The organism is Actinomycetospora sp. 2LY8.5, from assembly GCF_057180585.1.
Genome location: NZ_JBXUHE010000027.1, coordinates 1 through 56,900, shown reverse-complemented (window position 1 = coordinate 56,900; position 56,900 = coordinate 1). Strand labels below are relative to the sequence as shown.

Below are 56,900 nucleotides of genomic sequence, written 5' to 3'. Positions count from 1 at the left end.
CAGTGATCCAGAACTACGTCATCGACCAGGCCGCCACCTTCGAGTGGCTGATGTTCCTGTCGTCCGGGCCCAAGACGGCGTTCGGCGACAACTACCGGCAGGAGACGACCAAGGACGGGCTGCCCAAGTGGCAGCTCCAGTTCGCGGCGTGCTTCCGGCAGTTCGGGCGCCCGACCAACGAGATCGTGACCGTCGGCATCGCCGCCGAGCGGGACCCGGGCGAGGACCTCGCCCCGGCCACCCCGGTGCAGCTCGTGGGCTTCGAGATCGGCGTCATGGACAAGAAGAACCGCGAGGGCCAGGCCATCGGGGCGCAGGTCTGGTACCGCGCCCAGGAGGTCCGGCCGCTGTCCGCAACCGGGAGCGGCGCCCGCGGCACCAAGCAGGCGCCCCAGTCCGAGGCGGCGGCGTCATGACCTGGCAGACCGACGCGGCCTGCCGCGACACCGACCCCGACCTGTTCTTCCCACCCTCCGAGGACGACACCAGCACCATCGTCGCCCGCCACCGGATCGCCGTCGCCCCGATCTGCGGCGGCTGCCCGGTCGCCACCGAGTGCCTGCGCTGGGCCCTCGACACCGGCCAGGACTACGGCCTCTGGGCCGCCACCACACCCACCGACCGTCGCGCCATCCGCCGCGCCCGCCTGGCCGGCGTCCCCGATCCGGTCGCCGACGCCGAGCCCATGTGCTCCGGCTGCGCGCTGCTGTTCCCCATGCCCGCCGTGGACGGCCAGCTCTGCTCAGGCTGCACCGAGAGGACCCTCCGATGACCGCCCTCGAGCACACCCGCCGCCTCGAGCACCGCTCCGGGCGCACCCGCGGGCCCGGCGCCCACCGCCCCGGGCTCTTCGCCCGGCTCCGCGCCGAGCGCGCCCGCCGCGACTACGAAGCCTCCGTGCTGGCGTTCGCCGCCTCCCTCAAGGCGGCGTTCCGCGAGGCCTGCACCGGCATCGCGCTGTGCCAGTACGTCCACGTCGCCGCCGGCGTCACCATCCGCACCCCGCGCGTCGGGGAGGTCCGCCTCGGCCCACCGACCTCCTTCACCGTCGAACTCATGGCCGGCCAGGAACCGGCCGACTTCACCAAGGGCGAGAACGGCGCCCGCCTCGCGCACACCCTCGGCGCCCACGCCCTGCGGGTCGAACCGATCGCGGGGCGCTGGGTGCGGCTGCACCTGCTCGACGCCGACCCGCTCCGCGACGGCTTCGGCCTCCCACCCGTGACCGTGGCCTCGGGCGCCGAGTCGGTGATCCTCGGACGCACCGAGGACGCCACGACCCTCGGCCACGCGATCACCGACCCGGCGCACCTCGCGGTGCAGGGCATGAACGGGTCCGGGAAGTCGGTGTTCACCTACGGGCTGCTCGTCCAGCTCGCCGCGGCCTCCGACGTCCTCGTGACGGGCTCGGACATCACCGGCCTGCTGCTCGGTAAGGCGTGGGACGACACCGCCCACCGGCCCCACCAGGTCACCGGCACCGGCGACATCGCCGCCCACGCCGTCCTCCTGGAGGACCTCGTGGCCGAGATGGACCGCCGGCTGGAGACGATCCCGCCGCGCCGGGACAAGATCGAGCCGTCGCCGGAGTGCCCGACGGTCCTGGTGGTACTTGAGGAGTTCCCCGGCCTGCTGCGCGCCGCCGACGGGCCCAAGCCCAAGCGCGGCGAGGGTGTCCCGGTCGGCGAGCGCATCCGCACTGCCGTGCTGCGGCTGCTCTCCGAGGGCCGCAAGGCCGCGTTCCGGGTCCTGATGCTGGCCCAGCGGTTCGAGGCCACCGCCGTGGGCGGCGGCTACGCCCGCGACCAGTTCGCCCTCCGGCTGTCCTTCCGGGTGCCGGCGGACTCACTGGAGATGCTCCACGGCACCGACGCCCGCCCGCTCGGACAGGAGCACGCCAACGCCGACCCCGGCGTCGCCTACCTCTCCGGGCTCGGGCGCGATTGCCAGCGCATCCGTGTGCCCTACCTCGGCGACTACGGCGAGTACTGCGACCGCATCGCCGCGCACGGACGGCGGGCCCACCGATGAACCTCATCGCGATCGTCATCATTGCCGGCCTCGTCACCGCCCTGCTCATCAAGAGCCACAAGGCCGCCCCCGCGCTCGTCTCCGGCGTCGTGACCCTCGTCCTGCTCTTCGCCGCCTTCCCCACCCTCGGCCCGGCGGTATCGAGCAGCGCCGGCGAGTTCGCCCACCAGCTCGGCGCCGCCACCGACCGCGCCGCCGACGTCGCACCCGAGGAGGTCCAGCGATGACCAACCTCGTCGCCCGCGACATCGAGCGTGCCGCCGAGGCCGTCCGCAGCGCCAACCACGCCACCATGCGCGGCGCCCTCGACGGGCCCCAGGCGGCCGTCGTCGTCGGCAACCTCGTCGAGCTGGCCCAGCGCCTCCCCCAGGTCCTCGACTTCCTGTCGCGCTCGCTGCGCCGCGCCGACCCCGCCGAGCACGACGACGACCGCGGCGCCGACGTCGCCTGGCTGCTCCAGCTCGCCGGAGCCGAGGTCGACGACGCCCGCACCGCGCTCGGCGACGCCGCCGGCCACCTCACCCACGCCCACAACCACCTCGGCCACCTCGGCCGCCGGCTCTCGGAGGACTGACATGGACGCGCTGCTCTACACGGCCGAGGAAGCCGCCGAGCTGCTCAAGATCAGCCGGTGCAAGGTCTACGACCTGCTCCGCAATCACGACCTCCGCTCGGTCAAGATCGGCGGGTCCCGGCGCATCCCGCGCGGCGCGCTGGAGGAGTACGTCGCCCGCCTGCTCGACATGGAGCCCGCCTGATGGCCGGCGAGAAGCGGCCCCGGCGCGCCAACGGGGAGGGGTCGATCTACCAGCGCTCCAGCGACGGCAAGTGGGTCGGGAGCGCCTACGTCTACACCTCGTCTGGGCAGATCAAGCGCCGGCCCGTCTACGGCTCCAGCTTCGACGAGGTCCGGGCTAAGCTCGACGAGCGCAAGGTCAACTCGGCCCACGGCATCCCGGTCCCGGACCGCTCGTTCAGCGTCGCGCAGTGGTTCGAGCGCTGGCTGGTCACCGTCCGCGAGGAGCGCCGGCCCACGACATACGTCGGCTACGAGAACGCCGTCCGGCTCTACATCGTCCCGGGGCTGGGTCGGAAGGCGCTCCCCCGGCTGACGGCGGCCCACGTCCGCGCGTTCATGGCCGGTGTCCGCGAGCGGTGTCTCTGCTGCATGCACGGCCTCGACGTCCGGCGGCCCGAGGAGGACCGCTGCTGCTCGGTCGGACGCTGCTGCGGGCGTCGGCCGTCCCAGCGCCAGGTCCAGTACGTCCACGCCGTGCTCCGCAACGGCCTCGCGGCCGCCGAGCGCGAGGAGCTGGTGACGCGCAACGTCGCCAAGCTCGTCCGGGTCTCGGTCCCGCGCTACAAGGTCGGGAAGGGCCTCACGGTCGCGCAGGCGCACAAGCTCCTGCAGGCGGCCAAGGGCCGGCGCCACTACGCGCTCTACGTCGTCGCCGCGACCCTCGGGCTGCGGCACGGCGAGCTGCTCGGACTCCGCTGGCAGGACCTCGACTTCGACCGCGCGACGGTCACGATCGCCCAGACCGTCCAGCGCGCGGCCGGCCGGCTCTACGTCGCCGAGGCCAAGACCGAGGCTTCCGAGGCGACCATCCCGCTCCCGAAGGTCACCCGCCGGGTCCTGGAAGAGCACCGCACCCGGCAGGAGGAGGAGCGGATCACGGCCGGCGACGCCTGGCAGGACCGCGGCCTCGTGTTCGCCTCGACCGTCGGCACGCCCACCGAGCCCCGCAACCTCGGCCGCGACTTCGAGCGCGTCCGCGAGCTGGCCGGCATGCCCGACGTCCGCCTCCACGACCTGCGGCACACCGTCGTCAGCCTGCTGCTCGACCTCGGCACGCCGCCGCACGTCGTCCAGGCCATCGCCCGCCACGCCCACATCGACGTGACCATGGCGATCTACGCCCACACCAACCTCGACGCCATGCGCCAGGCCCTCGACGCCATCGAGTGGAAGGAGCTGTGATGGCTGTTGCTACACGCGTTGCTACATCGCGATCATGGTCCGGGCAAGACACCCGGTCTGACCTGGAGCCGGCGCGGGGAATCGAACCCCGGACCTTTCGCTTACAAGGCGAGTGCTCTGCCGATTGAGCTACGCCGGCACGGAGGCCCATCCTACGAGGCTCCGATGTGCGAGGAGAGACCCCGCCCACAGGTGCAGGAAGTAGTCTCGGTCGGTCGGCACGGTGGTCGGGCGGGGGTCGCCAACGCCCCGTCGGGATGGGACGTGGCGCACGCTCCGGCCCGGCAACCCTGATCGAGTCCCGCACGTCTGGGCAGGTGGCCTTGATGAAGATTCCCGGGGTGCCCCGTCCGCGGTTCGAGCACTCCGACGAGCAGGGAGAGGAAGGTCCGCCCGTGGGGGTGGCCCAGCGAGCCCGCGGCTCGCTCCGTCGACAGTTCCCCGTAGACGACATCCGTCGCGCCGCCGTGGACGCACCGACCGTCCGCGACAACCTCCTCCCGGTGGTCACCGGGCCGGCGGTCGCCGACGACACGCTGGTGCTGCGCGTGCTCGACCTCGCGCTGCGCATCGGCGAGGTGCAGATCGCCTCCGGCGCCGGTGCGGCGGTCGCGCACGACACGATGCTCGCGATCGCCGGCGCGTACGGCCTGCCGGCCTGCGACGTCGACATCGCGTTCTCGACGATCACCATGTGCTGTCACCGCGGCAACGAGGCCGGTCCGGTGACGACGATGCGCAACGTCCGGTACCGGACCCAGGACTACACACGCCTCACCGAGGTCGACGAGATCATCTCCGCGATCGTCGACCGCGAGGAGCCGATGCGCGTCGAGGACGCGATCACGCGCCTCGGGCACGCCGTGCGCGCGCCGCACCCGTACCCGCGCTTCGTCGCCGCGATCGCCCGGTCGCTGTTCGCCGGGGCGGTCGCGTTCCTCCTCGGCGGTGGCCTGTTCGTCGCCCTGCTGGCCGCGGTGGCCACCGGCGTCGTCTGGGGCGTCGCCCGCTGGCTGGGACGCCGGCGGGTGCCGATGTTCTTCCAGCAGATGGTCGGCGCCGCCATCGTGACGCTGAGCGCGACGACGCTGGCCTGGACCGGGACGCTCGACGACTCGCCCGCGTTCGTCATCGCGGCCGGCATCGTCGTGCTGCTCTCCGGGTTGTCCCTGGTCGGCCTGGTGCAGGACGCGATCTCCGGCTTCCCGCTGACGGCGGCCGGACGCGCCGTCGAGGTCGTGCTCGCCTCGGCGGGTCTGTTGGTCGGCGTCGTCGTCAGCATCAAGCTCCTCGGCGCGGTCCTCGGCACGGACGCGGGCGCCTACGCGGCCGTCGTGCCTCCGGGGCCGGCCCCGTCGCTGCACCCGATCTCGCTGTTGGCGGCCGCGGCGGCCGGCATGCTGTTCGCCCTCTCGGCCTACGCCCCGTGGCGTTCGCTCCCCCTCGCGGCGCTCGCGGGCGCCGTGGCGTGGGGCGGATACGCGCTGCTCGGCATCCTGGGCGCCGGCGAGGTCGTGGCGGCGGCCCTCGCGGCGGCCGCACTCGGGCTCGTCGCGATGATCCTGCCCCGCATGCTGGGTACTCCCCCGTTGGTGCTGGTGATCGCCGGGATCACGCCGCTCCTGCCCGGTCTGACGATGTACCGCGGGTTCTCCCAGCTCGCGTACAACAGCGTCGCGGTGGGTGCGGTGACGATCCTACTGGCCCTGACCTTCGGACTCGCGCTCGCGGCCGGGGTCTCGGTCGGGGAGCAGATCGGCTGGCCCCTGCAGCGGCTGGTCCGCCGCCTGCGGCCCGGAGTCACCGCGGAGGACAGAGAACGTGACGCACGCCGAGGACGCCCCCGGGTCTTCTGACCTGCTGGTGGTGGCCAACCGGTTGCCCTTCGACCTCGACGCCGACGGCGCCTGGCAGCGCAGCCCCGGAGGGCTGGTCACCGCGCTGGAGCCGACCCTGCGCGCCCGCGGCGGCGCCTGGGTCGGCTGGCCGGGCCGGCCCGACGCCGAGCCCGAGCCGTTCGACGACGACGGGCTCGCGATCCGGCCGGTGCCGATCAGCGCCGACGAGGTCGCGGCCTACTACGAGGGCTTCGCCAACGCGACGCTCTGGCCGCTCTACCACGACGTCGTCGCGACGCCGCGGTTCGAACGGTCCTGGTGGGAGGCCTACCGGCGGGTGAACGAGCGCTTCGCCGACGCCGCGGCCCGGGCGGCCGCCGAGGGCGCCACGGTCTGGGTGCAGGACTACCAGCTCCAGCTGGTCCCGCAGATGCTCCGCGATCGCCGCCCGGACCTCCGGATCGGCTTCTTCCTCCACATCCCGTTCCCGCCCGCGGAGCTGTTCGCCCAGCTCCCGTGGCGGCGCCCGGTCGTGGAGGGCCTGCTCGGCGCGGACGTCGTCGGCTTCCAGACGACCGGGGGCGCCGAGAACTTCCGGAGCGTCGCCACCCGCCTCACCGCCGCGACGTCCGACGGCACCGGACTCTCCACCCCCGACCGGCGCACGGTCGCCGTCGAGGCCCACCCGATCTCGGTGGACGCCTCGCACCTCGACGGGATGGCCCGTGACCCGGACACGGCCAAGCGCGCCGAGGCCCTGCGCCACGAGCTCGGCGACCCGCGCACCGTGCTGCTCGGCGTCGACCGCCTCGACTACACCAAGGGCATCGACGTGCGCCTGCAGGCGTTCGCCGAGGTCCTGGAGAAGCGACACCTCGACCCGACCGGGACCGTGCTCATCCAGGTCGCGACGCCCAGCCGCGAGCGCGTCGAGCACTACGCCGAGATGCGCGACGACATCGAGCTCACCGTCGGGCGGATCAACGGCGAGTACGCCTCGGTCGGGCACCCGGTCGTGCACTACGTGCACCAGGCGACCCCCCGCGACGAGCTCGTCGCCTTCTACCGCGCGGCCGACGTCATGCTCGTGACGCCGTATCGCGACGGCATGAACCTCGTCGCCAAGGAGTACGTCGCCTCCCGCGCCGACGGCGACGGTGCGCTGGTGCTCTCGGAGTTCACGGGCGCCGCCGACGAGCTGGGCGACGGTGCGTTCCTCGTCAACCCGCACGACCTGGACGGCGTCGCCGACGCGATCGTCGCCGCGGCCTCGCAGGACGACGGCGAGGCGCGGCGGCGGATGGGCCGGCTGCGCGAGCAGGTGCTCGAGCACGACGTCGAACGCTGGGCGGCCGGGTTCCTCGAGGCCCTGGGCGTCGAGACCTGAGGGCTACTGGCTGGTATCGCTCTCCCTGCGAGCGACACCAGCCAGTAACCGCAGGATCCGGGGCCGCGAGCCGCCGCCGACACGGTCGCCATGTCGTATACAGTCGACTGACTACCTCGATCAGTGATGCACGCCATTCGTTGACACACGTCACAGTCCCGTGGCACGGTGCGAAAAGCCTTTCTGAAAGGCTTTACATGACCGTCCACCCGAGGGCGCCCGGAGGTCGCGGTGCAACCACAGAGCCACAAGGTCGTCGTCGACGACGTGTCGGTCACGCTCTCCGGGACGGAGATCCTGAGCCGGATCGCGCTCGACGTCGACGACCACGAGTTCGTCTGCATCATCGGCACCTCCGGCGGCGGCAAGACGACCCTGCTGCGCACGGTCGCCGGCCTCCTCGAGTGCGAGGGCGGCGTCTACCTCGACGGCCGCCGGGTCACCGGGCCGACGCCGGACATCGCCATGGTCTTCCAGCACTTCGGGCTCTTCCCGTGGAAGACGGTCCGGGCCAACGTCGAGTACGGCCTGCGGGTGCAGGGCCGCGAGGACGGCCAGGAGCGCGTCACCCGCCTGCTCGAGATCATGAACCTGGCCCACGTCGCGGACCGCTTCCCCCACCAGCTCTCCGGCGGCATGAAGCAGCGCGTCGGGATCGCGCGGGCGCTCGCCGTCGAGCCCGCCCTGCTGCTGCTCGACGAGCCGTTCAGCGCCGTCGACGCCATCACCCGCGAGCTCCTGCAGAACGAGGTGCTCGCGCTCTGGGAGCGCAGCGAGGCGATGACCGGCATCCTCATCACCCACGACATCGACGAGGCCATCCTCATGGCCGACCGCATCGTGGTGATCGCCGGCCCGCCCGGGCGCATCGACATCGAGGTCCCCGTCGACATCCCGCGACCGCGGTCTCCACGATCGGTGCGGTCCCACCCGAGCTACGCCGAGCTGCGCGACACGCTGTGGAACGCACTGCAGGGCCGTCACACGCGCGACCTGGAGTCGGCGTGACCGCCCTCGCGGGGTCGTCCACCCCCGCCACCGGCCGCGACTCGACGCGCACCCGGCGCCCCGCCCGCGCCGTCGCGGCGCCCCTGTCGCCCGGGCGCCGCTGGGCCCTGCGCCTGGGCTCGGTGCTCGTCATCCTCGTGGCCTGGGAGCTCTACGGCCGGGCGATCAATCCCGTGCTGCTGAGCTACCCGACCGCGATCGCCGGCGCCTTCGTCGACATGGTCGCCGACGGCACGCTCGCGGCGGCCCTCGGCGAGAGCCTGGTGGTCCTGGCCGTCGGCTCGCTCATCGGGATGTCGATCGGGCTGGCGGTCGGGCTCGTCGCGGGGCGCTACCGCTCCGTCGCCGCCGCGATCGAGTTCCCGCTCAACGCCCTCTACGCGACGCCCGCGGTCGCCCTCATCCCCGTCATCGTCGTGTGGTTCGGGTTCGGTCCGACGGCCAAGACGGTCGTCGTCACCTATTTCGTGCTCTTCCCGGTGCTGATCAACACGATGCGCGGGGTGCAGGAGGTCGACCGTGGCCTGGTGGAGGTCGCGCGCTCCTTCTGCTCGAGCGAGCGGCGGGTGTGGTTCGACCTGGTCCTGCCCTCCGCGTTGCCGTACGTCGTCACCGGCCTGCGTCTCGCCATCGGGCGTGCCCTGATCGGCGTCATCGTCGCGGAGTTCTTCACCGCGTTCGCCGGGCTCGGCAACCTCATCGTCAGCAACGCGAACAGCTTCCAGACCGACCGGACCTTCGTCCCGATCGTGGTCATCGCGTTGCTCGGCATCGTCCTCACCGCCGCGCTCGAGACGATCGAACGTCGCGTCGTCCGCTGGTCGGCCGACTCGTGAGCGCGACACGCCGCGAACGGCGCCCCCTGCTGCTCGTGCTGGTGACCGTGACGGCGCTGCTGCTGAGCGCCTGCGCGGCGTTCGGCGACCGGCCGAGCGGTCCGACGTCGGCTCCCGGCACCGTGCGCGTCGGCCTGCCCACCGGGGTCACGAGCTTCGCCAACGCCGACATCGCCGTCGCCGAGGCGCAGGGCTTCTTCGCCCGGGAGGGCCTGCGGGTCGAGGTGCAGAACCTGCGCTCGGGCGTCTCGGTGGTCCAGGGCGTCGTCGGGGGTGCCCTGGACATCGGGGCGGCGAGCATCGAACCGGTGGTCAACGCGGCCGCCGGCGGCGGCGACGTGGCCATCGTCGGCGCCTACACCGACCTGCTGACGGTGTCCGCGGTGACGCCGTCGAGCATCACCACGGCCGCGGACCTGCGCGGACAGCGGGTCGGGGTCCAGGAGGTCGGCGCCTTCCGGGAGATCATGAGCCGGCTGGTGCTGCAGAGCGGCGGGCTCACGCCCTCCGACGTCCAGTACGTCCCGGTCGACGCGCAGTCCTACTCGGCGGCGCTGCAGGACGGACGCATCCAGTCGGCGATCCTCCAGACCGAGCAGGCCGTCGACGCGACGCGCACCAACCCGGACCTGCGGGTCCTCGCGGACCTCAACCAGATCGTGCCGCAGTGGCACTACGGCACCTACTTCACCGCGCGCGGCTGGCTCGACGAGAACGACGACACCGCGACGCGCTTCCTCGCCGCGATCACCGAGGCGCACCGCTTCATGTACGCCAACCGCGCCGAGACGGTGCGGATCGTGGCCGCGGCCACCGAGTTCTCGCCCGAGGTCATCGACGCCGCCTACGAGACGCTGCTGGTCGCGCAGGCCGTGTTCCCGGTGAACACCGGGCTCGACCGCGGGCGCATCGCCGCCACGATCGCCGAGATGCAGCGGCTGGGTGCCCTCCAGAACGCCGCCCCCGAAGTCGACGAGCTGGTGGACGACGGCCCTGTCCGGGCCGCGGTCGACCGGCTCGGCGAGCGCACCGGCGACAGCCGGTGGCGCTGAGCAGACCCGCCGTCCCACCGACGACAAGGAGAGGCCGCCGCCATGCCTGAAAAGGATTACACGCACGCCGACGCCGACGCCGAGCGCAAGCACAACATCCTCGCGATGTCGTACGCCCAGGTGCAGGAGCGCCTGCAGGAGGGCAACCAGGACGTCGTCCTCGTTCCGATGGGCTCGACGGAGAAGCACGGCGCGCACATCCCGCTGGGCACCGACAGCTACGTCACCATGGAGGTCGTCGAGCGCACCGCGCGCGCGGCGGACGTCTGCTACTCGCCGCTCGTACCGTTCGGCTACTCCCCCCACCACATGGGCCGGCACCTCGAGGGCGCCGGGACGGTCACGCTGCGGGCCGAGACGTATCGCCGGGTGATGACCGACGTCGCCCGCAGCCTCATCTACCACGGCTTCCGCAAGATCCTGTTCGTCAGCCACCACGGCTCGAACACCAAGCCGATCGACGAGGTCATGCGCCAGCTGCGCTACGACACCGGCGCGTACATCTCGTACTACAAGACCCCCACCGAGCGGGACGCGTCGGTCGTCCTCGACCTGTTCGACAACCCCCCCGAGGAGACGCCCGGCTGGCACTCCAGCGAGCTGGAGACATCGGTGCTCATGGCCACCGCGGAGACCGCCGAGGGGCTGGTCGACATGTCGCGGGCGGTCCAGGACCGGGCGCACGCGCCCGCGTACATGACCGACGCCTTCTCCAAGACCGACGGCACCGCGACGGTGAAGTTCCAGGGCTCGGAGAACATCTGGGTGCCGATGGAGCACCACGAGTACAGCGACACGGCCACCATCGGCAACCCGTTCCGCGCCACCCGGGAGAAGGGCCTGGCGATGCTCGACCGCATGGCCGCCCACCTGACCGACTACGTCCACGAGGTGCGCGAGTTCAAGGTCGAGATCACCTCCAGCGACTACCCGGAGCGGGCGTGACGGCGGCCGGCGACGCCGATCCGGGCCTGCTGGCGGTCCTGCGCGAGGAGCTCGTGGCGGTGTCGCGGCGCGGGTGGGAGCGGGGCCTGGTGGCCGGGGTCAGCGGCAACAACAGCCTGCGCGTCCCCGGCACCGACCTCGTGCTCATCAAGGCCAGCGGCGGCTGCATGGGCGACATGGAGTCCGGTGACACCGTGCTCCTGCGCCTCGACGGCACGGTGCTGGACACCGGCCGTCGGCCGTCGAAGGAGTGGCGCTGGCACGTCGAGGTCTACCGCCGGCGTCCGGAGGTCGGCGGGATCGCCCACCTGCACCCGCCGCTGGCCGTCGCCTTCACCGTGGCCGACCGGCCGATGCCGCTGGTGACCTCGGCCGCCCGGGCGCACCTGCGGCGGGTGGCGACGGTGCCGCTGCTGCCCGCCGGCTCGGTGGAGCTCGCCGAGGCGATGGTCGAGCAGGTCGCCGACCCGGAGGTGCGCGCCGTCCTCATGGCCGAGCACGGGGCCGCGACGCTCGGGCCCGACCTGCGCACCGCGCATTACCGCACGGAGTACCTGGAGGACAACGCGCGCGTCGCCCTGAGCGCCATGACGCTGCTCGGCACGGGGGTCGACGCCCTCCCGCTCGCGGTCGACACCGCGCCCCTGGCGGAGGTCACCGGGTGACGGGCGCCGACGCCGGGTTCCTCGTGGTCCTCGCCACGGTGGACACCAAGGAGGAGGAGGCCCGCTACCTCGCGCGGCGTCTCGGCGCCGCCGACGCCGCGGTGCGGGTGGTCGACATCGGCCTGCACCCCGCACCGCGCGCGTGGGTCGACGTCGACGCCGAGACGGTCGCGGCCACCGCCGGGCGCACGACCACGGAGCTGCGGGAGCGGGTGCGCCGGGACCAGGCCATGGAGACGATGGCGCTCGGCGCGGCCACCGTCCTCGCCCGCTGGCACGCGAACGGCCGGCTGCGCGGCGTGATCGCCGTCGGCGGCAACCAGGGCACCTCGATCGCGGCGACCGCGATGCGCGGGCTGCCGTACGGGCTGCCGAAGATCCTGGTGTCGACGGTGGCCTCCGGGAACGTCCGCGGCTACGTGGGCGACGCCGACATCACGATGATGTTCTCGGTGGGCGACCTGCTCGGCGGCCCGAACATCGTCACCGAGCCGGTGCTGCGCGCGGCGGCCGGCGCGCTGGTCGGGATGGCCGCCGTGGCCACCGGCCCGCCACCGCACGGCGTCACCGCCGACACGGCGTCGCGCGCGGGGCGTCCCGTGGCCGTGACCGCGTTCGGCAACACGCACCAGGCGGTGACCACGGCGATCGCGTGCCTGGAGGCGCACGGCCGGGAGGCGGTGGTGTTCCACGCGTCGGGCGCCTGCGGGTCGGCGATGGAACGGCTGATCGACTCCGGCGAGTTCTCCGCGGTGCTCGACCTGACCACCCACGAGCTGCTGGGCGAGGTCTATCCCGAGGACGTCTACGCCCCGGTGCGCCCCGGGCGGCTCACCGCGGCGGGCCGCGCGGGCATCCCGCAGGTGATCGCCCCCGGCGGGCTGCACTACTTCTGCTTCGGCTCGCCGGCCACCATCCCGACGCGGATGCGCGGGCGGGCCGTCCACCACCACAACCCGCAGAACACCAACGTCCGCGTCGACGCCGCCGAGCTCGAGCAGGTCGCCGCGGTGATGGCCGAGCGGCTCGACGCGGCCGTCGGTCCCGCCGCGGTCCTCGTCCCCGCCCGGGGCTGGTCCCAGGTGGGCAGCCCCGGCGGCGTCCTGCACGACCCGGACGGCGACGCGCGGTTCGTCGAGGTCCTCCGGGCCCGCCTGTCCTCGACCGTCCCCGTCGAGGTGCTCGACACGACGATCAACGACCCGGTGTTCGCCCAGGCCGCCGTGGACCGACTCCTCGACCTGTGCAGCAGCCACCGACCCAGGGAAGGCGTGTGACCCGTGACCGACACCCAGATCCTCTCCCGGCCCGCGACCACGACGGTGCCCGACGAGATGCGCGCCGCCGTGCTGATGGGCCCGCAGGACCTTCGCGTGCTCGACGTGCCGGTACCCGTCCCCGGTCCCGGCCAGGTGCTGGTCCGCGTCGCGATGTGCGGGACGTGCGCGACCGACCTCAAGATCTACGACGGGAAGTTCCCCCAGACCCCACCGTTCGGGGAGTTCACGCCCGGCCATGAATGGACCGGCACGGTGGCCGCCCTCGGCGAGGGCGTGGACGAGTTCGTCGTCGGCGACCGCGTGTGCATCGAGGTGCACGCGGGCTGCGGCCGCTGCGACAACTGCGTGGTCGGGCTGTACACGGCCTGCCTGAACTACGCGCGGCCCGGCAAGGGCCAGCGCGCCAGCGGCATCACCGCCAACGGCGGGTTCGCCGAGTACGTGGTCCACGAGACGAAGGCCCTCTACCGGCTGCCCGACGCGGTCGGCTTCGAGGACTCGGTCATGGTCACCACGGCGGGCACGGGCCTGTACGGCATCGCCGTGGCGGGGGGCTACATGCTCGGACAGGACGTCGTGGTCTGGGGGCCGGGACCGGTCGGGCTGATGACCGTGGCGCTGTGCCGCCAGCTCGGGGCGCGCTCGGTGATCCTCGTGGGCACGCGGGAGTCACGCCTGGCGGTCGGGCGCGAGCTCGGGGCCGACCACGTCGTCGACGCCCGGAACCAGGACCCGGTGGAGCGAATCCTCGAGCTCACCGGGGGCGCCGGGGCCGACTGGGTGATCGAGTCCTCGGGCGGGGCGTCGGTGCCCGACCTGGCCCTGCGCGCCACGAAGCGCGGCGGCCGCATCGTGTTCGTGGCCTTCTACCCCGGCCCGGTCACCTTCGACCTGTCCGCGGCGGTGCGCAGCGACATCACGCTGTACACGTCGCGGGGCGAGGGGGGCAACAACGTCAAGCGTGCGGTCGAGCTCGCCGGACGGGGCCAGCTCAACGCCGGCCACCTGGTGACCCACCGGTTCGCGCTCGACGAGATCACGGAAGCGTTCCGTGTGGTGCGGGAGCGCGACGGCGACCCGATCAAGGTGGTCGTCGAGACCTGAGGGCCGATCGCGTCACCCCCTCGCGGGCCTGCGGCGGGAGCCGGTGCAATGCTTTACTCCCTGCATGCCGTGACCGAGGGGGTGACCGACGGTGTCCAGGACCAGGGCCGCGGTCAGCATCAAGGACGTGGCCGCGGCGGCAGGCGTCTCCACGGCCACGGTGTCGCGGGTGCTCAGCCCGGCCAGCCCGGACACGCCGATCCGCCCGTCCACCCGCGAGCGGGTGGAGCACGCCATCGAGGAGCTGGGCTACCGGCCCAACGACCTCGCCCGTGCGCTGCTCCAGCAGCGCAGCTCGGCGATCGGGCTGGTGCTGCCCGACATCGCCAATCCGTACTACCCGCCGCTCGTGCGCGCGGTCGAGGACGTGGCGTCGCGCCACGGGTACCGCGTCGTGCTCTGCAACACCGACCGGCAGCTGGAGAAGGCCGCCGCATACCTGGAGGTCCTGGTCAAGACCCGCGTCGACGGCATCGTCATCGCCGGCGGCGGGACCGCGCTGCCGCCGGAGAACCTCGCCCTGCGCACCTACCAGACCAAGATCGTGACGGTGGGCCGGCACGAGACCGACCATCCGTCGGTCCGCATCGACAACCGGGCGGCCCAGCGCTCGGCCACCGAGCACCTCACCGGGCTCGGACACCGCCGCATCGGCTACATCGGCGGGCCGACCGAGTCCCGCACCGCGCAGGACCGGCTCGACGGGCACGCCGACGCCCTGCGGGACGCGGGGCTCCCCGCCGTCGGCGCGCTGATCACGCACGGGGGCTTCGACGAGACGGGGGGCTACCAGGCCGCCCGGGGCCTGCTCCGCCTCGACGAGCGCCCCACCGGGCTGGTGTGCGCGAACGACCGAGCCGCCTTCGGCGCCTACGCGGCCCTGGTCGACGCGGGCCTGTCGGTGCCCCGGGACATGTCGGTGATCGGCTTCGACGACGTCCCCATGGCGACCTACGTCCGGCCCACGCTCACGACGGTCTCGGTGCCCACCTACGACCTCGGCGCGCAGGCCGCCGACATCCTGCTCGCCACCATCGACGGCCACGAACCCGCGGCCCCGGTGGTGCTGGGAACCACCCTGCGCATCCGGGCGAGTACGGCGGCCCCGGGCGGCTGACTCAGCGTTCGCGGGCCGGCCCCGACGTCGCGCGGGCGAGCAGGTCCGTGGGCAGCAGGAGCGTCCGCGAGCGCTGGCGGTCGCCCCGGTCGAGCAGCAGCTCGCCGGCCGCGCGCCCCTTGTCCAGGGTCGGCTGGCGGACCGTCGTGAGCTCCGCGCGCTCGGCGGCCGGGACGCCGTCGAACCCGGTGACCGAGAGCTCGTCGGGCACGACCCGACCGGCCTCGCGGGCGTGGCGCAGCGCGCCCAGCGCAAGGATGTCCGAGGTGCACACGATCGCGCTGACGTCGTGCTGCGCGAGCAGCTGCTCCGCGGCCGCGGCCCCCGCGGACTCGCTGTGGTCGTAGCGCTCGACCACCGGCACCGTCGACCAGTCGACCCCGGCCTCCGCGAACCCCTCGCGCAGCCCGGCGAGACGCCGGCGCTGGACCTCGTAGCGGGCGCGCTGCTGGCGTCCGACGGTCGCGAAGCCGTCGTTGCGCTCGGTCGACAGGCGCATGCAGAGCACGCCGACCTTGCGGTGGCCGAGGCCCACGAGGTGGCGGGCCATGTCGACCATCGCGGCATGGTCGTCGATGCCGACGCGGTCGACGTCGGGCACCGCGGTCGGCTGGTCGCAGACGACGACGGGGACGGGCCGCTCGAGCACCGCGTGGAAGTTGTCGTCGTCGTCGGGCATCGAGTAGACGACGAAGCCGTCGACGCCCGCCCGCGCGACGGCGCCGGGGTCGTCGGCCTCCGGGCTCACCGGGACGAGCAGCAGGCCCGAGCCGTTGTCCTCGCAGGCCAGCGCGAGCCCCTCGAGGAACTGCACCGCCACCGGGTCCCGGAACGCGTACGACAGGGCCTCGGTGAGCAGCAGGCCGACGGCTCCCGCCTTGCGGGTGCGCAGCGAGCGCGCGACCGGGTCCGGGCCGGGATAGCCGAGGCGCCGTGCGGTGTCCAGCACGCGGCGACGCAACGCCGGCGAGAGCTGGTCCGGGCGGTTGTAGGCGTTCGACACCGTGGTGCGCGACACGCCCAGCTCCGCCGCCAGCGAGGCCAGCGTGGCGGTACGCCGCGACCGGCGCCCCTCGAGTGCCTCACCCACTGCCCGAACGTATCGACTGTTTCGATCTAGGGCCACTCCGGGCGACCGATGGACGTCCCCGTGCGGTGGGTGTGACCTGGTCGGACGAACCGCGGCTCCCACACGCAATCGATAACCGTTATCGTTTGCACGCCGGACACGATCGTGTGCGGCTGGACCTCACCCGAGGAGGCGCTCCGTGCCCATCCGTTCCGCGCCACTGGTGGCCACTCTGCTCGGGGCGCTGCTGGTCCTGGTCGCCTGCGGCGGGTCCGGCGGCACACCGGCCCCGGCGCCTGCCCCGGCGCCGGCCCCGGCGCCCGCCCCGGAGTCGCCGGCGCCCGCGCCGGGGCGCACGCTGACGGTCGTGGCCACCACGAACGTCTGGGGATCGGTCGCGAGCGCCGTCGCCGGCCCCGGCGTCGAGGTCCGGTCGATCATCCAGGACCCCACCGCCGACCCGCATTCCTACGAGAGCACCCCGGCCGACGCCGCGGCGCTGACCAGCGCCGACCTCGTCGTGTTCAACGGCGGCCACTACGACGACTGGGTCGAGCAGGTCATCGACGGCGACCCGGCCGTGCGCGAGCGCTCGATCGAGGCCTTCGCCCTGCGCGGCGACCAGGCCCAGGAGAACGAGCACGTCTGGTTCGACCCGGCCGCGGTCGAGGGCGTCGTCGACCAGGTCGCCGAGCGTCTCGCCGCCGTCGAGCCCGCCCAGGCCGGGGCGCTGCGCGAGCGGGCCACCGCGTTCAACGCGCGCGTCGACGACCAGGCGGCCCGCCTCGCGCAGATCGGGCAGGCCCGCCCGGGCGCACGGGTCCTCGCGACCGAGCCGATCGCGCAGTACCTGCTGACCACCGCGGGCGTCGCCGACGCCACCCCTCCCGCGTTCAGCGAGGCGATCGAGAACGAGACCGACCCGGCCGCCGCCACCCTCGCCGAGGCGAACCAGCTGGTCGCGAGCCGCGGTGTCAACGCCCTGGTGTTCAACCCGCAGACCGAGACCCCGATCACCACTCAGCTGCGTGACGCCGCCACGGGGGCCGGCGTGCCGGTGGTGAACGTGACCGAGACACTGCCCGCCGGGCAGGACTACCTGACCTGGCTCGACGCGACCCGTGCCGAGCTCGCCCGTGCCCTGGGGGCCCCTGCGTGAGGTACCGATCGTGAGCAGTCCGTCCATCCGCCTGTCCGGAGCCGAGGTCCGCCGCGGCGGCCGCACGCTCTGGACGGGTCTCGACCTCGACGTCGCGCCCGGCGAGTTCGTCACCGTGCTCGGGCCCAACGGTTCGGGCAAGACGACGCTGCTCACGGTCCTGCTCGGGCTGCTCCCGCTGGCCGCGGGGATCTGCGAGGTCGCCGGGAGCCCGCCGCGGCGGGGCAGCGCCGACGTCGGGTACGTCCCGCAACACGGCAGCGTGGAGGAGCTGACGCCGCTGCGGGGCCGCGACCTCGTCGGACTGGGTCTCGACGGGCACCGCTTCGGCCTGCCGTTCGGCGGCCGCGCCGAGCGCACGCGCCGCGTCCACGAGGCGCTGCTGCAGGTCGACGCGCTGGAGCTCGCCGACGCCCCGGTCGGCGCGCTCTCCGGCGGCGAGCAGCAGCGCCTCCGGATCGCCCAGTCCCTCGTCGGCGACCCGTCCCTGCTGCTCGCCGACGAGCCGCTGCACTCGCTCGACCTCGCCCGCCAGCGCACCGTCGTCGAGCTCCTCGAGCGCCGGCGCCGCGACCACGGCACGGCGATCGTGTTCGTGACCCACGAGCTCAACCCGGTCCTGCCCTACACCGACCGGGTGCTCTACCTCGTCGACGGGCGGTTCCGGATCGGGACCCCGGACGAGGTGATGACCTCGGAGACGCTTTCGGAGCTCTACCGCACCGACGTCGACGTCGTCCGGGTCCGTGACCGGATCGTCGTCGTCGGCGCCGAGGACCGCCTCGTGCACACCGGGGGCGGGCCGCGGTGAGCACTCTCGACCTGCTCTCGCTCGACTTCGTCCGCAACGCCCTGATCGCGGGTGTCGTGCTGGCCGTGCTCGCGGGCCTGCTCGGCCCGATCGTGGTCGGGCGCGGGATGGCGTTCTCGGTGCACGGCACCGCCGAGCTCGCGTTCGCGGGCGGCGCCGGGGCGCTGCTGGTGTTCGGCACCGACGCCGTCGGTTGGGGCGCGCTCGTCGGCGCCGTGCTCGTCGCGCTGCTGTTCGGGGCGCTCGGGCGGGCCCAGCGCGAGCGCGATGCGGTGATCGGCGTGCTCCTCTCGTTCGGACTCGGTCTCGGGGTGCTGTTCCAGTCGCTCTACACTGGGCGCTCGGCCAACAAGTTCGGCCTGCTCGTGGGCCAGATCGTCGGCGTCGACGTCGGTGACGTGCTCACGCTGGCGGTCGTCGGCGTCGTCGTGCTGGTCGTGTTCGCGGTCGTGCGCCGGCCGCTGCTGTTCGCGAGCCTCGACCCCGACATGGCGGCCGCGCGGGGCGTGCCGGTGCGCGTGCTGTCGATCCTCTTCGCGGTGCTGCTCGGCGTCACCGTCGCTCTCGGCGTCCAGATCGTCGGCGCGCTGCTGGTGCTCTGTCTGCTCATCACGCCGGCCGCGGCCGCGGCGCAGGTGACGGCCTCGCCGACGCTCGCGTCGGTGCTCGCGGTGGCCTTCGCCGAGGTCGCGGTGATCGGCGGGATCGTGGCGTCGCTCGACGCCGGGCTGCCGATCAGCCCGTTCGTCGCGTCGATCGCGTTCGTGATCTACCTGGTCTGCCGGGGGCTCGGCTCGCTGCGGACCCGGCGGCGCGTCGCCCGGACCGCGGTCGCCGCCGCCCGCTGAGCTGCCGCCGGCGGGTCGGCGGGCGACGATACAGTTCGCCCCATGTCCGGAGCCCTTCGCGGCGCGGGCCCCGAGGACCACGGCCTCCGGCTGGTCACGCGGGTCGCGCTCGGCCTGGTCGTCGTCACCCCGAACGTCGTCGGGGCCGGCGTCGTGCTGGTCGTGGCCGCCTGGGTGCTGCCGCTCGGCGAGCTCGTCGCGTTCGACCCCGCCGCGCTGTGGCGCAACCTCGTCGCGTTCGGCGCCTACCTGGTCGCGGCGATCGTCGTCGGGGCGATCTGGGGCCACTTCCGCGTGCGGGTGCCGCCGGCGCCCGGGTCCGGTGCCGACGACGCCACCGTGCGCCGGCACCGCAAGCGCGTGCGGCGCGTGGTGCTGCGCGGGCCGCTGCGGCTGGCGACGGTGCAGGGCGTCCTCTGGGCCGCGGCGCTCGTCCTGTTCGTGCTGATCAACGTGTTCACCAGCCCGCGGCTGGGGCTCTCGGTCGGTGTGACGGTCGCGCTCGGCGGGGTCGCGACGGTCGCCGTGACCTATCGCCTCGTCGAGCGGGTCCTGCGCCGCGAGGTCGCGCGCGTGCTCGACGACCGCCCGCCGCAGGGCCGCCCGTTGCCCGGGGTGGTGCTGCGGTCGGTCGGCTCGTGGTGGCTGGGGACGGCGGTGCCGCTGGTCGGCGTCCTGCTCGCCGCGGCGTCGGCGCTGGCGTTCGGCGGCTACAGCACCGACCGGCTGGCGATCGTCGTGCTCGTGCTCGGCGGGGTCGCGCTGGTCGTGGGGTTCCTGGTCACGGTGCTGACGGCGATGTCCACGGCCGCGCCCGTGCTGGCCGTGCGTAAGGCGCAGCGCCGGGTCGAGGAGGGCGACTACGACGCCGAGGTGCCCGTCTTCGACACCACCGAGCTGGGTGTGCTGCAGGCCGGCTTCAACACGATGGTCGCGGGCCTGCGCGAGCGCGAGCGGGTCCGCGACCTGTTCGGCCGGCACGTGGGCGAGGACGTCGCCCGGACCGCGCTCGAGAACGACGTCGAGCTCGGCGGCGAGGTCCGCGAGGTCGCCGTGCTGTTCGTCGACCTCGTCGGCTCCACGCGGCTCGCGGCGACCCGCCCGCCGCACGAGGTCGTCGAGGCCCTCAACGCGTTCTTCGCCGTCGTGATCGACGTCGTCGAACAGAACGAGGGCTGGATCAACAAGTTCGAGGGTGACGCGGCGCTCGCGGTCTTCGGCGCGCCGATCGAGCGCGCGGACGCCGCCGCGTGCGCCCTGCGCGCCGGGCGCGAGCTGGCCCGGCGCATCGCGACCGAGCTCGACGGCATCTCGGCGGGCATCGGCGTCTCCGCGGGCGAGGCGGTCGCGGGCAACATCGGCGACACCCGCCGCTACGAGTACACGGTGATCGGCGACCCCGTGAACGAGGCTGCGCGGCTCACCGAGGCGGCCAAGGAGATCGACGGCTGCGTCGTCGCCTCCGGCGCGGCGCTGGAACGCGCGGGCAGCGAGGCCCAGCGCTGGGTCGTGATCGACTCGCGCGCGCTGCGGGGCCGGGACGCCGAGACCGAACTGGCCGTGCCGCGCGAACACGCGGGGGCGTGCGCGGACGAGGCGTCGGGGTCCACGGCCCCCGAGGAGCAGGAGCGAGCGGGGAGTTTGCGCGCATAGAAGCAGCGAACGCCACGTTCGCTGCTATCCCTCGGCGCGCCGGCGCCTCGCGACCTCGGCGAGCGCCACGCCCGCGGCGACCGAGGCGTTCAGCGACTCCACCTCGCCCGCCATCGGGATCGACACGACGCCCGTGCAGGTCTCGCGCACGAGGCGGGACAGGCCCTTGCCCTCGGAGCCCACGACGATCACCAGCGGTCCGCGCGCGGCGTCGGGACCGGCGACGTCGTCGAGGTGGTCGATGTCGGCGCTCGCGTCACCGTCCAGCCCGACGGCCACCAGGCCCTCGTCGAGCCAGGCCGACAGGGTGCGGTTGAGGTTGGTCGCGCGCCCGACCGGGATGCGCGCGGCGGCGCCCGCCGAGGTCCGCCACGCCACCGGCGTCACGCCGACCGAGCGCCGCGACGGCAGCAGCACCCCGTGCGCGCCGAACGCGGCGGCCGAGCGCAGCACCGCGCCGAGGTTGCGGGGGTCGGTGACGCCGTCGAGGGCGACGAGCAGCGGCTCGACCTTGTCGAGGTGGGCCCGCTGGCGGGCCTCCTCGAGCAGGTCGTCGGGGTGGCTGTACTCGAACGCCGGCACGGCGAGCGCGAGCCCCTGGTGCACGGCGCCGTCGGCCATCTTGTCGACGTCGCCGCGCGGCACCTCGAGCACCGAGACGCCCCGCTCGGACGCCATCTTGATCGCCTCGCGGACGCGGTCGTCGACCTCGATGTTCTGGGCGACGTACAGCGCGGTCGCAGGGCTGTGGGCCCGTAGGCTCTCGACGACCGGGTTGCGGCCGAGCACGGTCTGCGGGCCGTCGGGATCCTCGCGACGGCCCGGGGCGCGACGCGGCGAGCCCCGGTCCTCCGCGGCAGGCTTCCGCGGTGCCGAGGGCGACGCCCCGCCGGAGCGGTACGCCTTGTGGTTCGGGCGCTTCTCGGCGGGCGGGGTCGGCCCCTTGCCCTCGAGGCTCTTGCGCCCCTTGCCGCCCGAGCCCTTCGTGGGGCCCTTCTTGGAACCCGGGTTGCGGCGGGCTCCGGGGCGGCGGGAATTGCCGGCCATGAGGGCTACGCACCGTCCTTGAGCGTCCAGGTGGGACCGTCCGCGGTGTCCTCGACGACGACGCCGGCCGCGGTCAGCTCGTCGCGCAGCGCGTCGGCGCGGGCGAAGTCGCGATCGGCGCGGGCGCGCGTGCGCTGCTCGAGCAGCGAGTCGACCAGCGAGCCGAGGGCCTGCCGCGCGGCGTCGCCTGCTCCGCCGGCGCCCGAGGTCTCCGCCCAGACGACCGGGTCGAGGCCGAGCACGCCGGTCATCGCGCGCACCGCACCCGCGAGTGTGAGGGCCTCGTCGCGGTGACCCGCGTCGAGGGCGGCGTTACCGCGGCGCACCGTCTCGTGCACCTCGGCGAGCGCCGCGGGGGTCGCGACGTCGTCGTCCAGCGCGGCGGCGAAGGCGTCGCTGATCCGGCCGACCTCGACCGCCCCGACCCGGTCGTGCACGCGGTGCACGAACGTCTCGATCCGGTGGTACGCCGCCGCGCCCTCCGCGAGCGCCTCCTCCGAGTACTCCAGCGTCGAGCGGTAGTGCGGCGCGATGAGGTAGTAGCGCAGCTCGACCGGACGCACCCGCTCGAGCACCGCCGGGATCGTCAGCGTGTTGCCCAGCGACTTCGACATCTTCGCGCCCGACATCGTCACCCAGGCGTTGTGCAGCCAGTACTCGGCGAACCCGTCGCCCGCGGCCCGCGACTGGGCGAGCTCGTTCTCGTGGTGCGGGAAGACGAGGTCGAGCCCGCCGCCGTGGATGTCGAAGCGCGGCCCGAGGTAGCGGGTCGCCATCGCCGAGCACTCCAGATGCCAGCCCGGGCGCCCGCGGCCCCACGGGGTCGGCCAGTCCGGCTCGCCGGGCTTGGCCGCCTTCCACAGCGTGAAGTCGCGGGGGTCGCGCTTCCCGCGCGGGTCGCTGCCCTCGCCCTGCTCCATCTCGTCGGGGCGCTGCCCGGAGAGCTCGCCGTACGAGGGCCACGTGCCGACCGCGAAGTAGACGTCGCCGTCGGCCGCGTACGCGTGCCCGCGGTCGATCAGGCGCGCGATCAGGTCGACCATCTCGGTGACGTGGCCGGTCGCGCGCGGCTCCGCCGACGGGGGCAGGCAGCCGAGCGCGTCGTAGGCCGCGGAGAACGCCCGTTCGTGGGTGGCGGCCCACTCCCACCAGAGCCGGCCCGCGGCCTCGGCCTTGGTGAGGATCTTGTCGTCGATGTCGGTGACGTTGCGGACGAGCAGCACGTCGTAGCCGCTGTGCGCGAGCCAGCGGCGCAGCACGTCGAAGTCGAGACCCGACCGGACGTGGCCGACGTGGGGAACGCCCTGCACGGTGGCCCCACACACGTACATCGACGCCGTGCCGGCGTGCTGCGGGCGGAACTCCCGCAGTGCGCGTCGTGCGGTGTCGTACAGGTGCAGGCTCACCGTCCGGATCCTACGGAACGGCGGATCCGTCGCTGTCGGCCCATCAGCCTACGCGAGCAGCCCGACCGATCGATCGTTCGGTACGCCTCTTCCCAAGGTGTGATGGGAGACATAGAGTCGCCCTCGTCATTCGGCGGTTTCGCTACGCAAGGAGTGGTCAGCGTTGTCCATCACGTGCCGGACGTCTCTCGTCCGCCAGGCCCCGGGCAAGTACGAGACGGCGACGGTCGAGGTCGACGACCCGCGTCAGGACGAGATCCGGGTGAAGATGGTCGCCTCGGGCCTCTGCCACTCCGACGACCACATCGCCACCGGCGACATCCCCGTCGGCACCTACCCCTTCGCGGGCGGCCACGAGGGCGGCGGCATCGTCGAGTCGGTCGGCCCGAACACCACGGGCTTCGAGGTCGGCGACAAGGTCCTCTTCTCGTTCCTCCCCGCCTGCGGGCACTGCCGCTGGTGCGCCACCGGCCACTCGAACCTCTGCGACCTCGGCGCGGGCCTGCTCGCCGGCACCCGCTGGACCGAGGACTCCACCCGCCTGCACCTCTCCGACGGCACCAACGTCGGCCAGATGTGCGGCATCTCGACCTTCTCCGAGTACACGACCGTCGCGGTCGACTCGGCGATCAAGGTCGCGCAGGACACCAAGCTCGAGGTCGCCTGCCTGCTCGGCTGCTCGGTCGGCACCGGCTGGGGCACCGCCGTGAACACCGGCGAGGTCTCCCCCGGCGACACCGTGATCATCCAGGGCATCGGCGGCATCGGCGCCAACGCCGTCCAGGGTGCCGCGCACGCCGGCGCCGCCAACGTCATCGCCGTCGACCCGGTCGCGTTCAAGCGCGAGAAGGCCCTCGAGCTCGGCGCCACCGAGGCCGTCGAGTCGATCGAGGAGGCCACCGAGATCGCCAAGGGTTACACGAACGGCCAGGGCGCGGACGTCTCGATCGTCACGATCGGCATCACCAAGCCCGAGCACGTCGGCGACGCCTTCGCCTCGATCCGCAAGCAGGGCACCGTCGTCGTCACCGGCCTCGGCGACATCACCGAGGTCGGCGTGCCGATCCCGATCGGCGAGCTGACCCTGTTCGAGAAGAAGCTCAAGGGCTCGCTGTTCGGGTCGTCGAACCCGAAGGCCGACATCCCGAAGATGCTCGACCTCTACAACCACGGCAAGGTCAAGCTCGACGAGCTCGTCACCAAGCAGTACAAGATCGACGAGGTCGCCCAGGGCTACGAGGACATGCACGCGGGCAAGAACATCCGCGGCGTCCTGATCTTCGACTGAGGTAACCGACACCCGTGACCAACGGTTCCGCGGCCCCGGTATCCCCTGAGCCCGACGGCGCAGCTCCGCTGCGCTCCGTGCGGCAGGATGCCGGGGCCGCCCCCCGTCTGCCGTCCGCCGGGCCGCTCCCGGTCCGGTCCATGATCGACGCTTCCCACGCCCGGGTCGTCGGCCGCGTGCGCGAGTCCGAGGTCATCGCCGCGGCGCTCGCCGCCGGGCGCAGTGTCCTGCTCGAGGGCCCGCCCGGCACCGGCAAGACGACCCTGCTACGCGCGCTCGCCGACGGCGCCGGGGTCGGCCTCGAGCTCGTCGAGGGCAACGCCGAGTTGTCCCCGGCGCGCCTCGTCGGGCACCACGACCCCTCCCGCGTGCTCACCGAGGACTACCGGCCCGAGAACTTCGTGCCCGGCCCGCTGGTGCGCGCGCTGACCTCGGGTGCCCTGCTCTACGTCGAGGAGCTCAACCGCGTCCCCGAGGAGACGCTGAACGTGCTGCTCGGCGTGCTCTCCGAGCGCCGCCTGCACGTCCCGCGGCTCGGGATCGTCGACGCGGCGCCGAGCTTCCGGCTGGTCGCGGCGATGAACCCGTCCGACGCCGTCGGCACCGGGCGGATCACCCCGGCACTCTACGACCGCTCGTGCCGGGTCGGCTTCGCGCACCAGAGCGCCGACGAGGAGACCGCGATCGTGCGCCGCGACCACGAAGTCGCCGACACGGCGTTCGTCGAGCGGGCGGTGCGCGCCACCCGCTCCACCCGCGAGCACCCCGACCTGCGCCTCGGGTCCTCGGTGCGCGGGGCGCTCGACCTCGTCGCCGTCGCCGAGTCCCTCGCCGAGCTGCGGGCGGTGGCGCTCGCGGGCCGGCTCGCCCCGGCCGCGGAGTCCACCGGCACCGACGCCGCGCTGGCCGCGCTGTCCGGGCGCGTGCAGCTGCTCGAGGGCTCGACGCGCACGGTCGAGGAGGTCGTCGCCGAGCTGTGGGCGGCGAGCGCGCCGGTCGAGGAGTCCGACGGTGCCGAGGGCGGTGACCCGGGAAAAGCCTGAGCCCCGGTCAGTCGCCGCCGCAGGAGCCGGGGCGCTCGCCCGGGGCACCGCCGCGCGTGGTGTCCGACCCCAAGGAGGTCGAGCAGCTGCTGCGCGACCACGCCCGGCGCACCGAGACCCGCGCCGACCTGCAGCGCCGCCACGACGACCTCGAGCAGGTCAGCCCCACGGTCGGTGTGCTGGACGAGGCCGCCGTGGCGGGCGCGTACGACGAGGACCCGGACGGCACGGTCGACCTGCTCGCCGACCTCGCCCGCGCCACCGACCCGGCGCTGCGCGCGTCCGCTCGCCGCCTGGCCGTGCGGCTGCTCGTACCCCCGGCGCGGGCGGGCGAGACCGAGCGGCGGGGCTCGAGCCGGCTCACGACCGTCGCCGGCGAGGGCCTCGACCTGGACCTCGACGCGACGCTGGAACGCCGTCTCGACGGTCCAGCTCCTCCATCGGCGTGCTCGCCTGGATGCTCCGTGTCCGGGGCGCACCGTCACATCCGCGCGGAGGACCTGCGCTGGCGGGGCTGGCGCTCGCCGGCCAGGGCGCTGATCCTGCTCGTCGACGCGTCGGGGTCGGTGGCCGGCAAGCCGCTGACCACGGCGGTGACGACGGCGGGCGCCCTGGCGACGGGTCTGCGGGGTGACGACGAGCTCGCGGTCGTCGCGTTCTGGTCGCGCGCGGTGGTGCTGCGCCACCTGCATTCCCCGGCGCCGGCGTCCGCGGTGCTCGACTCCCTGCTCGACCTGCGCGGGGGCTCGACCACCGACCTGGGCCTGGGCCTGCGGGCGGCCCTGGCGCAGGCGACGGCGGCGCGCGTCCCCCACGCCGACGTGCTGGTCCTCACCGACGGGGCGTGGAACGAGGGCGAGGACCCGGCGCCGATCGCGGGCGGGTCGGGCACGGCGCGCGTGCACACGCTCGTGACCGTCGACGACGAGGACGCGCGCACCTCCTGCGCGCGCCTGGCGGCCGCGGGCGGCGGGCGCTCGGTGCCGCTGCACAAGCCGTCGGACGCGCCGGCCGCGGTGCGGGCGGTGCTGCGCTGACGGTCGGCGCGGCGCCTGTCGAGGGCGCCTGCTCCTTCGGGAACTGCTGGGGGGACCGAAGCATCGCGGTGTGTCAGCGGCGTGGCGTCGCTGACGTTGAGTGTCCGTAACGCCACGCGCTCGATTCCATGGCAGGTCGGGCGTGGGCGGTCGCCGACGCTGAGCGAGTGAGCGCGTGCCGAGGCGCTCGCGTGCTACGCCGGGCCGCGCCGTGCGGCGACGTCGCGGACGTGCCCGTCGAGGAGCGCGCCCAGTTCCGCGCGGAGTCGGGGGCGGTCGAGCGGCTCGACCAGCACGCGGCGGCCGGTCCCGTCGAGGCCCCACGCCACCCGGCCGACGGCGGTGTCGAGGACGGTGACCGTGCGCGACCCGCGGCGGGGCGCGCCGTCGGCGTCGCGGGCGGTGACCCCGAAGGTCATGGCCCGGTCGGGCGTGCGCGCCCAGAGGGTCCGGAGCCGTTCGACGTGATGCGACGGCACCCCCGCCCGGCGCAGGCGCCGCAAGCGCTCGTCGAGGGTCAGGCCCTGCCCGAACAGGGCGTCCGCCGGCAGGGCCATCGGCACGCCGGGCGCCGGGCGCACGTCGGGCAGGCGGGCGAGCAGTGCACCGGCGAGGTCGTGCGGGTCGGTCGTCTCGAGCAGCAGGCCCTCGCCGTCGAGGCGGGCGACGAGGCCGAGCGCCCCGCGCGCCGCCGCCAGCGTCGCCCGGGGCTCGCTCCCGTCGACCCGCACCACGACGTCGAGCTCGCAGGCCGGCCGTGCGAGCACCCCGAGCGCGTCGGCGAGCCCGGGGTCCGGATCGCCGCGGTGGTCGAGCAGGCCCTGCGCCGCCAGCCGACCCCAAGCGGCGGCGTCGAGAGCGTCGCGCTCGCCGTAGGTGCGACCGTGGTCGAGGACGTGCAGGACGACCGGCCGCGCGCCCAACCCCAGCCGGCGCCACAGCGCGAGGTACTGGCCGACGTCGAGCCGTGCGCCCGCGAACTGCGTGCCCAGCGCCATCGACAGGACGCCCCTCACTCGCCGATCACCGGCGGCGCGGTCGCGGGCAGCACGCCGGCGATGGCGTCGGGATCGTCCTCGGAGAGGTAGTCGGGGCGCCGGCGCTGACCGTCGCCGCCCTGACCGCCGACCATGCCGGCGGGCGGGATCATCGGGACCGCGCCTCCGCGGCCCTCCGCCGCCCCACCGGCCGCCCGGGCCGCGACGGTCTCCGCCGCGGCCCCGCCGCCGACACCCGCGCGCGCCCCGGGCCCGAGCTCGCCCGCCGCACCGCCCCCGCCGGCGCCGGCACGCGCGCCGGAACCCAGCTCACCGGCAGCACCACCCGGCCCACCACCGGCCCCACCACCGAGACCGCCCGCCCGGCCCCCGGTCGCGCCGCCCTCGCCGGCGCCCACCGCGGCGCCCGGCAGCCGGGGCACGACACCACCGGCGCCGCCGGCCCGCCCGGCGGTGCCGTCCCCCGCGGCGCCCGGCAACCCGGGGACCCGCCCCGCGCCCGTCGCCGCGCCGGGCGAGGCGCCCGCGTCCCCCGGCACACGCCCGGACGCACCCGGGACCGCGCCCACCGGAGGCACCACCGCGCCGCCCCCACCCGGGGCCCCCGCCCCGCCGGAACCCGCTCCACCGCCGGCTCCGGGAACGGCGCCACGGGGAGCTCCGGGGACGGCTCCCCCCGGGCTCGAGGGCACCCCGGCGGCCGTCGTCGACGACCCCGCGGGCACTCCCGCGCCACCCGGAACGGCGCCGCCCGCACCACCCGCACCACCGGCCCCGGCGCCACCCGCACCACCCGGCACGGCACCACCCGCACCACCCGGCACGGCACCACCCGCACCACCCGCACCACCCGGCACGGCACCACCCGCACCACCCGGCACGGCACCACCCGGCACCACACCCGGCACCACGCCGCCTGCGCCACCCCCACCGGCCCCGGGCGCCGGCACCCCGCCCGCGCCGGGCGCACCACCTCCGCCCGCACCGCCCCCGGGCACACCCGCGGCGCCGCCGGCGACGCCCAGCGACCCCTGCTGGGTCGCGCCGACGGGCTGGCCCGGCCCGGGCTGCACGGCGGACCCGTCCGGACCGACGAACTGGGGCAGCGTCGACATGCCGCCGCCGCTCGCCTGCTGGTAGTTGGTCATCGCGTCCTGGGCGAACTGCTCGGCCTCCTGATAGCGCAGCATCGAGGCCACCGCGTCGCCGACCGGGATCCCCACCGGGCTGATCGGGCCCACCGGCGGCACCGTGGCGAGGAGCGCGGTGCCGTCGAGGAAGCCGTCGACGCCGGCCTCCATCCAGGACCCGGCCGTCGGCGGTCCCTGGTTGAACACGGCGTTCTGCACCGTCGTCAGCCGGTCGCCCTGCTCGACGTTGACGTTCTTGACCCGGGCCGCCAGCTCGCGCGCCTGGTCGGCCCAGGGACGCAGCGGCTCGAGCCTGTTCTGCGCGGCGACCGAGGCGTCGCCGTCCCAGGCCACGCCCAGCGTGGCGTTGGCGCGACCGACGGAGTCGGTGACCGCGATCATCCGGTCCGCCAGCCCCTGCCACCGGCCGCCCGCGCCACCGAAGCCCTCGCCGGCCTGCGGTTGCAGGGCGTCCCAGATGGCCTGGTGGGACACCGCGTTCCAGTGATGGCTGAACGGCTCGTCAGGCACAGGCCACCCCCTCGCGCGGATCGTAAGGAGCCCGCGCGGGCCGTGGGTGCGGTTTCGGGAAAGTCAGCCCGGGAGCAGCAGAGCCGTCGCCACGGCGGCGAGACCTTCTCCGCGACCGGTGAGCCCCAGCCCGTCGGAGGTCGTGCCCGACACGGCCACGGGGCCCCCGAGCGCCTCGGACAGCGCCGCCTGCGCCTCGCCACGCCGGGTCCCGATCTTCGGTGCGTTCCCGATCACCTGGACCGCCGCGTTGCCGAGCACCCAGCCCTTCGCGCCGACGAGCCGGCGCACCTCGCCCAGCAGGCGGACCCCGGACGCCCCGGCCCACTCGGGTCGACCGGTGCCGAAGACGGCGCCGAGATCACCGAGCCCGGCCGCCGAGAGCACGGCGTCGCCCAGGGCGTGCGCGGCGACGTCGCCGTCGGAGTGCCCGGCGCAGCCGTCGACGCCCTCCCAGTGAAGACCGGCGACCCAGCAGGGCACGCCCGCCCGCACCGGATGGACATCGGTACCGATCCCTACCCGCACGGTGGAGCTCCGCGGGCGACGGCACCCGCGCTCACGCCGGTCCCGCCGTGACGAGCGCTTCGGCCATCGCGAGATCGAGCGGCGTCGTGACCTTGAACGCACGCGGATCACCCGGGACGGTCACGACGGTGACGCCGAGGTCCTCGGCGAGCCCGGCGTCATCGGTGGCGACGACCGGGGCGCCGTCGGCGCGGAGTGACCGGGCCCGGTCGTGCGCGGCCCGCAGCGTCGCGGGGTCGAAGCCCTGCGGCGTCTGGACCGCGGCGAGACCGCTGCGGTCGACGGTCGCGGTCACGACGCCCGCCGCCCCGGTCCGCTTCAGGGTGTCCGCGACGGCGGTCGCCGGGACGACGGCGCGGTGTCCCGCGCGCACGGCGTCGATCACCGCCCGCACGACGGCGGGCGGGCACAGGCATCGGGCGGCGTCGTGCACCAGCACCACGTCGACGTCGCCCGGCAGCGCGTCGAGTGCCGCCTCGACCGAGCCGACGCGGTCGTCGGCGCCGGGCACCACGACGGCGCGCCGCGCGCCGAGGGCGGCGCGGACGGCGTCCTCGTCACCCGGGGGCGCGACGACCACGACGGCGTCCGCTCCACCGGCGACGAGGCCGTCGACGGCGCGCGCGACCAGCGCGAGCCCGCCGACGACCGCGAGCGCCTTGGGCCGGCCGAGGCCGAGCCGTTCTCCCCGCCCTGCCGCCGGCACGATGGCCGCGACGGTCACCGCGTCTCCGCGGTCATGCACTGGATCAGGACGCTGCCTAGGACGCGAGGACCTGGTCGAGCAGCGACTCGGCGGCCACCTCGTCGGTGCCCTCCGCGAGCGCGAGCTCACTGACCAGTATCTGGCGCGCCTTCGCCAGCATCCGCTTCTCACCCGCGGACAGGCCGCGGTCCTTCTCTCGGCGCCAGAGATCGCGGACGACCTCGGCCACCTTGTTCACGTCACCCGACGCGAGCTTCTCGAGATTCGCCTTGTACCGGCGCGACCAGTTCGTCGGCTCCTCGGTGTGCGGCGCGCGCAACACCTCGAACACCCGGTCCAGACCCTCCTGGCCGACCACGTCGCGGACGCCGACGATCTCGGCGTTGTCCGCGGGAACCCGGACGGTCAGGTCGCCCTGAGCAACCTTGAGGACGAGGTACTTCTTCTCCTCGCCCTTGATCGTCCTGGTTTCGATGGCCTCGATGAGAGCGGCACCGTGGTGCGGGTAGACGACGGTCTCGCCGACCTTGAAAACCATGTGTCCCGAGCCCCTTTCGCCTCCACAAGGTTAACACGTCCGACGCACGGGCATTGCAGGGGATCCGGCCGTCTTCGCAGGTCAGGGACTTGACAACTCGCGGTGCGCCGTGCTCCCCCCGGTCACGCTGCGCGCCCGGACGGCCGGGGTGCGGCACTGGTACTAGGGTGTCGCTGCCGCTGGAGCCCTGACCCCCACCCGAGAGGACGCTCGGATCATGAGCCGCCGCCCGCGCGGGCCCCGACCCGGGATCGTCGCCGCGACCCTGCTGACCGCGGCTCTCGCCCTCGCGGGTTGCAGCGCCGGGGCCGTCACCCAGACCGACACCGTCGTCTCGCAGGCCGACGGGGCTCACGGGCAGGTGGGACCCATGATCCTGCAGGACGTGTCCCTGCTGGCCGGGCCGACCGGGTCCGCGCCCTCGGGCGGCGAGGTCGCGGTGCGCGGGACGATCGTCAACGACGGCCCGACCACCGACCGCCTGGTCTCGGTCTCGACGCCCTACGCGCTCGACGTGCGCCGGGAGGGCGCCACGACGATCCCGGCCGCCAACGCCGTCCGGATCGTCGGCGAGGAGCCCGGCCCGGTCGGACCGGCGGACGCGGCACTGGGTGTCGGCGGCACGATGCGAGTCGTCCTCACCGACACCACCCAGACGCTGGTCGCCGGCCCGACCTACGCGGTCACGTTCACGTTCGAGCGGGCGGGCTCCGTGACGGTCCCCGTGATCGTCAGCGCCGACGAGCCCGCCGTCGGCTGACGTCGACCGACCGGGCTGACCAGCCCTTTCGGACATCCCACCCCGCACTGTCGGGGGTTCGTCCTACGGTTCGCCGGTGCCAGCACGAGCCCGCGCCAGCCGCTTCGAATGCACCGCCTGCGGCCACCTCGCCGCCAAGTGGGTCGGCCGCTGCCCCGACTGCGGGGGGTGGGGCACCGTCGAGGAGGCCCCGGAGCTGCCCGGGGCCGGGCGCAGCGGGCGTCCTGGTGTCGCGCCGGCGCCCGCCGCTCGCCCGGCCAGCCCCGTGCGCCAGATCGCCGAGGTCAGCCTCGAGACGGCGACGGCACGGCCGACGGGTGTCGCCGAGCTCGACCGGGTGCTCGGCGGCGGCCTCGTGCCCGGGGTCGTCGTCCTGCTCGCGGGCGAGCCGGGGGTGGGCAAGTCCACGCTGCTGCTCGAGGTGGCCGCCCGGCGGGCGCGCGGGGGCGCCACCGTGCTGTATGTCACGGGTGAGGAGTCGGCGGGCCAGGTCCGGCTGCGCGCCGAACGCACCGGGGGCCTCGCGCCCCACCTGTTCCTGTCCGCCACCGGCGATCTCGAGGAGGTCGCGGCGCACGTCGAGGCGGTGGACCCCGAACTGCTCGTCGTCGACTCGGTGCAGACGGTCGGCACCGCCACCGCGGAGGGCACGCCGGGCGGGGTCTCCCAGGTACGCACGGTGACGACGGCGCTCGTCGCCCTGGCCAAGCAGCGCGATCTGCCCGTGGTGCTCATCGGCCACGTCACCAAGGACGGGGCGGTCGCGGGGCCGCGCACGCTCGAGCACCTCGTCGACGTGGTGCTGTCGTTCGAGGGCGAGCGCCACTCGCCGCTGCGGCTGGTGCGCGGGCTGAAGAACCGCTTCGGCGCCACCGACGAGGTCGGCTGCTTCGAGATGAACGACGGCGGCATCGCCGAGGTCACCGACCCCTCGGGGCTGTTCACCGCCGGCCTCGAGCGCACGGTCGCGGGCCAGGCGGTCACGGTGGCGATGGAGGGCAAGCGGCCGATGATGGCCGAGGTCCAGGCGCTCGTCGCCCGGCGCGTGAGCGACACCCCGCCGCGTCGCGTGGTGTCCGACCTCGACAGCGGCCGGGTGGCCAAGGTCCTCGCCGTCCTGCAGGAACGGTGTCGGCTGCCGCTGCACGACAAGGACATCTTCGTCGCCACCGTCGGGGGCATGAAGCTGCGAGAGCCGGCCGCGGACCTGGCCGTGGCCGTCGCCGTCGCCTCCGCCTTCCACGGCGAGGCGGTCCGGTCCGGTCTCGTCGCGATCGGGGAGGTCGGCCTCGGAGGGGAGGTCCGGCGGGTGGTCGCGCTCGAACGCCGCCTCGCCGAGGCCGGCCGGCTCGGCATCAGCCGCGCGATCGTGCCGCCGGGCGAGGTCGGGACGCCGAAGGGGCTCACCGCGGCGCCGGTCGACGACCTGCGGGGCGCGCTGATGCGCACCAGCCTGAACGGCGTGAACGAGGACTTCAGCCCTCGAGAGTGAACGGCGCCGGGTCGCTGATGATCCCGTCGAGCCGGGCCAGCAGCTGGTACGAGCCGGGCGGCACGGTCGTCCGCTGGCCCGCGCATCCCGGCTGCGACGTGCGACCCGACCACGTCACCGAGAACACCGCCTGCTCGCCCGGGGCGAGCGTGCGCACGTCGTCGGTGTCGCCCGGCGAGCAGTCGTTGCTGCCCCAGAGCCCGTCGCCGACCTTCTTCACCACGGCGACGGCCTGCTTGGCGGCGTCGAGGTCCCGCACGCAGGGGGCGGCGCTCGTGTTCTCGACGACGAGGCTGAGCACCGGCTTGCGGCCGGGCGCGTAGCTCGGCGCGTCGGTGCGCGCCGTGACGCGGATGTCGCCGTCCGCACACGGGCCGGGTGCGGGCGCCGCGCGTTCCTGCGGGGGCTGCTCCGTGGTCGGCGGGGCCGTGGTCGGCGGGGCCGTGGTCGTGCCCGGTGCGGGCGGCGTGGTGCTCGGTGTCTCCAGCAGCGGACCAGCCGAGCCGGTCGGCACCCCCGGTGGCAGGAAGCCCCGGAAGCTCCCGCCGCCCGGTGGCACGAGCAGCGCGTCGCCGGGAGCCGGCGGTGGCGCGAGCCCCGGCGCGTCGCCGGGCGGGAGCACCGAGGGCAGCGCGGCCGCGATGGGGCCGGGGGCGTCCTCCTGAGGTGCGCCGTCGGGTGGCACGTCCGTCGCGATGTCCGAGGTCTCCGGCGAGGTCTCCGGCGAGGCCGTGCCCTGCATCGCTGCCGCGCGGGCGCGCGCCTCGACCGTCGCCGCATCGGGCTCACCGCCGGTCAGGCCGACCACGGCCCAGACGAACCCGCCGAGCACGAGGACCACGACACCGAGCGCGAGCGACCGGCGCCGCCAGTACACCGACGGCGCGAGCGGTCCGACCGGCTCCCACACGTCACGGAAAGTAGGTTCGCGCTCGCAGACCGCGACCGTTCGGCACGCGGTGGCCCGGCCGTTTCACCCGACGGTGGCGGCGGCGGGGGCCCGGGGCAGGATCGGCGGTCGATGGGCACCACCACGTCCTCCACGTCCGCCGCGACGACGGCCACCGCAGACGAGTCCACGCTCGCCGACGTCCTCGTCCCCTGGTTCCGCGCGCACGCCCGCGACCTTCCCTGGCGAGCACCGGACACGAGCGCCTGGGGCGTCCTCGTCTCCGAGATCATGCTGCAACAGACACCGGTCGCGCGGGTCGAGGAGCCGTGGCGGGCATGGTTGGAGCGCTGGCCACGGCCGTCGGCGATGGCCGCCGCGCCGGCCGCCGAGGTGCTGCGGGCGTGGGGCAGGCTCGGCTACCCGCGGCGGGCGCTGCGCCTGCACACGGCCGCGCAGGCCATCGCCGACGACCACGGCGACGTCGTCCCCGCCGACGTCGAGACCCTCGAGTCGCTGCCGGGGATCGGCACCTACACCGCGCGGGCGGTGGCCGCGTTCGCGCACGGACAGCGCGTGCCCGTGGTCGACACCAACGTGCGGCGGGTGGTCGCCCGGGCGGTGCACGGGGACGCCGAGGCCGGGGCCGCGGCGGCCCGCGATCTCGCCGACGTCGAGGCGCTGCTGCCGCGGGAGCAGGTCGACGCGGCGACGATGTCGGCGGCGCTCATGGAGCTCGGCGCGACCGTGTGCGTCGCGCGCAGTCCGCGGTGCGCCGACTGCCCGATCGTCGACCGCTGCGCGTGGCAGCGCCGCGGGCGGCCGGCCTGGGACGGGCCGGTCCGCAAGGCCCAGACCTGGGCGGGCACCGACCGCCAGGTGCGCGGACGCCTGCTCGACGTCCTGCGCAGGGCGCCGGGACCCGTCGCCGCGGAGGCGCTCGAGGCCGCCTGGCTCACGAATCCCGGCCAGCGCGCCAAGTGCCTGGACTCGCTGCTCGTCGACGGGCTGGTCGAGCAGCTCGCGGACGGGCGCTTCGCGCTGCCCGGCGAGGCGGACGACGTAGGCTGACTCCATGGCCGTCGTGAAGATCAACGCCATCCACATCCCCGAGGGCAGCGGTCCCGAGCTCGAGAAGCGGTTCGCCGCGCGCGGCGAGTCGATCAAGGACACGCCCGGGTTCCTCGGCTACGAGCTGCTGCGCCCCACCGCGGGCGAGAACCGCTACTTCGTCTACACGAAGTGGGAGTCCGAGGAGGCCTTCGCCGCCTGGCGCGACGGGGGTGCCGCGGCCGCCGCGCACGCCGGCGAGCGCAAGCAGCCCGTCTCCTCCGGGGCCGACCTGCTGGAGTTCGAGGTCGTGCTCCGCGTCGACGGCGCCGGCTCCTGAGCCACCCCGACACCACCGACCCCGACCCCGACGCCGTCGCCGAGGCCGCCGAGCGCCTCGGCGGGGCGACGGCGCTGCTGATCTGCGCCGGCGCTGGGATGGGCGTCGACTCGGGGCTGCCCGACTTCCGCGGCCCCGAGGGCTTCTGGCGCGCCTACCCGCCCTACCGGCGCCTCGGGCTGCGCTTCGAGGAGATCGCCGACCCCGAGCACTTCGACGACGACCCCGAGCTCGCCTGGGGCTTCTACGGCCACCGCCTCGCGCTCTACCGCCGGACCGCGCCGCACCCCGGGTACGCGGTGCTGCGCCGGTGGGCCGACCGGTGGCCGGCGCGGGTGTTCACGTCCAACGTCGACGGGGCGTTCCAGGTGGCGGGCTTCGCGGACGACGACGTCACCGAGTGCCACGGCGCGATCGGCATGGTCCAGTGCACCGGCCCGTGCCACGAGGGCACCTGGCCCGCCGACGACGTCGACGTCGTGATCGACGAGGACACGATGCGCGCCCGGCCGCCGCTGCCGTCGTGCCCGCGCTGCGGTCGCGTGGCGCGGCCCAACATCCTCATGTTCGGCGACGCCACCTGGGTGCCCGGTCATCACCACGCCAAGGAGTCCGCCCACCGGGCCTGGCTGCGCGGGATCGACGCGCAACGGCTCGTCGTGGTCGAGCTCGGCGCGGGCACCGCCGTGCCGACGGTCCGCCGGCACGCCGAGCTCGCCTCCGCCGCGTCCGGGGCGCTGATCCGGATCAACGTCCGCGAGCCGGAGATCCGCCACGGGCGCGGGATCGGGCTCGCGTCGGGGGCCCGGGCGACGCTGGAGGCGATCGACACCGCCCTCGGCTGAGTGATCAACGGGGACTTCGGGCGCCTAGAAGCAGCGAACAGCGCGTTCGCTGCAGCCACCCGCTACACGCCCGTGATCCCCGCCAGCGTCAGGCCGCGGGCGGCGGCGACGCGTTCGGCTTCCTCCTCCAGGCGCGCCCGCACGTCGGGCGCCAGGGGCACGATCGGCGCGACGTCCAGCGTCAGCTTCTTCCCCGACGCCCTGGGCCGCCAGGTGCCGACGATCTCGCCGTCGGCCAGCAGCGCACCCGGGTTCCCGATGATCTTGTACAGGTCCTTGCGGAGCGCCTCGTCGGGCGCGAGCAGCGGGCGGTCGCGAGCCTGGAGCATCGGGTCGAGCGGCGGCAGGAGGCGGACGAGGTCCGGGTCGGGCGCGCCGAGGGCGGCGTCGAGGTCGTCGGCGAGCAGCCAGGCCCGGTGGCCGTCGACGGAGACCTCCGCCAGCCCCGGCAGCGCCGCCTCCCATGCCGGCGCGAAAGCCGTGGTCGACGTCCCGACGAAGTCGGCGACCTCGCGGGGGCCCGCCGGACCGAGCACGCGCAGGTAGTCGAGCACCAGGCGCGCGGCACGCACGGCATCACCCTCCCCAGGGCGCGACCAGCCCGACGGCGGCGGCGTCAGCAGCAACGTCCTCCCCGTCGGATCCAGGCCGACGCCGACCGGGAAGGCCGAGAGGCGGAAGAGCTGCTCGTTGACGTGGATCGTCCCGCAGCCGCGGCAGTCGCGAAGCAGGGCGTCGGGCAGCAGTTTCGTGACCGCGGTGCTCGCCGAGCCCTTGGTCATCGGCTCGGTGACGACCTCGGCGAGCGCGTCCGCGGCACGGTCGACGGCCTCGCGGGCGGGGATCCCGACGCGCCGCTGCTCGGGTCCACTCCAGTTGAGGCGCGCGCTCGCGTCGGCGTCGTCCAGGGGTCGCGCGGCGGCGGCGATGTCGTTGCGCTCGGCGGGCGGGTGGTGGTGCGGCGCGCCGCGGTGGGTCCAGCCGTCGACGAGCCCGAGGTCGAGCGGATCCGTCTCGCCGGCGCGCCGTGCCGCGAGCGCCAGCCGCGCCGTCGGCCCCGAGTCCTGGAGCCCCAGCGAGAACAGCGGGGCGAGGGGCCGGTCCCGGTGCAGCCCCTGCGCGGCGATGCGGTGCGCCATGACCTGCTCGCGGGTCAGCGTCTCGACCATGCCGACAGCTTCCCGCACGGAGGCTGACATCCCCGGTCAGGTTCGGGAGACGATGCCTGCGGAGCTCGACTCGAAACGGGGAAGATGGAACGTGTGAGCTCGGTGCGCGCGGTGCCCGTCACCACGGACATGGACGGCAGCAAGGACGGAGCGCTGCAGGCGGACGACGCCTGGCACACCGCGCGGCGGGTCGGGCTGGTCACGCTGCTCCGCGACGCTCTCCAGCGCTTCCGCTACGGCGACGGGTTCAGCCACGCCCGTGGTTTCGCGCTGCAGCTCGCGCTCGCGATCGTCCCGCTCGTCATCGCCGGCAGCGGGCTGGCGACGGCCGTGGGCGCCGAGTCGGTCGCGCAGGTCGTCGCGCGCACGGTCGTCGCGGTGTCCCCCGGCGCGGGCGACCAGCTGCTCGCCGACGTCGTCGCCCGCGGCCCCGCGGAGCTCCCGGAGGAGGACGGCGACCCGGAGGACTCGCGCAGCGAGAACGTCGGCGAGCTCGCCGTCGCCTTCGGTCTGATCACCGCGTTCCTCGCCATGACCAGCGCGATCGCCCAGCTCGAGCGCGGCACCAACCGGATCTACGGCACCGAGCGCGACCGGCCCTTCCTGCGCAAGTACAGCCGCGCGGCCCTCCTCACCCTGACCGCCGGCTCGTCACTCGGGCTCGGCCTGGTCCTGATCATCGCCGGCGGCCCGCTCGGCGACGCCGTCGAGGACGTCTACCGGTGGGGCGACGTCGCCGAGACGATCTTCGACGTCCTGCGCTGGCCCGTGGGTCTCGCCGCGCTCGTCCTCGCCGTGACCGTGCTCTTCCGCTTCTCCCCGCGCCGACATCAACCCGGGCTGTCGTGGCTCGCGCTCGGCGCCGGGCTCACGGTGGTCCTCTGGCTCGCGGCGTCCGGTTGCGTGGCGCTCTACGTCGCGGTCTCCGGCGACTTCAGCGACACCTACGGCCCGCTCGCCGGGATCATGGCGCTGCTGCTGTGGGCGACGGTGACCGGCGTGGCGCTGCTGCTCGGCGTGGCCGTGGCCGCCCAGCTCGAGGCCGCACGGGCCGGACAGGGCGATCCGCTGCTCCGCGACGCGGACGAGGACGGCATCCCGGACGAGCTGCAGCCCGCTGACCAGGCGGACCAGCAGTCGGTGGAAACCGTGGGCCCGGACGGGGGACGTGGCTGACAGTTCCTGTCAGCCATGGGGTACCACTGACGTGTGCGCGCCAGCCGCCTGCTCTCCGTCCTCCTGCTGCTGCAGAACCGCGGCCGCCTGACCGCGCGCGAGCTGGCCGACGAGCTCGAGGTCTCGATCCGCACGATCTACCGCGACATGGACGCGCTCTCGGCGTCCGGCGTCCCGGTCTACGCCGACCGCGGCCCGGAGGGCGGCTACTCGCTGCTGGAGGGCTACCGCACGCACCTGACGGGCATGACCGCCGACGAGGCCGACGCCCTGGCGCTGTCCGGCATGCCCGACGCGGCCGCCGAGCTCGGCCTCGGTCGGGTGTTGGCCGCGGCCCAGCTCAAGGTCCAGGCGGCCCTGCCGGACGAGCTCTCGGACCGGGCGGGGCGGATCGCCGAGCGCTTCCACCTCGACGCCCCCGGCTGGTTCCGCGAGGCCGACCACGTCCCGACGCTCACGGGCGTCGCCGACGCCGTGTGGAACCAGCGCCTGCTGCGCGTGCGCTACCGCCGCTGGGCGACGGGCGGGCGCGAGCCGGAGGTGGAGCGCGAGCTCGCCCCGCTCGGGCTCGTGCTCAAGGCGGGGACCTGGTATCTGGTCGCCCTGCCGGCCGGGGAGAGCGACGCCGGCCCCCGCACCTACCGCATCGCGCGCATCCTCGACCTCGAGACGCTCGACGTGCGCTTCGACCGTCCCGAGGGCTTCGACCTCTGGAAGTACTGGCACCAGCGCACCCAGGAGCTCACCGACGCGCTGTACCAGGCCGAGGCCGAGGTCCGGTTCTCGCCACGTGCGCTCGAGCTCGCCCCGGTGATCCTGCGACCGCACACCGCCCGCGCGCTCGCCGAGGGCAGCTGGCCCGCCGACGAGGACGGTTGGGTGCGGGCCGTCATCCCGATCGAGTCGCTCGCGCACGCCCGTTCGGAGCTGCTCGCGCTCGGTGCCGAGGTCGAGGTCCTCGGTCCGCCCGCGCTGCGCGAGCAGATGGCCGAGACCGCGCGCACGATGGCGGCGCTCTACCCGGCCTGAGCGCGCGCGGTCGCAGCCCCCAGGCGCTCCGAGGCCTTGGCGACGACGTGGCGCAGGCCCCTCTCGGCGCGGGTCAGCGGCAGCCGCTCGAAGCGCAGCGCCTCGTAGGGCACGGACGCCGCGCCGAAGTAGGCCTTGTACCGCTCGGGGGCGGAGCCGGGATCGGACTCGCCCATGTGGAACCAGTGCACACCCTCGGCCGCGGCGTCGGCGAACGAGCGGGTGTGCAGGACGTAGGTCGCGAGCGTCTCGCGGGACAGCGCGTCGTCCATCGCCGAGAGCCAGCCCAGCGCGTGCTGCCCGTGCTGGAGGACGACGTTGACCGCGACCGGCCGGCCCTCGTGGAACGCCGACCACACCACGCACCGCTCCCCCATCGCGGCCGCGACCGCGGCGACCTGACCGGGACGGTCCTGCGCGGCGGCGACCCGGTGCGCGAGCCACAGCGGCTGCCCGCGCTGGGCGGCCCAGCGGTCGACCTGCTGGCCGTAGAGCTCGGCGAACGCGCGGACACCGACGCCGTCGGGGTCGTCGCCACGCTCGCGGCGGACGTCGAGCGAGAAGCGCTCGGCCTTGCGCACGGAGTTGCGGACCTGGCGCTTGAACACCTTCTCCCAGAGGTGGTCGTAGCCCGGGGAGAGGTCGACGACCTGCGCGGTGTACGGCACGCGGATCGCGCTCCCCGGCGCGACGTCCGCCCAGGCCGAGCCCGCGAGCGACGTCGGCACCACGCCGGTCCGGACCACCGGGCGGCGGGCGAGGTCGTCCAGCACCACGCGGCAGTCGTCGGCGGTGACCCCGCCCTCGGCGATCAGCCCGCCGTAGCCCCAGCCGTACGGGAACGACTCCTCGGCCACCCGCACCCCGGCGACGGTCCGCGCGACCAGCGGCAGCAGGCCCCGGCGACCGCCCGGCAGCTCGTAGAGCCTGCTCGCGTCGGTCCGGCCGGTCCGGGCGCACAGGCAGTCGAGCCATTCCGGGGTCTGGGTGGCGACGGCCTGGGGGTCGGCGGGCAGGAGGCGACGCCACTCGTCGCGGGGTGCGGGGCTGGTGATGCTCACGCGGCGACCTCCTCGGCGGTCGCACGGCGGGTCAGGCGGGCGAGCAGGTCGCGGACGCGGGCGACGTCCTGTGCGGGCACGACGCCCCAGCGGACGGCGAGCACCGCGTAGCCGACGAGACCCAGGACGATCAATGGCAGGTCGAGCCCGGTGCCGGCGATCGCGGCGGTGACGAGCAGGCCGGCGAGCACGGTGACCGCGCCGGTCCAGGCGGCGGCGACGCGGGCCCGGACGCGGCCGAGGCGGTGATGGCGCACGTACACCGAGGCCAGTGCGGCGACGCCGACCCAGGCGCCGACGGCGAAGCCGGCCGCCGCGCCCGTCGCGCCGTGGCCCGGGACCAGCACCACCATCGTCGCGACCTCGGCGAGCGCGGCCAGCGGGATGCGCGCCGCGGCGGAACCGGCGAACCCGCGGGCGAACAGCGCCTTGAGCAGCATGTCGCCCACGATCAGGCCGAGCGCGCCGATCGCGACGACGCGCGTCGGGCCGACGGCGGCGGCGTACTCGGCGGGGAACAGGCGCCCGACCAGCGTCTCGGGGGTCACGACGAGCACGAGCACGACGGGCGTCAGGGCCAGCGGGACCCAGCGGAACGCGGTGACGAACCACCCGTGCGCCTCGTCGGCGCCGCGGGAGCGGGCGATGAAGGGGAAGACGGCCTCGGACAGGGCGCTGCCGGCGAGGAACGGCGCCTTGGCCAGGATCGCGGCCACCTGGTAGATGCCGACGGCGGCGAACGTGACGCCGTGGCCGTGGCCGAGTGCGCCGAGCAGCAGGACGTCGAGGGTGCCGATCAGGCCGAAGCCGGTGGTGCCCGCGGCCATCGGGGCGGCGGCCGCGAACGAGCGCCAGCCGGCGATCGCGCCGCGCAGGCTCGGCAGGCGGTCGCGCAGCGTCCACCACGCCCAGCCGGCGGCACCGGCGGCGCCGGCCAGCAGCGCCCAGCCCACGCCCAGCGCCCCGGAGCCGAGCAGCGCGACGATGCCGACGCCGAGCACGACCTTGACGATCACCTCGACGATGCGCGCGGTGCCGACCGCGGTGAACCGCTGGGCGCCCTGCAGCCCACCGACCAGCACCTGGCCGAGCGCGAGAAGCACGATCGTGCCCGCGACCAGCAGCGTCAGCCCGGCGCCGACGCCGGGCAGGATCGCGCCGGTCGTCAGCTGCACGGCGGCGAACCCACCGGCGAGGGCGGCCCCGAGCCCGACGTTGCCGATCAGGGCGCCGCGGAAGGCGGAGTCGGTGGTCTCGTCGGCGCGCGCCACGGTCCGCGCCAGTGCCCACGGGAAGCCGGCGGCGAGCACCGAGGTCGCGAGCAGCAGCACGGTCAGCAGCACACTCACGACGCCGAACTCGGCGGTGGGGAGCAGCCACGCCAGCGCGAGCCCGAAGCCGTAGTTGAGCGGGGCCGTCAGCACGGTGCCGAGCATCAGGACGGCGGTGCCGGTGGCTGCGGACTGGTGTCCTCGAAGCGCTCGCATCCTGGTTCGCCCTCCCCGTTCGCCGGTGGGACCAGCGTCGTCCCGGAGAGATCGACCGACGAGGGAGCCGACCCCCGGGCGGCGGGGGTGGTCCCTACTCCTGCGCGGGGTTCGCGGACCCGGTCGCTGACGTCGGGGAGCCCGGCGGCGACCTGCTCGTACACCGCGAGCTGCGCCGCGGCGAGGGCGTCCCAGTCGTAGGCGCGGGCGAAGTCGCGGCCCGCGGCCCCCATGGTGGCCAGGCGGTCGGCGTCGGACGCCACGTCGACCAGGCACGCGGCGAGGGCGTCGACGTCGAACGGCGGCACGGTCCAGCCGACCTCCGGCGGGATCACCTCGCGCAGGCACGGGATGTCGAAGGCGACGACCGGGGTGCCGGTCGCGAGCGCCTCGACCGCGACCATCCCGAACGTCTCGTGCCGCGACGGGACGACCACGATCCGGGCGCCGGCGAGGAGCGCGGCCTTCTCGGGGCCGTCGCACCAGCCCAGGAACCGCACGCCCTCGACGCCGAGCTCCTCGGCGAAGCGCCGCACGCGCGGCTCCTCGGGTCCGCCGCCCGCGACGAGCAGCTCGCCGCCGAGTCGCGCGCCGACCTTCTTCCAGGCCGTCAGCAGCAGGTCGAGCCCCTTGCCCTCGAGCTCCAGGCGCCCGAGGAACACGACGTCGCGGCCCACGCCGGCCGGCGCCTCGAGCAGGGCGCGGTCGACGCCGTTGCCGACGACGTCGACGCGCGCGGCCGGGTTGAGCCCGCGCAGCTTCTCGGCGGTGCCCTCGGAGACGGCGACGAGGCGGTGGTGGCGGCGCACGCCGGCGCGCTCGACGAGGTGGAACGGCAGCTTGTACTGGCGTGCCTTGTCCCGGGCGTGCAGCCACTGGACGACGCCGACCGTCGGGCGCCCGGTCCAGCGCGGCGCCGCCATGGTGGAGAACGGCGCGAAGAAGTCCTCGACGACCACGTCGGCGCCCCCGCGGTGGCGGCGCACGGCCGCGGGAAGGCCGAGCACGTACCCGGCGAGGCGGCTCAGCCGGTTGGTCCCCGTCCACGGCCCTACCGGGACGTAGCGCACGCCGTCGACGACGGCGTCGGTCGCGCCGGGGTAGCGGGTCGTGAGCACGGTGACCCGGTGCCCGCGGGCGACCAGCCGGCGGTCGATCTCGTGGGTGCGCCGGGACCCGCCGCCGGCGCCGGGCATGTGCGGGTGCTCGAAGCCCAGGTGGAGGATCCTCATGACCCCGCCCCGGCGATGATGCGCCCGTAGGACTCCGGGTCGACCTCCGAGCCGGGCGTGAACAGGTCGTCCTCGAACGCCAGGTAGAAGGCTTCGAGGCCGCAGTCGCGGGCGTACCGGGCGGCCTGCACCATCTGGTCGGCCTCGCTGTCGGAGAACGGCGAGCCGCCCGTCGTCGGTCCGGGCGGGCCCGGGTTCTCGCCCACGACGCCGAGGCCCGCGGCGCGGGCGAGCGTGATCGTCCAGCGTTGCGCCGCGCCGCGCTCGAGGCCCGCCGCGATGAGGCCCTCGGGGGTGTCGCCGGGAGCGCAGGTGTCCTGCGGGGCGTCGGCGGCCCGGGCGCGGGTCGCGGTGTCGTCGTCGAGGCCGGTGTAGCCGACGAGGACCCGGGACCGGTGGTTGAGCTCGGCGAGGACGCCGAACTGCCGCGGGTAGTCCAGGCCCCGGCCCAGGGCGCCGTCCGGGTTGCCGCTGCCGTCCAGGCGGCTTGCGACGGCCTCCTCGCGGTCGTCGGGGAGCACCCCGCGCCCGGTCAGCGGCACGTGCAGGTCGCCGGTGAAGCCCGCACCGCGCCAGGTGTCGGCGAGCCAGGTGACGCTCCCGATCAGCGAGGCGGTGTACCAGTCGTACCAACCGGCCACCTGCTCGTCGGTGACCGGCGCGCCCTGCCAGACCGGGACGGCCGGGAGCCAGCCGGGCATCGGCGCGGGCGACACCCCGTCCGCGAGGCCCGGACCGCCCTGCGCCGCCTCGTCGAACGCCCAGAACGAGGGCCCTTCGACGGGGTTCGCCGGCGCCGGGTAGCCCAGCTCCCCGACCAGCCGCACCGCCGCCACCCCGTCGAAGCCGACGCCCGCCGCGAGCCGGCGCACGTAGTCCGCCGCCGCCTCCCGGGCCGCGGCGCTGAACACGAGGTTGGCCTCGCCCTGCGACGACGTCGTGCCGAACTGGTCGACGTATCCGGCGCCGGGCAGATCCAGCACCCAGGCCGGCGGATTGTGGATGCCCGCGCCGAGCACCACCCGCATGCCGGCGCCCACGCAGGTCGCGACGCGCTGCCGGACCCCCGCGAGGTACCCGGCGTCGACGGCGCCGGGAGCGGGCTCGGTCGCGGCCCACTGCATCTCGACCACGACGGTCGTGACACCGGCCCGGCGCAGGGCGTCCACCCGCTCCGGGTCGCACGACGAGGCGAGCACACCGAACGCGGGGCCGCCCGCGGGCGGGCGCGCCTCGGCGCGATCGCCCGACCCGCAGCCCGCCAGGACCAGGGTCAGCGCCGCCACGAGGGCCACGACGGACCATCCGTGCGCCACCGGGTCACCCGCTCTCGGAGACCGGCGGCACGTCCTGGCCGGCGGCGATCGCGGCGTCGAGTTCGCCGCGGTCGACCTCCCAGACGACGGTGTCGCCGTTGCTGGGCCCGGTGGTGACGAACACGGGCTCGGCGTTCTGCTCGAGCCACGTCAGCATCTCGGGGGCGGCGTCGCCGTAGCCCTGCTGCAGCGGGCGCTGCGAGGTCAGGACGTACTGGGCGTCGTTGTCGCGCAGGGCGGTCAGGCTCGGCCAGTCGCCCCAGTTCGGACGGGGCAGGAACGCGAGCTGGGCGACGGGTCCGGTGAGGCCGACCCGCGCGTCCGGCGGCAGCGTGTCGAGGTACGCCCGCGCCTGCGGGAAGCCGTCGTCGACGGTGACGCGGGCGGAGACGCCCAGCACCAGCGTCGCGGCGACGAACACCGCGCCGGCGATCGCGAGCGGACGGCGCAGCGGGGGCCGGCGGTCGCCCAGCTCGGCGATCGCGGTCGCGCAGACGACGACCGAGACGACCACGGTGTAGTAGCCGAACTGCTCCTCGAGCGCCCCGGCCGAGGCCGCGTAGACGCCGAACAGGCCCGTCGACACGCCGATCAGCCCCATGAGACGGCGGCCGGTCGGCCTCGCGAAGACCGTGCCGATGCCCGCGAACAGGCACAGCCCCAGCAGCACGTAGCTCGTGCCGAAGCGCGAGAGCTCCGCGATCAGCCGGTCGAGCAGGCTCACGTTGCCGGCGTGGAACCCGGTGATCTGGTCGATGCCGAACATCCGCCGGACGCCGCTGAGCTTCTGGGTGGTGAACTCGCCGAGCATGCCGTTCGCGGCGACCACCGCGATGAACACGGCGTAGGGCACCGCGGCGCCGAGCGCGATGCGCCCGACCTGCACGGCGGCGAGCGTCCTGCGCCAGAAGATCGCGAGCACGAGCGGCACCAGGATCTGGAAGACCGTCATGTCCTTGGTGGCCAGGGCGAGCCCGAAGACGACGCCGACCCCGACCTCGCGCCACTGCCGCACGCGCTCGTCCGCCGGGTTGGTCAGCACCCCGAGGAGCAGGAGCCAGGCCGCCAGCGTCCACATGGTCGCCGGGGTCTCGAGCATGACCCGGCTGTCGCTGCGCAGGACGAACGGGTCGAACACCAGCACCGCGGCGCCGCCGAGCGCGATCGGCAGCGGGGTGATCTTGCGCAGCAGGCGGAAGGCCAGCACCACGGTGATCGCGCCCAGGATCGCGGTGAGCCAGCGCAGCCCGTAGACGAGGTCCATCACGGGCAGCGAGCCCAGACCGAAGATCTTGATGAAGGCGGCGTCGAGCAGGAACGAGCCGACCGGGTGCAGGAAGAACGGGCTGTTCTCGAACGACGGGAGGTGCCCGTCGGCGACCGAGTTGCCGATCTGGGCGTAGAGCAGCTCGTCGACGAACAGGTCGTTGGCGCGCCCCAGGCCGATCGCCCGGATGACGAAGGCGACGACCCCGATGGCGATCGTCAGCGGCCACGCGCGCCCGACGGTCAGTTCGCCGAGCTTCTCGCGCGCCGCGAGCGGGACCAGCATCGTGCCCGTGGCCGGCGGGCCGCCGGCGGGGGCCGTCGTCGCGGTCCGGCCCTTCCCCTTCGTGCTCTTGCCCTTCTTGTCCTTCGTGTCCTTCGGGGTGCCCAACGCCGGGGGCGGGGTGCCGGGCGCCACGGGGGTGACGCCCTGTCCGCCGGGCGTGCGGGGGCGCTGCGGGGCGGGGCCGCGCGGTGGCTGCGGGGCGGGGCCGCGCGGTGACTGCTGGGGTGGCTGCTGGGGTGGCCGGCCGCCGGGCTGGGCTCCGGGCCGGCCTCCCGGCGGACTCGTCGGGCGGCCCGGTGCCGGGGCGTTCGGGCGCCCCGTCGGCGGGCCCGCGGGGCGCTGCGGGGGGCCGGGCCGTCCGGAGCCGGGCGGCGTGCGGTGGCCGTCGCGCACGCCCCCACCTCCCCCTCGCCGTGCCCGGTGCGGTATCGCCACTGACCGTGACAATGGCGCCTTCTGCTGGTGATACATCACTCTAAAGCCTGACTCCCGGTCACGGACAGTCCCGATTCCCTCGTCGCTCACGCGGCGGCGCCGACGCTCGCGAGGGGCCCGGCCAGCAGGTCGCGCTTCTCGGCGAGACGGAGCTCCGCACCCGTGACGCCGAACCGCGCGAGCACGGCGGCAGCGTCGGTCTCGTCGCACCCGGTGAGCAGGACCGCGACCTCGTTGCCCTCGACGTGGATCTGGTCGGTGCTGCGCAGGGCCGCGGTGAGGTCGTGTGCGTCGAAGCCGGCGGGACGGCGGAAGTGGGCGACGGTGGCCAGGTCGGAGCGGGCCGGACGGGCGTCGGCGAGCAGCGCGCCGGCCAGCAGGTCGGCGCTGCGCTCCCAGGTGAAGGAGCCGGCCCACTCGCGGCATGCCGACTCCCACACGGTCGCGCGGTCGTCGTCGGCGAGCTCGCGGAGCACCTCCGTGATCGCCGCTCCCATCACCGTGACGGCCGGGACGAGGCGGCCCGTGCGGCCGTCGACGACGGAGTCGCGGATGCCGGGGACGTCGACGGCGACGCAGGGCACGCCCTGCGCGGCAGCCTCGATGACCGTGCAGCCCCAACCCTCGGCGTCGCTGGTGGACGTCGTGACCCAGGCGCGACCGATGATCGCGTCGCGGACGTCGTCGGGCGCGAAGCCGTGCAGGGTGACGGTGCCGGTCAGGCCGAGCTCGGCGACGAGGGCCTCGAGGCGCGGGCGCTCCGGCCCATCCCCGACGATGTCGACCTGCAGGCCGGGGACGGCGCGGGCGACCTCGGCGATCTGGCCGAGCAGCACGTCGACCCGCTTGTGGGGCACCAGCCGGCTGACCACCGCGACGGTCGGCGCCGGCGCCCGCCGGGTGCGCGGGGCGGGCAGCGGCGCGCTGCCGTTGGGGACGATCGCGACCGGGCCGCGGAAGCCGAGCCGGCGGCGCAGCTCCCGGCGCGTCGACGGGGACACCGCGGCGACGGTGCGCCCGCCGTAGACGCGACGGGCGGCGCGGCCCTCGAGGAACCGGCCGAGCGCGGCGAGCGGGGCCGGGAAGCGGGTGGCGAACTGGTCCTGGTGGACGTGGTGCAGCACCTGCAGGACGGGCAGGTCGCCGGCGACCAGCGGGGAGAAGAACGGGATGCCGTTCTGGCAGTCGACGATCGCGTCGAAGCGGCCGCGGGTGCGGGCCAGGCGGGCGAGCACCCGCGGATAGAGGGTGAGCTCGCCGCCGCCGCGGACGATCTCGATGCCGTCGACGATCTCGCGGCGCGACAGGCCCTCCGGGCGGGCGGCGTACCAGGTGACCCGGACGCCGGCGGCGACCCAGCGGCGCGCGATCTCGTGCATATACGCCTCGGCGCCGCCGGCCTGCGGGTGGCGGACGTCGCGCCAGTTGAGCACCAGCACGTGGCGGCCGGCGAGGCGGGCGATCTGGCGGTCGGACGGCGCCGGGGCCTCGCGACGGGCGCGACGCTCGGCGGCGAGGTCGATGATCTGCGTGGCGCTCATGGTGTGCTCCTCGGGCCGCTCTCCTGCTGCTGGAGACGACCTTGCTCCGCTCGCGCCGGTGATCGAATGGTGCGGACCCGCCTGCGCGCGGGGTGGTCCCGCCGGCCGGAGGTGGGGTTCTCCCCACCCCCGCGGTCGGGTGCCTCAGGCGGCGTGCAGTTGCAGGACGGCGAGGAAGCTGGGGATGCCGTCGCGGACGGGGTGGAAGGTGGAGCGGGCGTCGTCGGTCCAGGTCACGGGGACCTCGACGATGTCGCCGCCGACCTGGCGCACCCGGCGCAGGAGCTCGACGTCGAAGGCGAAGTTGGTGACCCGGCACTCCTCGAGCGCGCGGACGACCAGCTCGCGGGAGAAGAACTTGAACCCGCACTGGGAGTCGTGCACCCCGGGGACCAGCGAGCGGCTCAGCGCCCGGAACGCGGCACCGCCGACGCGGCGGCCCAGCGGCTGCGGCTCGGCGAACGCGGCGCCGGGGGCGTGGCGGGACGCGATGACGGCGCCGGCGCCCAGCTGCAGGTGGTACATCGCGGCGGTCAGCGTCTCGACCGGCGTGCTCAGGTCGGCGTCCATGAACCCGACGAACGTCGACGTGCTCGTCGCCAGGCCGCGGGCGACGGCGGCGCCCTTTCCCTTGGTCGAGCAGCCGATGACCTCGATCTCGACGGTCCCGGCCCAGCGGGCGGCCACCCGGCGGGCGAGCTCGGCCGTGTCGTCCACGCTGCCGTTGTCGACGACCACGATCCGCACGTCCCACGGCTGGTGCGCGAGGAACGCGGCGGTCGCCTCGAGGGTGCGCGGCAGCCGCTCGGCCTCGTTGTACGCGGGGATGACGATCTCGAGGTCGGCGGCCCGGCGGGTGGCGGTCACGGCGTTCACGGCGGGCTCCCGGGGGTGTGCCGACCGGGTGGTCGGCGGTCCGTTCTGGCAGGAACCAGAGTCGTGAGTGATCGCCCGCGAGCCATGGGTGCGGACCCGCCGACCAGCGGTGGGGACCCGCCTCCCGAGGTGGGGTGATCCCCCGCTGCCCGGGTGGGGTTCCGGCGCGCGAGGTGGGCCTTCCGGCCCTGGGCCTCAGCGCTGCAGGCGGTTGCGGAGCGCCAGGAGGCGCTCGCGGGTGGGCCCGGAGAGGCGGGCGACGGCGGCCCTCCGGAGGTCCGCGACGGCCTCGGTGGCCTTCTGCTGGACGGTGCCGAGGCCTGGCGCGGGGTAGACCCGCAGCCGGACCTGGTCGCGCACCCCGCTGGCGAGGTCGGCCTTGTAGGACTCGTTCTCGCCGAGCAGGTCGAGCTCGCGGACCTCGGGCTGGGCGAAGGCGTGGTCGATCAGCTGCTTCGTGATCATCATGCCGGGCCCGAGCTTGGCGTGGTCGTCGTCCATGCCGAGCTTGAGGAAGTGCAGCGTCGGGCCCTGCTGCAGGCAGTAGCCGAACGCGATCGCGCGCCCGTCGAGGCGCAGGAAGGCCAGGCGCAGGACGCCGGCGTCCGCGGCCCAGCGCGCGGCCTGCGTGTAGAAGCTGACGCGGGCGGGGCTGGACACGATCGCCGAGCCGGCGGCGAGCTTCCACTCCCGGGCCTCGAGGCGCAGGCCGTCACGGAGCAGCTCGTCGAGGTCGTCCTCGCGACCGTCGTGGACGTCGAAGGAGACCTCGCCGGCCTCGTCGAGCCGATTGGCCAGGCGCTTGAGCCCGTGGCGGCGGTTCCTCGACAGGCGCTTCGGGAAGTCGGCGGGGTCGCCCGAGGTGTCGACCCAGGGCGACGAGCAGCGGACGATCTCGGTGGCCGGCGTGCTCCCGGCGGCTGCTCTGACGGCCCGGGTCAGCGGGTCGTCGGCCAGGACGGCGTCGAGATCGACGGTGCCGGCGCGGCGGGCGAGGAGACGCTGCGCGAGCTCGCCCGCGGCGTCGTCGTCGGCGATCACCGGGGCGACCAGCGCGGTCTCGGAGTTCGTCGGCGTGCGCACGGCGAGCCGGCCGGAGGTCACGGGCAGCACGCCGACCAGCGCGCCGTCGCGGTGCACGGTCATGGCCTCGAGGTCCTCGCGCTTGCCGAACGCGTCCGCCCACGCAATCAGCCAGCCGGGGCGCGCGAAGACCGGGGCGCCGGTGGCCAGGGCGAGCGCGTCCCACGCGTCGATCAGGTCGGGGTCGAGCGGCTGGATCACGGGACGCTCGCCGGGTAGTAGATCTCAGGCGTCGCCGGGATCGCGCCGTCGCCGAACAGGGCGTGCACCTGGGTGGCGTAGCCGCGGACCAGACGCTCGCGGTCGGCGGTGCCGTCGGCGAAGGCGCGACGCCCGGCCCCGTGGCGTGCGAGGAAGGCCGGCTCCGTGGGGTGCGTGAGGTCGTAGGGGAAGTCGGAGTAGTGGATCACCCGGAGCCCCAGGGCCTCGCCGATCCGGCGGGTGAGCACGTGGTCGACGTGGCGCCCGACGCCGACCGGGCAGAACACGGTGCGCGCCCCGACCTCGTCGGCGAGCGCCCGGACGCGCGGGGTCACGATGTGCACGATCTTCCGGTCGCCGGCGGACACGCGACCGAGCGCGATGTCGAACCGGTAGGTCGGGTAGCGGTGGACGAGCTCGGGGATCTTCGTCGCGCCGCGCTCGAGTCCTGCGGGAACGTCGCGGCGCCGGAACAGGGCGTCGACCTCGCCGAGGTGCTCGGTCCGCGCGCCCAGCTCGTCGAGCACCGCCCGGTCCTCGGCGCGGCGCGCGGCGAACAGCGACGCGGCATCGTCGGCGCCGCACTGGCCCAGGAACGTCCGCGCGGCCCGCGTGTGCGGCGGTTCCCCGGCCTCGCTGAAGATCGTCACGACGAGCAGCGGATGCCGGTCCCTCACGGCGGCCATGAGCCCGCCGCACGAGAGGACGGCGTCGTCCAGATGGGCGGAGAGGAACAACAGCGCCTCGCCGGGCGGGGTGTCGGCGAGGAAGGCCGGCAAACCCGTCACGGCGTCTCCTCTCCGTGCACCGGGACCCCACCCTGCTGATCGCGTCCGGCGGATCGTAGACCCGCTTCCTGTCAGCGACGTGGCGCTGCAGACGTTGAGTGTCCGTAACGCCACGCGCTCGATGACACGATCGCCTCCATCCACAGGACGCGGCCCCCCTCGTCGACACCCCCGGAGTTGTCCACAGGTGACGCGAAACGGGGCCCACGAAGCTGCGGAGGTCGCGATCCTCGATACGTGCGACGAGGGAAGTGGGCCCAGGAGCTGGAGCGGCTTCGTGCTGCGAGCTGGGAGGGGGTCATCTCGATCGACGAACTCGTCGCCCAGGGAGTCCCGGAGCGCACGGCGTACCGGCGCACCCAGGAGGACGGCCCGTGGCAGCTCATGGCGCCGGCGACGTTCCTCCTGTCCAGCGGAGAACCGACCTACCGGCAGTGGGAGATCGCGGCGCTCGTCTATGCGGGCGAAGGCGCCAGGCTGACTGGGCTCGGCGGAGCCCGGCACTACGGCATCCGGAGCGGCGACGATCCGACGACCGTCCATGTCCTCATTCACGATCCACGCCGGGTGCTGAGCACGCCGAAGATCGTGATCGAACGGACCAAGCGCCTGCCGAGGCCGAACACCCGTGACGGGCTCGCCGTTGCTCCCGTCGTCCGCTGCCTCACCGACTGGTCGCGGCGCCAGAAGGACCTCACGACGATCTCGGCTGTCTTCGCCGAGGCCGTGCGGCGTTGGATGACGACCCCTGGGGACCTGCGTCAGGAACTCGACCATGGCTGCCGCAAGGGATCAGCGGCTCCACGCCGCGTCCTGACGGCCATCGACGACGGCATCTGGTCCGCGGCGGAGTACGAGGTTCGGGAGTTCTGGCATCAGTGCGCCGACCTCCCGGAGATCGAGTGGAACGTCAGGCTGTACGACGAGAACGGCAGGTTCCTGGCGATTGCCGACGGGTTCGTCAGGGAGCTCGGCTTCGTGCTGCAGGTCGACTCCGTCGAGCACCACTTCGCCACGCCCGACCAGGTGCAGGAGACCCTCACCTACCAGCGTCGCCTCCGAGCGGCCAACCTGCATGTCCTGAGCGTGCGACCGGCCCAGCGCCGTCATGACCCCGACGGCCTGCACACCGACATCCTCGACGCGCTGGCGACCGCCGCGCTCATGCCCACGCCGCGTGTGCGGTTCGAGCCGGCGTCGGCCTGAGAACCTTCAAGATCGAAGCGAGCGCGTGGCGTTACGGACACTCAACGTCTGCGACGCCACGCCGCTGACATCTCGCGCACCCCGGACGCGCCGAAGCCCCGGGCCCTCGCGGACGAGGGACCGGGGCTCCGGGTGCGTGTCCCGCGTGCGGGGCCTACTCCGCCGCCGCGACCTCCGGGGTGTCCGGGACCGGGGTCGGCTTGGCCTCACCGCGGAAGGTGAAGGTCGCCGACTCCGGGGCCTGCTTGGTGACCCCGTTGTCGTCGGTCTCGGGCGTCCAGCCCTCGACGTCGACGAGCACGATCTGGCCGGACTCGACCTCGCCGAAGAGGATCTTCTCGGAGAGCTGGTCCTCGATCTCGCGCTGGATCGTGCGGCGCAGCGGACGGGCGCCGAGCACCGGGTCGAAGCCGCGCTGCGCGAGCAGCTTCTTCGCGGCGTCGGTGAGCTCGATCGACATGTCCTTGTTCTGCAGCTGCTTCTCGGTGCGACCGATCATCAGGTCGACCATCTGCACGATCTCGTCCTCGCGCAGCTGGTGGAACACGATGATGTCGTCGATGCGGTTGAGGAACTCGGGCCGGAAGTGCTTCTTGAGCTCGTCGGTCACCTTGTTCTTCATGCGCTCGTAGTTCGAGCCCGAGTCCTGCCCGGACTGGAACCCGAGGCCGACCGCCTTCGAGATGTCCTGCGTGCCGAGGTTCGACGTGAACACGATGACCGTGTTCTTGAAGTCGACGATGCGGCCCTGACCGTCGGTCAGGCGGCCGTCCTCGAGCACCTGCAGCAGCGTGTTGTAGACCTCGGAGTGGGCCTTCTCGATCTCGTCGAAGAGGACCACGGAGAACGGCTTGCGACGCACCTTCTCGGTGAGCTGGCCGCCCTCCTCGTAGCCGACGTACCCGGGGGGCGCGCCGAACAGCCGCGAGGCGGTGTAGCGGTCGTGGAACTCGCCCATGTCGATCTGGACGAGCGCGTCGTCGTCGCCGAACAGGAACTCCGCGAGCGCCTTGGTGAGCTCGGTCTTCCCAACACCCGAGGGGCCGGCGAAGATGAACGAGCCCGAGGGACGCTTCGGGTCCTTGAGGCCGGCGCGGGTGCGCCGCATCGACTGCGACACGGCCTTGACCGCGTCCTCCTGGCCGATGATGCGCTTGTGGAGCTCGTCCTCCATGCGCAGGAGACGCGTGGTCTCCTCCTCGGTCAGCTTGAACACGGGGATGCCGGTCCAGTTGGCCAGCACCTCGGCGATCTGCTCGTCGTCGACCTCCGCGACGACGTCGAGGTCACCGGACTTCCACTGCTTCTCGCGCTCGGTCTTCTGCCCGATGAGGGTCTTCTCCTCGTCGCGCAGACGCGCCGCCTTCTCGAAGTCCTGCGCGTCGATCGCGGACTCCTTCTCGCGACGGACGTCGGCGATCTTCTCGTCGAACTCGCGCAGGTCCGGCGGCGCGGTCATGCGGCGGATGCGCATGCGGGCGCCGGCCTCGTCGATGAGGTCGATGGCCTTGTCCGGCAGGAAGCGGTCGTTGATGTAGCGGTCGGCCAGGGTGGCCGCCGCGACCAGCGCCGGGTCGGTGATCGAGACGCGGTGGTGCGCCTCGTAGCGGTCGCGCAGGCCCTTGAGGATCTCGATGGAGTGGGCCACCGAGGGCTCCCCCACCTGGATCGGCTGGAAGCGGCGCTCCAGGGCGGCGTCCTTCTCGACGTGCTTGCGATACTCGTCGAGCGTGGTCGCACCGATGGTCTGCAGCTCACCGCGGGCCAGCATCGGCTTGAGGATCGACGCGGCGTCGATCGCGCCCTCGGCGGCACCCGCGCCGACGAGCGTGTGGAGCTCGTCGATGAACAGGATGATGTCGCCGCGGGTGCGGATCTCCTTGAGGACCTTCTTGAGGCGCTCCTCGAAGTCACCGCGGTAGCGCGAGCCCGCCACCAGCGACCCGAGGTCGAGGGTGTAGAGCTGCTTGTCCTTCAGCGTCTCGGGCACCTCGCCCTTGACGATGGCCTGGCCGAGGCCCTCGACGACAGCGGTCTTGCCGACGCCGGGCTCGCCGATGAGGACCGGGTTGTTCTTGGTCCTGCGGGACAGGACCTGCATGACCCGCTCGATCTCCTTCTCCCGGCCGATGACCGGGTCCAGCTTGCCCTCGCGGGCCGACTGGGTGAGGTTGCGACCGAACTGGTCGAGCACGAGCGACGACGACGGCGTGCCCTCGCCGCGCTGGCTGCCGGACTCCGCGGGCTCCTTGCCCTGGTAGCCCGAGAGCAGCTGCAGCACCTGCTGGCGCACGCGGTTGAGGTCCGCGCCGAGCTTGACGAGCACCTGCGCGGCGACGCCCTCGCCCTCGCGGATGAGCCCGAGCAGGATGTGCTCGGTGCCGATGTAGTTGTGCCCGAGCTGCAGCGCCTCGCGCAGGGACAGCTCCAGCACCTTCTTGGCGCGGGGGGTGAAGGGGATGTGGCCCGAGGGCGCCTGCTGGCCCTGGCCGATGATCTCCTCGACCTGCTGGCGTACGCCCTCCAGGGCGATCCCCAGCGACTCGAGGGCCTTGGCGGCGACGCCTTCGCCCTCGTGGATCAGCCCGAGCAGGATGTGCTCGGTGCCGATGTAGTTGTGGTTGAGCATCCGGGCCTCTTCTTGGGCCAGGACGACCACCCGCCTCGCGCGGTCGGTGAACCTCTCGAACATTCGTCACTCCTGACTGCTGCGCCGGCGGCCTCCACCGAGTGTCCCCGAGGGAACGGCCCGGTGGCCCCTTGGCTGGTGCCCGATGACGGATCGGGACCCCCACGATGCCCCAACACTGACAGAGCACCGTACGGACATCCTAGTCGTCGCGCGTGACGCCACGGGACGGCGACGGTTGCACGACCGTGACGGCCGCCACGTCCGACGACACCCGGGACGTGCGGCCGACCCCTCTCCGTTCTGTCCAACCGTCCCGAACGCCCGTGTCATCCCCCCGTGCCGTTCGCCGCGGGCGAACCACCCGAGCGGGCGCACGGGTGGCCGACGGCAGGTCACGACGCCTCCGTGAGAGGCATCACTCCACGGCTCCGCGGTGTCCGCTGTCGTGGATCCGACCGCACCGCCGACGCCGGACAGGTGACGAGGCGGCCTCGACGGAGGGGGGTCGTGACGGCGACCGGTGACGACCGGCCCGCTCAGTGGGCCTTGTGGTACGCCTCGCTGACCTCGCTGGGGATGCGCCCGCGCTCGGACACCGTCATCCCCTGCTTGCGCGCCCACTCGCGAATGGCCTGGTTCTGCTCCCGGTCGACCGCCGCACGCCCGCCGCCGCGGCGCGACGCGGGGGCCCCGGAAGCCGCGGAAGCCGCCGTGGACGACTTCCGCCGGCCTCCGCTGCGCCGGGCGTGGGCGACGTAGTCGGCGAGCTTGTCCCGCAGCGCCGACGCGTTGGCGTCGGAGAGATCGATCTCGTAGGTGGCGCCGTCGAGCCCGAACTCGACGGTCTCGTCCGCCTCGGACTGATCCAGGTCATCGACGAGGGACACCACGACTTTCTGCGCCATCACGCGACCTCCGCAGCCGATCCGAGAATGGATACGGCCGGACCCTATTTCCGGGATCGGCGCGTTGTCGAGTGATCCACGCCGCGATTCCCTCGCAGGATCGTGGGAGCGGCGCGAATTGCGTGTCAGTCGGGGATCGCGGCGGTGTCGGGAACGACCACTGCGAACATGTCCGAGAGCGCGGCGAGACTGGCGCTCTGCAGCGACGACGCGGGAACGGTGCCGTCGGGACCGGGCAGGGCGCGGGTCGCGGTGGCCCCGGCGACGACCGCGGGCGCGAAACCGGCGTTGAACGCACCACGAGCGGTGGAGTTCACGCACATGTGCGTCATGAAGCCCGCGAGCACGAGGTTCGACGTGGACGTGCTGCGCAGGTGGTCCTCGAGGTCGGTGCCGACGAACGAGTTCGGGAAGTTCTTCACGATGACGTGCTCGCCGTCGCGCGGCGCCACGCGATCGACGATCGCCCCGATCTCGGCGCGCACGTCGTAGGGCGTGCCCTCACCGGCGTCGTGCTGGACGTGGATGATCGGGATGCCCGCGCTGCGGGCGCGGTCGAGCAGGGCGGCGGCCTCGTCGATCGCCGGCTCGACGTTCTCGAGGGCCATCACGCCGCGCGTGTACGTGTTCTGCAGGTCGATCATCACGAGCGCGGACTCGCGCAGCGACGCGGGTGCCGCCGGCATGCCGGTGAGCTCGCGCAGGGTCGTCGAGGGTGTGTCGGACGGAGTGCTCATCGTGGAACTCCTTCGTCGTGGGTGACGTGACGGGGCCGGACGTGCGAGGGGCGCCTCGGCTG

At 74.3% G+C, this 56,900-nt stretch carries 54 protein-coding genes and 1 tRNA gene; 32 read left to right on the top strand and 23 right to left on the bottom strand.

Annotation, left to right across the window (positions count from 1 at the left end; translation table 11 throughout):
* The first annotated feature begins 2 nt into the window (after positions 1-2).
* Genes AC2A1K_RS24210 through AC2A1K_RS24180 form a run of 7 tightly spaced genes read left to right on the top strand, consistent with a single transcriptional unit; the run spans position 3 to position 4,012 of the window.
* A complete protein-coding gene (locus AC2A1K_RS24210) occupies positions 3-416 on the top strand; it encodes a hypothetical protein (protein WP_483898894.1) in 414 nt (137 codons plus the stop codon).
* Complete coding sequence (locus tag AC2A1K_RS24205; RefSeq protein ID WP_483898893.1) at positions 413-772, top strand: WhiB family transcriptional regulator; 360 nt, start codon at positions 413-415, stop codon at positions 770-772. The genes AC2A1K_RS24210 and AC2A1K_RS24205 overlap by 4 nt, the downstream gene beginning before the upstream one ends.
* Positions 769-2,031, top strand: coding sequence for an FtsK/SpoIIIE domain-containing protein (locus tag AC2A1K_RS24200; RefSeq protein WP_483898892.1), 1,263 nt, complete (start codon positions 769-771; stop codon positions 2,029-2,031). The genes AC2A1K_RS24205 and AC2A1K_RS24200 overlap by 4 nt, the downstream gene beginning before the upstream one ends.
* Positions 2,028-2,258, top strand: coding sequence for a hypothetical protein (locus tag AC2A1K_RS24195; RefSeq protein WP_483898891.1), 231 nt, complete (start codon positions 2,028-2,030; stop codon positions 2,256-2,258). Before AC2A1K_RS24200 ends, AC2A1K_RS24195 begins: the two co-directional genes overlap by 4 nt.
* Complete coding sequence (locus AC2A1K_RS24190) at positions 2,255-2,605, top strand: hypothetical protein (protein ID WP_483898890.1); 351 nt, start codon at positions 2,255-2,257, stop codon at positions 2,603-2,605. Before AC2A1K_RS24195 ends, AC2A1K_RS24190 begins: the two co-directional genes overlap by 4 nt.
* 1 nt (position 2,606) lies before the next feature.
* Positions 2,607-2,789, top strand: a complete 183-nt coding sequence (locus tag AC2A1K_RS24185; protein ID WP_274280760.1) for a helix-turn-helix domain-containing protein — start codon at positions 2,607-2,609, stop codon at positions 2,787-2,789.
* Entirely contained in the window at positions 2,789-4,012 is a 1,224-nt protein-coding gene (locus AC2A1K_RS24180) for a tyrosine-type recombinase/integrase (protein ID WP_483898889.1), read from the top strand. The genes AC2A1K_RS24185 and AC2A1K_RS24180 overlap by 1 nt, the downstream gene beginning before the upstream one ends.
* A 63-nt stretch (positions 4,013-4,075) precedes the next feature.
* Here AC2A1K_RS24180 and AC2A1K_RS24175 read toward each other — a convergent pair.
* Positions 4,076-4,151: transfer RNA gene (locus AC2A1K_RS24175), tRNA-Thr, on the bottom strand.
* 187 nt (positions 4,152-4,338) lie between these two features.
* Between AC2A1K_RS24175 and AC2A1K_RS24170 the strand changes: the two genes are divergently transcribed.
* The 10 genes from AC2A1K_RS24170 to AC2A1K_RS24125 all read left to right on the top strand — a co-directional run bounded on the left by AC2A1K_RS24170 (position 4,339) and on the right by AC2A1K_RS24125 (position 15,244).
* Positions 4,339-5,868 carry a threonine/serine exporter family protein gene (locus AC2A1K_RS24170; protein WP_483898888.1) on the top strand — a complete coding sequence of 510 codons (1,530 nt, stop codon included), beginning with the start codon at positions 4,339-4,341 and terminating at the stop codon, positions 5,866-5,868.
* A complete protein-coding gene (locus AC2A1K_RS24165) occupies positions 5,834-7,237 on the top strand; it encodes an alpha,alpha-trehalose-phosphate synthase (UDP-forming) (RefSeq protein WP_483898887.1) in 1,404 nt (467 codons plus the stop codon). The genes AC2A1K_RS24170 and AC2A1K_RS24165 overlap by 35 nt, the downstream gene beginning before the upstream one ends.
* Positions 7,238-7,468: 231 nt before the next feature.
* Positions 7,469-8,245: an ABC transporter ATP-binding protein gene (locus AC2A1K_RS24160; RefSeq protein ID WP_483898886.1), complete on the top strand. Its 777-nt coding sequence runs from the start codon at positions 7,469-7,471 to the stop codon at positions 8,243-8,245.
* Entirely contained in the window at positions 8,242-9,081 is an 840-nt protein-coding gene (locus AC2A1K_RS24155; RefSeq protein WP_483898885.1) for an ABC transporter permease, read from the top strand. The genes AC2A1K_RS24160 and AC2A1K_RS24155 overlap by 4 nt, the downstream gene beginning before the upstream one ends.
* On the top strand, positions 9,078-10,133 hold the full coding sequence (locus AC2A1K_RS24150; RefSeq protein ID WP_483898884.1) for an ABC transporter substrate-binding protein: 1,056 nt from the start codon (positions 9,078-9,080) through the stop codon (positions 10,131-10,133). The genes AC2A1K_RS24155 and AC2A1K_RS24150 overlap by 4 nt, the downstream gene beginning before the upstream one ends.
* A 42-nt stretch (positions 10,134-10,175) precedes the next feature.
* Entirely contained in the window at positions 10,176-11,078 is a 903-nt protein-coding gene (locus AC2A1K_RS24145) for a creatininase family protein (RefSeq protein ID WP_483898883.1), read from the top strand.
* Positions 11,075-11,743 (top strand): class II aldolase/adducin family protein, encoded by a 669-nt coding sequence (locus AC2A1K_RS24140; protein WP_483898882.1) that lies wholly within the window; start codon positions 11,075-11,077, stop codon positions 11,741-11,743. The genes AC2A1K_RS24145 and AC2A1K_RS24140 overlap by 4 nt, the downstream gene beginning before the upstream one ends.
* Positions 11,740-13,020 (top strand): Tm-1-like ATP-binding domain-containing protein, encoded by a 1,281-nt coding sequence (locus AC2A1K_RS24135; protein WP_483898881.1) that lies wholly within the window; start codon positions 11,740-11,742, stop codon positions 13,018-13,020. Before AC2A1K_RS24140 ends, AC2A1K_RS24135 begins: the two co-directional genes overlap by 4 nt.
* Positions 13,021-13,023: 3 nt before the next feature.
* Positions 13,024-14,127 (top strand): zinc-dependent alcohol dehydrogenase, encoded by a 1,104-nt coding sequence (locus AC2A1K_RS24130; RefSeq protein ID WP_483898880.1) that lies wholly within the window; start codon positions 13,024-13,026, stop codon positions 14,125-14,127.
* 91 nt (positions 14,128-14,218) lie between these two features.
* Positions 14,219-15,244: a LacI family DNA-binding transcriptional regulator gene (locus tag AC2A1K_RS24125; RefSeq protein ID WP_483898879.1), complete on the top strand. Its 1,026-nt coding sequence runs from the start codon at positions 14,219-14,221 to the stop codon at positions 15,242-15,244.
* A 1-nt stretch (position 15,245) separates the two neighbouring features.
* Here the strand turns inward: AC2A1K_RS24125 and AC2A1K_RS24120 are convergent, their stop codons facing one another.
* A complete protein-coding gene (locus tag AC2A1K_RS24120; protein WP_483898878.1) occupies positions 15,246-16,334 on the bottom strand; it encodes a LacI family DNA-binding transcriptional regulator in 1,089 nt (362 codons plus the stop codon).
* A gap of 178 nt (positions 16,335-16,512) precedes the next feature.
* On the opposite strand from AC2A1K_RS24120, the gene AC2A1K_RS24115 reads away from it, so the two are divergent.
* From AC2A1K_RS24115 to AC2A1K_RS24100, 4 genes are read left to right on the top strand one after another with little or no spacing between them, the layout of a single operon-like run.
* Entirely contained in the window at positions 16,513-17,472 is a 960-nt protein-coding gene (locus tag AC2A1K_RS24115) for a metal ABC transporter solute-binding protein, Zn/Mn family (RefSeq protein WP_483898877.1), read from the top strand.
* A 10-nt stretch (positions 17,473-17,482) separates the two neighbouring features.
* Positions 17,483-18,283, top strand: coding sequence for a metal ABC transporter ATP-binding protein (locus AC2A1K_RS24110; RefSeq protein WP_483898876.1), 801 nt, complete (start codon positions 17,483-17,485; stop codon positions 18,281-18,283).
* Entirely contained in the window at positions 18,280-19,131 is an 852-nt protein-coding gene (locus tag AC2A1K_RS24105) for a metal ABC transporter permease (protein ID WP_483898875.1), read from the top strand. The genes AC2A1K_RS24110 and AC2A1K_RS24105 overlap by 4 nt, the downstream gene beginning before the upstream one ends.
* Before the next feature lie 42 nt (positions 19,132-19,173).
* The gene (locus tag AC2A1K_RS24100) at positions 19,174-20,784 is read left to right on the top strand and encodes an adenylate/guanylate cyclase domain-containing protein (protein WP_483898874.1); all 1,611 of its coding nucleotides are present in this window, start codon (positions 19,174-19,176) and stop codon (positions 20,782-20,784) included.
* A 24-nt stretch (positions 20,785-20,808) separates the two neighbouring features.
* Here AC2A1K_RS24100 and rlmB read toward each other — a convergent pair whose 3' ends face one another.
* Both rlmB and cysS read right to left on the bottom strand, forming a co-directional pair.
* On the bottom strand, positions 20,809-21,831 hold the full coding sequence (rlmB, locus tag AC2A1K_RS24095) for a 23S rRNA (guanosine(2251)-2'-O)-methyltransferase RlmB (RefSeq protein ID WP_483898873.1): 1,023 nt from the start codon (positions 21,829-21,831) through the stop codon (positions 20,809-20,811).
* Positions 21,832-21,836: 5 nt separating this feature from the next.
* Positions 21,837-23,237 carry a cysteine--tRNA ligase gene (gene cysS, locus AC2A1K_RS24090; protein WP_483898872.1) on the bottom strand — a complete coding sequence of 467 codons (1,401 nt, stop codon included), beginning with the start codon at positions 23,235-23,237 and terminating at the stop codon, positions 21,837-21,839.
* Positions 23,238-23,400: 163 nt separating this feature from the next.
* On the opposite strand from cysS, the gene AC2A1K_RS24085 reads away from it, so the two are divergent.
* The 3 genes from AC2A1K_RS24085 to AC2A1K_RS24075 all read left to right on the top strand — a co-directional run bounded on the left by AC2A1K_RS24085 (position 23,401) and on the right by AC2A1K_RS24075 (position 26,605).
* Positions 23,401-24,525 carry an NDMA-dependent alcohol dehydrogenase gene (locus AC2A1K_RS24085; RefSeq protein ID WP_483898871.1) on the top strand — a complete coding sequence of 375 codons (1,125 nt, stop codon included), beginning with the start codon at positions 23,401-23,403 and terminating at the stop codon, positions 24,523-24,525.
* A gap of 140 nt (positions 24,526-24,665) precedes the next feature.
* The gene (locus tag AC2A1K_RS24080) at positions 24,666-25,568 is read left to right on the top strand and encodes an AAA family ATPase (RefSeq protein WP_483898870.1); all 903 of its coding nucleotides are present in this window, start codon (positions 24,666-24,668) and stop codon (positions 25,566-25,568) included.
* Positions 25,569-25,627: 59 nt separating this feature from the next.
* Positions 25,628-26,605: a vWA domain-containing protein gene (locus AC2A1K_RS24075; protein ID WP_483898869.1), complete on the top strand. Its 978-nt coding sequence runs from the start codon at positions 25,628-25,630 to the stop codon at positions 26,603-26,605.
* Between the two features lie 194 nt (positions 26,606-26,799).
* On the opposite strand, the gene AC2A1K_RS24070 is transcribed toward AC2A1K_RS24075, so the two are convergent.
* The 5 genes from AC2A1K_RS24070 to AC2A1K_RS24050 all read right to left on the bottom strand — a co-directional run bounded on the left by AC2A1K_RS24070 (position 26,800) and on the right by AC2A1K_RS24050 (position 31,036).
* Positions 26,800-27,621, bottom strand: coding sequence for an ESX secretion-associated protein EspG (locus AC2A1K_RS24070; RefSeq protein WP_483898868.1), 822 nt, complete (start codon positions 27,619-27,621; stop codon positions 26,800-26,802).
* Positions 27,618-29,264 (bottom strand): hypothetical protein, encoded by a 1,647-nt coding sequence (locus tag AC2A1K_RS24065; RefSeq protein ID WP_483898867.1) that lies wholly within the window; start codon positions 29,262-29,264, stop codon positions 27,618-27,620. Before AC2A1K_RS24065 ends, AC2A1K_RS24070 begins: the two co-directional genes overlap by 4 nt.
* Positions 29,265-29,327: 63 nt before the next feature.
* A complete protein-coding gene (gene ispF / locus AC2A1K_RS24060) occupies positions 29,328-29,792 on the bottom strand; it encodes a 2-C-methyl-D-erythritol 2,4-cyclodiphosphate synthase (RefSeq protein ID WP_483898866.1) in 465 nt (154 codons plus the stop codon).
* Positions 29,793-29,823: 31 nt separating this feature from the next.
* Positions 29,824-30,516: a 2-C-methyl-D-erythritol 4-phosphate cytidylyltransferase gene (gene ispD / locus AC2A1K_RS24055; RefSeq protein WP_483898865.1), complete on the bottom strand. Its 693-nt coding sequence runs from the start codon at positions 30,514-30,516 to the stop codon at positions 29,824-29,826.
* A gap of 37 nt (positions 30,517-30,553) precedes the next feature.
* Positions 30,554-31,036 carry a CarD family transcriptional regulator gene (locus AC2A1K_RS24050; RefSeq protein WP_116707106.1) on the bottom strand — a complete coding sequence of 161 codons (483 nt, stop codon included), beginning with the start codon at positions 31,034-31,036 and terminating at the stop codon, positions 30,554-30,556.
* A gap of 217 nt (positions 31,037-31,253) precedes the next feature.
* Between AC2A1K_RS24050 and AC2A1K_RS24045 the strand changes: the two genes are divergently transcribed.
* The gene (locus AC2A1K_RS24045) at positions 31,254-31,796 is read left to right on the top strand and encodes a copper chaperone PCu(A)C domain-containing protein (protein WP_483898864.1); all 543 of its coding nucleotides are present in this window, start codon (positions 31,254-31,256) and stop codon (positions 31,794-31,796) included.
* Positions 31,797-31,872: 76 nt separating this feature from the next.
* A complete protein-coding gene (radA, locus tag AC2A1K_RS24040) occupies positions 31,873-33,288 on the top strand; it encodes a DNA repair protein RadA (RefSeq protein ID WP_483898863.1) in 1,416 nt (471 codons plus the stop codon).
* Here radA and AC2A1K_RS24035 read toward each other — a convergent pair.
* Positions 33,272-34,198: a hypothetical protein gene (locus tag AC2A1K_RS24035; RefSeq protein ID WP_483898862.1), complete on the bottom strand. Its 927-nt coding sequence runs from the start codon at positions 34,196-34,198 to the stop codon at positions 33,272-33,274. The genes radA and AC2A1K_RS24035 overlap by 17 nt on opposite strands.
* A gap of 111 nt (positions 34,199-34,309) precedes the next feature.
* Here AC2A1K_RS24035 and AC2A1K_RS24030 point away from each other — a divergent pair, with 111 nt between their 5' ends.
* From AC2A1K_RS24030 to AC2A1K_RS24020, 3 genes are all read left to right on the top strand, one after another.
* Entirely contained in the window at positions 34,310-35,248 is a 939-nt protein-coding gene (locus AC2A1K_RS24030) for an HhH-GPD family protein (protein WP_483898861.1), read from the top strand.
* Positions 35,249-35,252: 4 nt separating this feature from the next.
* Positions 35,253-35,567 (top strand): antibiotic biosynthesis monooxygenase family protein, encoded by a 315-nt coding sequence (locus AC2A1K_RS24025; RefSeq protein ID WP_483898860.1) that lies wholly within the window; start codon positions 35,253-35,255, stop codon positions 35,565-35,567.
* A gap of 98 nt (positions 35,568-35,665) precedes the next feature.
* On the top strand, positions 35,666-36,412 hold the full coding sequence (locus tag AC2A1K_RS24020; RefSeq protein WP_483898859.1) for an SIR2 family NAD-dependent protein deacylase: 747 nt from the start codon (positions 35,666-35,668) through the stop codon (positions 36,410-36,412).
* A 62-nt stretch (positions 36,413-36,474) separates the two neighbouring features.
* On the opposite strand, the gene AC2A1K_RS24015 is transcribed toward AC2A1K_RS24020, so the two are convergent.
* Positions 36,475-37,581: a DNA glycosylase AlkZ-like family protein gene (locus AC2A1K_RS24015; protein ID WP_483898858.1), complete on the bottom strand. Its 1,107-nt coding sequence runs from the start codon at positions 37,579-37,581 to the stop codon at positions 36,475-36,477.
* Positions 37,582-37,674: 93 nt separating this feature from the next.
* On the opposite strand from AC2A1K_RS24015, the gene AC2A1K_RS24010 reads away from it, so the two are divergent.
* A complete protein-coding gene (locus tag AC2A1K_RS24010; protein ID WP_483898857.1) occupies positions 37,675-38,757 on the top strand; it encodes a YihY/virulence factor BrkB family protein in 1,083 nt (360 codons plus the stop codon).
* Between the two features lie 33 nt (positions 38,758-38,790).
* On the top strand, positions 38,791-39,786 hold the full coding sequence (locus tag AC2A1K_RS24005) for a helix-turn-helix transcriptional regulator (RefSeq protein WP_483898856.1): 996 nt from the start codon (positions 38,791-38,793) through the stop codon (positions 39,784-39,786).
* Here the strand turns inward: AC2A1K_RS24005 and AC2A1K_RS24000 are convergent.
* The 9 genes from AC2A1K_RS24000 to AC2A1K_RS23960 all read right to left on the bottom strand — a co-directional run bounded on the left by AC2A1K_RS24000 (position 39,774) and on the right by AC2A1K_RS23960 (position 51,358).
* Complete coding sequence (locus AC2A1K_RS24000; RefSeq protein ID WP_483898855.1) at positions 39,774-40,847, bottom strand: GNAT family N-acetyltransferase; 1,074 nt, start codon at positions 40,845-40,847, stop codon at positions 39,774-39,776. The genes AC2A1K_RS24005 and AC2A1K_RS24000 overlap by 13 nt on opposite strands.
* The gene (locus AC2A1K_RS23995) at positions 40,844-42,283 is read right to left on the bottom strand and encodes an oligosaccharide flippase family protein (RefSeq protein WP_483898854.1); all 1,440 of its coding nucleotides are present in this window, start codon (positions 42,281-42,283) and stop codon (positions 40,844-40,846) included. Before AC2A1K_RS23995 ends, AC2A1K_RS24000 begins: the two co-directional genes overlap by 4 nt.
* On the bottom strand, positions 42,283-43,566 hold the full coding sequence (locus tag AC2A1K_RS23990; RefSeq protein ID WP_483898853.1) for a glycosyltransferase family 4 protein: 1,284 nt from the start codon (positions 43,564-43,566) through the stop codon (positions 42,283-42,285). The genes AC2A1K_RS23995 and AC2A1K_RS23990 overlap by 1 nt, the downstream gene beginning before the upstream one ends.
* Positions 43,563-44,861 carry a beta-galactosidase gene (locus tag AC2A1K_RS23985; protein WP_483898852.1) on the bottom strand — a complete coding sequence of 433 codons (1,299 nt, stop codon included), beginning with the start codon at positions 44,859-44,861 and terminating at the stop codon, positions 43,563-43,565. The genes AC2A1K_RS23990 and AC2A1K_RS23985 overlap by 4 nt, the downstream gene beginning before the upstream one ends.
* Positions 44,862-44,886: 25 nt before the next feature.
* Positions 44,887-46,827, bottom strand: a complete 1,941-nt coding sequence (locus AC2A1K_RS23980; protein ID WP_483898851.1) for an ArnT family glycosyltransferase — start codon at positions 46,825-46,827, stop codon at positions 44,887-44,889.
* 128 nt (positions 46,828-46,955) lie between these two features.
* Entirely contained in the window at positions 46,956-48,410 is a 1,455-nt protein-coding gene (locus AC2A1K_RS23975; RefSeq protein ID WP_483898850.1) for a glycosyltransferase family 4 protein, read from the bottom strand.
* A gap of 144 nt (positions 48,411-48,554) precedes the next feature.
* Entirely contained in the window at positions 48,555-49,286 is a 732-nt protein-coding gene (locus AC2A1K_RS23970; RefSeq protein WP_483898849.1) for a glycosyltransferase, read from the bottom strand.
* A gap of 195 nt (positions 49,287-49,481) precedes the next feature.
* Positions 49,482-50,570, bottom strand: coding sequence for a GNAT family N-acetyltransferase (locus AC2A1K_RS23965; protein WP_483898848.1), 1,089 nt, complete (start codon positions 50,568-50,570; stop codon positions 49,482-49,484).
* Positions 50,567-51,358 (bottom strand): PIG-L deacetylase family protein, encoded by a 792-nt coding sequence (locus tag AC2A1K_RS23960; protein WP_483898847.1) that lies wholly within the window; start codon positions 51,356-51,358, stop codon positions 50,567-50,569. Before AC2A1K_RS23960 ends, AC2A1K_RS23965 begins: the two co-directional genes overlap by 4 nt.
* Positions 51,359-51,595: 237 nt before the next feature.
* Between AC2A1K_RS23960 and AC2A1K_RS23955 the strand changes: the two genes are divergently transcribed.
* Entirely contained in the window at positions 51,596-52,564 is a 969-nt protein-coding gene (locus AC2A1K_RS23955) for a hypothetical protein (protein WP_483898846.1), read from the top strand.
* Positions 52,565-52,718: 154 nt separating this feature from the next.
* Here AC2A1K_RS23955 and AC2A1K_RS23950 read toward each other — a convergent pair whose 3' ends face one another.
* From AC2A1K_RS23950 to AC2A1K_RS23940, 3 genes are all read right to left on the bottom strand, one after another.
* Positions 52,719-55,256: an ATP-dependent Clp protease ATP-binding subunit gene (locus AC2A1K_RS23950; RefSeq protein WP_483898845.1), complete on the bottom strand. Its 2,538-nt coding sequence runs from the start codon at positions 55,254-55,256 to the stop codon at positions 52,719-52,721.
* Between the two features lie 476 nt (positions 55,257-55,732).
* The gene (locus AC2A1K_RS23945; RefSeq protein WP_483898844.1) at positions 55,733-56,101 is read right to left on the bottom strand and encodes a histone-like nucleoid-structuring protein Lsr2; all 369 of its coding nucleotides are present in this window, start codon (positions 56,099-56,101) and stop codon (positions 55,733-55,735) included.
* A gap of 125 nt (positions 56,102-56,226) precedes the next feature.
* Positions 56,227-56,838 carry a cysteine hydrolase family protein gene (locus AC2A1K_RS23940; RefSeq protein WP_483898843.1) on the bottom strand — a complete coding sequence of 204 codons (612 nt, stop codon included), beginning with the start codon at positions 56,836-56,838 and terminating at the stop codon, positions 56,227-56,229.
* Positions 56,839-56,900 lie beyond the last annotated feature (62 nt).

Excerpts from the sequence above, each read along its gene's own strand:
- AC2A1K_RS23945 (WP_483898844.1), bottom strand. The coding sequence starts at position 56,101 with ATGGCGCAGAAAGTCGTGGTGTCCCTCGTCGATGACCTGGATCAGTCC.
- AC2A1K_RS24080 (WP_483898870.1), top strand. The coding sequence starts at position 24,666 with ATGATCGACGCTTCCCACGCCCGGGTCGTCGGCCGCGTGCGCGAGTCC.
- AC2A1K_RS23990 (WP_483898853.1), bottom strand. The coding sequence starts at position 43,566 with ATGAGGATCCTCCACCTGGGCTTCGAGCACCCGCACATGCCCGGCGCC.
- AC2A1K_RS23975 (WP_483898850.1), bottom strand. The coding sequence starts at position 48,410 with ATGAGCGCCACGCAGATCATCGACCTCGCCGCCGAGCGTCGCGCCCGT.
- AC2A1K_RS24050 (WP_116707106.1), bottom strand. The coding sequence starts at position 31,036 with ATGGTTTTCAAGGTCGGCGAGACCGTCGTCTACCCGCACCACGGTGCC.
- AC2A1K_RS24030 (WP_483898861.1), top strand. The coding sequence starts at position 34,310 with ATGGGCACCACCACGTCCTCCACGTCCGCCGCGACGACGGCCACCGCA.
- AC2A1K_RS24185 (WP_274280760.1), top strand. The coding sequence starts at position 2,607 with ATGGACGCGCTGCTCTACACGGCCGAGGAAGCCGCCGAGCTGCTCAAG.
- AC2A1K_RS24145 (WP_483898883.1), top strand. The coding sequence starts at position 10,176 with ATGCCTGAAAAGGATTACACGCACGCCGACGCCGACGCCGAGCGCAAG.
- AC2A1K_RS23950 (WP_483898845.1), bottom strand. The coding sequence starts at position 55,256 with ATGTTCGAGAGGTTCACCGACCGCGCGAGGCGGGTGGTCGTCCTGGCC.
- AC2A1K_RS24195 (WP_483898891.1), top strand. The coding sequence starts at position 2,028 with ATGAACCTCATCGCGATCGTCATCATTGCCGGCCTCGTCACCGCCCTG.
- AC2A1K_RS24190 (WP_483898890.1), top strand. The coding sequence starts at position 2,255 with ATGACCAACCTCGTCGCCCGCGACATCGAGCGTGCCGCCGAGGCCGTC.
- AC2A1K_RS24205 (WP_483898893.1), top strand. The coding sequence starts at position 413 with ATGACCTGGCAGACCGACGCGGCCTGCCGCGACACCGACCCCGACCTG.
- AC2A1K_RS24200 (WP_483898892.1), top strand. The coding sequence starts at position 769 with ATGACCGCCCTCGAGCACACCCGCCGCCTCGAGCACCGCTCCGGGCGC.
- rlmB (WP_483898873.1), bottom strand. The coding sequence starts at position 21,831 with ATGGCCGGCAATTCCCGCCGCCCCGGAGCCCGCCGCAACCCGGGTTCC.
- AC2A1K_RS24015 (WP_483898858.1), bottom strand. The coding sequence starts at position 37,581 with ATGGTCGAGACGCTGACCCGCGAGCAGGTCATGGCGCACCGCATCGCC.
- AC2A1K_RS24020 (WP_483898859.1), top strand. The coding sequence starts at position 35,666 with ATGGGCGTCGACTCGGGGCTGCCCGACTTCCGCGGCCCCGAGGGCTTC.
- AC2A1K_RS24045 (WP_483898864.1), top strand. The coding sequence starts at position 31,254 with ATGAGCCGCCGCCCGCGCGGGCCCCGACCCGGGATCGTCGCCGCGACC.
- AC2A1K_RS23940 (WP_483898843.1), bottom strand. The coding sequence starts at position 56,838 with ATGAGCACTCCGTCCGACACACCCTCGACGACCCTGCGCGAGCTCACC.
- AC2A1K_RS24170 (WP_483898888.1), top strand. The coding sequence starts at position 4,339 with ATGAAGATTCCCGGGGTGCCCCGTCCGCGGTTCGAGCACTCCGACGAG.
- AC2A1K_RS24180 (WP_483898889.1), top strand. The coding sequence starts at position 2,789 with ATGGCCGGCGAGAAGCGGCCCCGGCGCGCCAACGGGGAGGGGTCGATC.
- AC2A1K_RS24025 (WP_483898860.1), top strand. The coding sequence starts at position 35,253 with ATGGCCGTCGTGAAGATCAACGCCATCCACATCCCCGAGGGCAGCGGT.
- AC2A1K_RS23995 (WP_483898854.1), bottom strand. The coding sequence starts at position 42,283 with ATGCTCGGCACCGTGCTGACGGCCCCGCTCAACTACGGCTTCGGGCTC.
- AC2A1K_RS24100 (WP_483898874.1), top strand. The coding sequence starts at position 19,174 with ATGTCCGGAGCCCTTCGCGGCGCGGGCCCCGAGGACCACGGCCTCCGG.